The organism is Bacillus sp. CDB3, assembly GCF_002081505.1.
In the GTDB taxonomy this organism is placed as follows: Bacteria; Bacillota; Bacilli; order Bacillales; family Bacillaceae_G; genus Bacillus_A; species Bacillus_A cereus_AT.
In genome coordinates this window covers 1-51,314 of the sequence record NZ_ALBR01000001.1, presented here as the reverse complement: position 1 = coordinate 51,314, position 51,314 = coordinate 1, and the positions used below count along the sequence as shown (strand labels likewise).

Sequence of the window (51,314 nt, the reverse complement as noted above, 5' to 3'; positions counted from 1 at the left end):
AAATGTATGTTCTTTGAAAACTAGATAACAGTGTAGCTCATATTTTTTAATTTTAGTTTGGTTAAGTTAGAAAGGGCGCACGGTGGATGCCTTGACACTAGGAGTCGATGAAGGACGGGACTAACGCCGATATGCTTCGGGGAGCTGTAAGTAAGCTTTGATCCGAAGATTTCCGAATGGGGAAACCCACTATACGTAATGGTATGGTATCCTTACCTGAATACATAGGGTATGGAAGACAGACCCAGGGAACTGAAACATCTAAGTACCTGGAGGAAGAGAAAGCAAATGCGATTTCCTGAGTAGCGGCGAGCGAAACGGAATCTAGCCCAAACCAAGAGGCTTGCCTCTTGGGGTTGTAGGACATTCTATACGGAGTTACAAAGGAACGAGGTAGACGAAGCGACCTGGAAAGGTCCGTCGTAGAGGGTAACAACCCCGTAGTCGAAACTTCGTTCTCTCTTGAATGTATCCTGAGTACGGCGGAACACGTGAAATTCCGTCGGAATCTGGGAGGACCATCTCCCAAGGCTAAATACTCCCTAGTGATCGATAGTGAACCAGTACCGTGAGGGAAAGGTGAAAAGCACCCCGGAAGGGGAGTGAAAGAGATCCTGAAACCGTGTGCCTACAAATAGTCAGAGCCCGTTAATGGGTGATGGCGTGCCTTTTGTAGAATGAACCGGCGAGTTACGATCCCGTGCGAGGTTAAGTTGAAGAGACGGAGCCGCAGCGAAAGCGAGTCTGAATAGGGCGTTTAGTACGTGGTCGTAGACCCGAAACCAGGTGATCTACCCATGTCCAGGGTGAAGTTCAGGTAACACTGAATGGAGGCCCGAACCCACGCACGTTGAAAAGTGCGGGGATGAGGTGTGGGTAGCGGAGAAATTCCAATCGAACCTGGAGATAGCTGGTTCTCCCCGAAATAGCTTTAGGGCTAGCCTTAAGTGTAAGAGTCTTGGAGGTAGAGCACTGATTGAACTAGGGGTCCTCATCGGATTACCGAATTCAGTCAAACTCCGAATGCCAATGACTTATCCTTAGGAGTCAGACTGCGAGTGATAAGATCCGTAGTCAAGAGGGAAACAGCCCAGATCGCCAGCTAAGGTCCCAAAGTGTGTATTAAGTGGAAAAGGATGTGGAGTTGCTTAGACAACTAGGATGTTGGCTTAGAAGCAGCCACCATTTAAAGAGTGCGTAATAGCTCACTAGTCGAGTGACTCTGCGCCGAAAATGTACCGGGGCTAAATACACCACCGAAGCTGCGAATTGATACCAATGGTATCAGTGGTAGGGGAGCGTTCTAAGTGCAGTGAAGTCAGACCGGAAGGACTGGTGGAGCGCTTAGAAGTGAGAATGCCGGTATGAGTAGCGAAAGACGGGTGAGAATCCCGTCCACCGAATGCCTAAGGTTTCCTGAGGAAGGCTCGTCCGCTCAGGGTTAGTCAGGACCTAAGCCGAGGCCGACAGGCGTAGGCGATGGACAACAGGTTGATATTCCTGTACCACCTCTTTATCGTTTGAGCAATGGAGGGACGCAGAAGGATAGAAGAAGCGTGCGATTGGTTGTGCACGTCCAAGCAGTTAGGCTGATAAGTAGGCAAATCCGCTTATCGTGAAGGCTGAGCTGTGATGGGGAAGCTCCTTATGGAGCGAAGTCTTTGATTCCCCGCTGCCAAGAAAAGCTTCTAGCGAGATAAAAGGTGCCTGTACCGCAAACCGACACAGGTAGGCGAGGAGAGAATCCTAAGGTGTGCGAGAGAACTCTGGTTAAGGAACTCGGCAAAATGACCCCGTAACTTCGGGAGAAGGGGTGCTTTCTTAACGGAAAGCCGCAGTGAATAGGCCCAAGCGACTGTTTAGCAAAAACACAGGTCTCTGCGAAGCCGTAAGGCGAAGTATAGGGGCTGACACCTGCCCGGTGCTGGAAGGTTAAGGAGAGGGGTTAGCGTAAGCGAAGCTCTGAACTGAAGCCCCAGTAAACGGCGGCCGTAACTATAACGGTCCTAAGGTAGCGAAATTCCTTGTCGGGTAAGTTCCGACCCGCACGAAAGGTGTAACGATTTGGGCACTGTCTCAACCAGAGACTCGGTGAAATTATAGTACCTGTGAAGATGCAGGTTACCCGCGACAGGACGGAAAGACCCCGTGGAGCTTTACTGTAGCCTGATATTGAATTTTGGTACAGTTTGTACAGGATAGGCGGGAGCCATTGAAACCGGAGCGCTAGCTTCGGTGGAGGCGCTGGTGGGATACCGCCCTGACTGTATTGAAATTCTAACCTACGGGTCTTATCGACCCGGGAGACAGTGTCAGGTGGGCAGTTTGACTGGGGCGGTCGCCTCCTAAAGTGTAACGGAGGCGCCCAAAGGTTCCCTCAGGAATGGTTGGAAATCATTCGTAGAGTGCAAAGGCATAAGGGAGCTTGACTGCGAGACCTACAAGTCGAGCAGGGACGAAAGTCGGGCTTAGTGATCCGGTGGTTCCGCATGGAAGGGCCATCGCTCAACGGATAAAAGCTACCCCGGGGATAACAGGCTTATCTCCCCCAAGAGTCCACATCGACGGGGAGGTTTGGCACCTCGATGTCGGCTCATCGCATCCTGGGGCTGTAGTCGGTCCCAAGGGTTGGGCTGTTCGCCCATTAAAGCGGTACGCGAGCTGGGTTCAGAACGTCGTGAGACAGTTCGGTCCCTATCCGTCGTGGGCGAGGAAATTTGAGAGGAGCTGTCCTTAGTACGAGAGGACCGGGATGGACGCACCGCTGGTGTACCAGTTGTTCTGCCAAGGGCATAGCTGGGTAGCTATGTGCGGAAGGGATAAGTGCTGAAAGCATCTAAGCATGAAGCCCCCCTCAAGATGAGATTTCCCATAGCGTAAGCTAGTAAGATCCCTGAAAGATGATCAGGTTGATAGGTTCGAGGTGGAAGCATGGTGACATGTGGAGCTGACGAATACTAATAGATCGAGGACTTAACCATATAATATGTAGCAATGTTATCTAGTTTTGAAGGAATATGCCTTCATAGTTTGGTGATGATGGCAGAGAGGTCACACCCGTTCCCATACCGAACACGGAAGTTAAGCTCTCTAGCGCCGATGGTAGTTGGGACCTTGTCCCTGTGAGAGTAGGACGTCGCCAAGCAACCTAAAACACGAATCATTTGATTCGTGTTTTTTTGTATTGATAAACAGTACGTAAAAGAAGTAATGATAATACAAACACGTTGCCCAAGAGTTAATCATATTATATAAGAGATTGATGTATATTTTTCTGTAAATTGTTAAGGAATAGAAGTATAAAATATGTCCATTTAAATAGGGAGGGAAGGTTATGAAATCGCAAAGCGAAGTTTGCATTGTTTGTGAGACAGAAAGAAAAGAAGGTATATATGTTTATAATAATTTGATTTGTTATGAATGTGAAAAAGATATGGTGAATACGGAGACAAATGATCCGAAGTATATATATTATTTAAAACAACTTCGAAAATTAGAAGTATCATATTTTTAAATAGGCATATGCCTATTATTTTTTTTGTTCTGTATAATAGATATAGAATGAATAATAAGGAAGAGATATAGATGAATCAAAATCGTATGCCTTTATATGAGGCTTTAATGGAATTTAAAGAAAGACGACCACTATCTTTTCATGTTCCAGGTCATAAGAATGGTTTAAACTTCCCTGAGGAAGCTACAGGAGGGTTTAAAGACATATTATCGATAGATGTAACAGAGTTAACAGGATTAGATGATTTACATAGTCCGTTTGAATGTATAGATGAAGCACAGCGATTATTAGCTGAAGTATATGGCGTGCAAAAAAGTTATTTTTTAATTAATGGTTCAACAGTTGGAAATTTAGCGATGATTTTGTCTTGCTGCGGCGAACATGATATTGTCCTCGTGCAAAGAAATTGTCATAAATCAATCATTAACGCTTTGAAATTAGCAGGGGCTAACCCGGTTTTTTTAAATCCATGGATTGATGAAGTACATAACGTACCAGTAGGTGTTCATGATGAAGCTATCAAGGAGGCCATTACAAAGTATCCGAATGCTAAAGCACTTATTTTAACACACCCTAATTACTATGGTATGGGGATTGATTTAGAGGCAAGTATCGCTTACGCACATGAACATAAAATTCCTGTTCTAGTAGATGAAGCACATGGGGCACATTTTTGCATAGGGGATCCATTCCCAAAGTCAGCATTAGCTTATGGTGCGGATATTGTGGTTCATTCCGCACATAAAACATTACCTGCAATGACAATGGGATCTTATTTACATATAAATAGCCATTTGGTGAGTAAAGAAAAAGTGTCCTCCTATTTAAGTATGCTACAATCTAGTAGCCCATCGTATCCAATTATGGCATCCCTTGATATAGCCCGTTTTGCAATAGCGGTTATAAAGGAAAAAGGTCATGATGATATTGTTGAGTTTTTACGCCGATTTAAAGAAGAATTGCGATCAATCCCGCAAATAGCTATTTTACAATATCCGTTGCAAGATGAATTAAAGGTTACGGTGCAAACTCGCTGTCAGTTATCAGGGTATGAATTACAGTCCGTATTTGAAAAGGTTGGTATATATACGGAAATGGCAGATCCATATAACGTCCTATTTATATTACCGTTACAAGTAAATGGGGAGTATATAAAAGCTATAGAGATAATTCGAGTAACTTTGCAGCAATATAAGGTAAAAGACAAGACAGCATCAATTCGTTATACTTATAAAGGAGAAATTTCTCCTTTACCGTATACGTATAAACAATTAGAGAGATACGAGACGAAGTTAGTATCTATAGAAGAAGCCGTTGGTATGATAGCTGCAGAAATGGTGATTCCGTATCCACCTGGAATTCCATTGATCATGTATGGAGAGAGAATTACTCAGGAACATACAAAGCAAATTACTCATTTAGAGAAAACAGGTGCTCGTTTTCAAGGTAGTACGAAATATATGAACGTGTATGATATAGAAAGTAGGTTTTAGGATGAAGGGATTATTTGTGACAATTGAAGGGCCAGAAGGTTCGGGTAAAACAACGTTAATTAAAAGTTTATTGCCATATTTTGAGCAAAAGGAACAAAAGGTAATGGCGACCAGGGAACCGGGTGGTATTGCAATTTCTGAAGATATTAGAACAATTTTACATAAACAAGAATATACGATGATGGAAGCACGTACAGAGGCACTTTTGTATGCTGCTGCACGTAGACAACATTTAGTGGAAAAAGTTATGCCAGCACTTGAGGAAAACTATCTTGTACTATGTGATCGTTTTATAGATAGCTCTTTAGCGTATCAAGGATATGCAAGAGGCTTAGGTATGGATAAAGTATTTGAAATTAATCGTTTCGCAACGGAAGATTGTATGCCTAGTTTAACAATTTATTTAGACATTGAGCCAGAGGTTGGGTTAGCACGAATTGAAAAAGATGCAGGACGCGAAGTAAATCGACTAGATATGGAAGACATCGCTTTCCATAAACGCGTGCGTGAAGGGTATTTACAAGTTGTAGAGCGCTTCTCTGATCGTATTGTAGTAGTGGATGCTGATCAACCAATGGAAAAACTTATAGAAGAAGTTATTCAGATTGTAGAAGATAAATTGTTATAATAGAAGGAAAGAATGAAATAAGTGAGGTATGCATTATGATAAAGACGTGGGAGCAGCTTTCTGCTATACAGCCCATCGGTGTCAAAATGTTGATGAATAGCATTGCAAAAGAGCGTATATCCCACGCTTACTTGTTAGAGGGAGGAAAAGGGACTGGGAAGTTCGCAACAGCAATTCAAATGGCAAAAAGTTTTCTCTGTTCACAAAGAAATGGTGTAGAGCCTTGTCATGTATGTACGAATTGTCGCCGAATTGATTCAGGTAACCACCCAAACTTACATACTGTAAAACCAGATGGATTATCTATTAAAAAACAGCAAATTCAGGATTTACAAGAAGAGTTTTCAAAAACAGGATTAGAAGCAAATAAAAAAGTATATATTATTGAGCATGCAGATCGTATGACAGCAAATGCAGCGAATACACTCTTAAAGTTTTTAGAAGAACCAAGTAGTGATACAACAGCCATTTTACTTACTGAACAAAGTCATCAGATTTTAAATACAATCTTATCTCGTTGTCAAGTTGTTACATTTAGGCCGTTACCTACAGAATCCTTAATTAAGAGATTAGAGGAAGAAGGTATTACAGTTTCTTTATCTACACTGGCTGCACAGCTTACAAATAGTTTTGAAGAAGCTTTATTAATGTGTAATGATGAATGGTTTGCACAAGCGAGAGCTTTAGTGATAAAATTATGTGAAGCGCTCGAAAAAGATAAGGCCTCTATTTTTTTTGTACAAGAAAAATGGGGAAAGCACTTTGGAGAGAAAGAACAATTACAGCAAGGCTTAGATATGTTACTCCTTATTTATAAGGATTTATTATATGTTCAACTTGGAGAAGAAGATCGTCTTGTTTTTCATGAGCAGAAAGAGATGTTTGAATCCTTTTCTTATGCTCAGAAGCGCATTGTATCAGCTCTCTTTCATATATTAGAGGCAAAAAATAGAATCAACGCTAATGTAAATGCGCAGCTTGTGTTCGAACAGTTAGTGTTGCGGTTGCAGGAGGGATGACCGTTTTGTATGATGTAGTAGGTGTTCGCTTTAAGAAGGCCGGGAAGGTATATTACTTTGATCCAAATCAGTTCGATATCTCAGAAAATGAGTTCGTAATTGTAGAAACGGTAAGGGGTATTGAATACGGAAAAGTAGTTATTACCAAAAAGCAAGTTGATGAAAACGACGTTGTATTACCGCTTAAAAAGGTTATTCGTATTGCAAATGAAAATGATCGTACTATTGTTGAAGAGAATAGACATGCTGCGAAAGAAGCATATCAAGTTTGTCAACAAAAGGTAGGAGAACATAATCTTGATATGAAGCTTGTAGATGTAGAGTATACGTTTGATCGTAATAAGATTATTTTCTACTTTACTGCAGATGGTCGGATTGATTTCCGTGAACTGGTAAAAGACCTAGCAGCAATTTTTAGGACAAGAATCGAGCTAAGACAGATCGGTGTTCGTGACGAAGCAAAAATGCTTGGTGGTATTGGTCCATGTGGTCGTATGCTTTGTTGTTCTACTTTTTTAGGAGATTTTGAACCTGTATCCATTAAAATGGCAAAGGATCAAAATTTATCATTAAATCCTGCAAAAATCTCTGGTTTATGTGGTCGCTTAATGTGTTGCTTAAAATATGAGAATGATGAATATGAGGCAGCAAAGGAACAACTTCCTGATTTAGATCAACGTATACAAACCCCGCATGGTACTGGCCGTGTTATCGGATTAAATATTTTAGAAAGATTAATTCAAGTGGAACTAGTAGACAAGGAACGGATAGTAGAATATACGTTAGATGAATTAATTAATAAAGGGGTCGTTTCGAGTCAAACCACAGATTAATGAGGTGGGTGCTTGTGGAGAAAAAGGATATTTTTGCATCGGTTTCTAGTATGGAAGAGCAAATTGGACATTTATACAAACAGTTGGGAGAATTAAAACAACATCTTGCAGAATTATTGGAAGAAAACCAACATATAAAAATGGAAAATGAAAATTTGCGACATCGTTTTGAAGAAGTGCAGAATAAGGAAAAACAAAAAACTCAAAAACGCAAAGAAATGAAGCCAAAAACAGATATCGGTGAGGGCTACGATAACTTAGCGAGACTGTATCAGGAAGGTTTTCATATTTGCAATCTACATTATGGAAGTGTACGTAAAGAGGGAGATTGTTTATTCTGTCTGTCATTTTTAAATAAAAAGTGAGATTACCTTTCCAATATAATTGGAAAGGTAATTTTTTATACATGAGAGTAGAATGAAATTTATTTTTACATTAATAGAGGATGTAATAGGGTAGGTTAAGTGTAAGAAAGGGAGCAATATATGAATTTATACGAAGATGAACGTTTAGATTACTTATTAGCACAAGATATGAAAATTATACAAAGTCCATCAGTATTTAATTTCTCTTTAGATGCTGTGTTACTTGCAGATTTTGCTTGGGTACCAATTCAAAAAGGTAATTTACTTGATTTGTGTACGGGGAATGCGGTTGTACCTCTTTTATTGAGTACAAGGACAAAGGGAACAATTACAGGTGTAGAGATTCAAGAGCGCTTATATGATATGGGAATAAGAAGCATTCAATACAATAATTTAGAAGAAAGAATTCATTTAATCCATGGAGATTTGAAAGATATGCCGGAGAAACTTGGACGCCATCAATATGATGTTGTAACGTGTAATCCTCCTTATTTTCAAACGCCGCAAACTTCTGAGAAAAACATGAATGAACATTTAGCGATAGCTCGTCACGAAATTATGTGTACATTAGAAGATGTTGTATATGCAAGTAGCCAGTTGGTAAAACAGGGTGGGAAAGTTGCATTTGTACATCGTCCAGGTCGTTTTCTCGATATCGTTACATTGATGCGTAAATATAAAATTGAACCGAAACGTGTGCGATTTGTTTATCCTAAGGCTGGTAAAGAAGCGAATACATTGTTAATTGAAGGAATTAAGGATGGAAATGCAGATTTAAAAATCTTGCCACCTCTTTTTGTATACGAAGAGAATAACGAATATACAGAGGAGATTCGTTCAATTTTATATGGAGACGAATAAGCATTGTTTTTATGTGGTGGAGTGTTCTGATGGAAGTTATTATGCTGGATATACAAATCATATAGAAAAGCGGATTCAGACTCATAATAACGGAAAGGGTGCTAGATATACACGTGCTAGGCTTCCGGTTGTTTTAAAATATGTAGAGGATCATGAGGATAAACGAACGGCTATGCAAGCTGAATATCATTTTAAACAGTTAACGAGGAAACAAAAAGAAGAATACATGCAAAAAGGAGAACGCTATGTGGCAGCAAAAAAGCTTTCAGCAAAATGAAAAGGGAGTTCTATATTTAGTACCAACTCCAATCGGAAATTTAGAGGATATGACATTTCGTGCAATCCGAATTTTAAAAGAGGCAGATATTATTGCTGCTGAAGATACAAGACAAACGAAGAAGCTTTGTAATTATTTTGAAATTGAAACACCAGTTATGAGTTATCACGAGCATAACAAAGGAGTAAGTGGACGAAAAATTTTAGATAAGTTAGAAGATGGTAAGACTGTAGCCATTGTGAGCGATGCCGGTATGCCGTGTATTTCTGATCCTGGTTACGATATTGTTGTAGAAGCTGTAGCAGAACAATATCATGTTATCCCGCTTCCTGGAGCGAATGCGGCTCTTACAGCATTAATTGCATCAGGACTTGAAACAAAGCAGTTTTATTTCTATGGATTTTTGCAAAGAAATAAAAAGGAAAGAAGAATGGAATTAGAGAAGCTTCGTTACGTACAAACTACAATGATGTTTTATGAAGCACCTCATCGTCTAGATGATACTTTAATCTCAATGCAAGAAGTTTTAGGAAATAGGGAAATCGTATTATGTCGCGAGCTAACGAAAAAATTTGAAGAATTTATTCGTGGAACAATTGAGGAAGCGATTGAGTGGACGAAGCAAAATGAAGTCCGTGGTGAGTTTTGTATTTTAGTAGCTGGTTCAACGGAAGAACCTGCTCCAGAAGAACAATGGTGGGAAGCTGTTTCAGTATATGATCATATTGAACATTATATAAATGAAAAAGGCATGAATTCAAAAGAAGCGATTAAAACAGTCGCTAAAGATCGAGATTTGTCGAAAAGGGATGTATATCAAATCTATCATGTCGATAAAAAATAAGCTTCTCATAATTGAGAAGCTTATTTTGCTGTTTCGATATAATCTTGAAGTTCGTTTAAGATTTGCTCAGCGCCTTCTTTGCTTAAGATAATTTTTCCTTCAGCTAAAGATAGGTTACCATCAGATACTTCACCAGTTACTTGGCAAGTCATGTTTGGTTTATATTTTTTTAAGATGATTTTTTCGTCATCAACGTAGATTTCAAGAGCATCCTTTTCTGCAATACCTAAAGTACGGCGTAATTCGATTGGAATTACCACACGACCTAATTCATCAACTTTACGAACGATACCAGTAGATTTCATAATTCTTTTCCTCCTAAATAAATAGTTTATAAGTTACGAGTCTATTTTTTTGATTCGTCATTTTTCGACAAAATACCCTATGGACATATGATACCAATCATTTACATTTCCGTCAATTCTTAAATTCTATATTTTTTAAAAAGATTTATAGATTTCTTACTTCTTATATATAATAGAATGTGGGTAATTACTATAATTATTTCGTTTTATTTTCTGAAAAATATATATATTTCAGAGAAGGGCTGTATAATTTTTAAAAATATGAGTAATAGATGATAAAGATATCGAGCATTAACTCGTTTTTATATGTGAGTTTTTGATATACTGTTTATAAATACATATGAGGTCATCCGGGAGGTCCAAAACAATGACAGAGGAAAATAAGTCCTTTTATATTACTACCCCAATTTATTATCCAAGTGGAAAGTTACACATTGGACATGCTTATACGACAGTAGCAGGAGATGCGATGGCACGATATAAGCGTATGCAAGGATACAATGTTCATTATTTAACAGGAACTGATGAGCATGGACAGAAGATCCAAAAGAAAGCAGAAGAACTAAATGTTACACCACAAGCATATGTGGACAACATTGTATCAGGGATTAAAGAACTTTGGGAGAAGATGGATATCTCTTATGACGATTTTATTCGTACAACTGAAGATCGTCATAAAGATGTCGTTGAGAAAATCTTCAAGCAGCTAGTAGATCAAGGTGATATTTATCTTGATGAATATGAAGGTTGGTATTCTGTACAAGATGAAACATTCTATACAGCGCATCAATTAGTAGATCCAATTATGGAGGGCGACAAAGTAGTTGGTGGAAAAAGCCCAGATAGTGGTCATGATGTAGAGCTTGTTCGCGAAGAGTCTTATTTCTTTAGAATGGGTAAATATGTAGACCGACTATTAAAGTTCTATGAAGAGAACCCTCATTTCATTCAACCAGAGTCTCGTAAAAATGAAATGATTAATAATTTTATTAAGCCAGGATTAGAAGATTTAGCTGTTTCTCGTACTTCATTTGACTGGGGAGTTCGTGTTCCAGGGAACCCAAAACACGTTATTTATGTATGGGTAGATGCTTTGTCTAATTACATTACTGCATTAGGATATGGAACAGAAAATGAAGAGAAATATAAAAAATTCTGGCCAGCAGATGTTCATTTAGTTGGAAAAGAAATCGTTCGTTTCCATACAATTTATTGGCCAATTATTTTAATGGCGTTAGATTTACCACTTCCGAAGAAAGTCTTTGCTCATGGCTGGATTTTAATGAAGGATGGAAAAATGAGTAAGTCAAAAGGAAACGTAGTAGATCCAGTTACACTAATTGATCGTTACGGATTAGATGCATTACGTTACTACTTACTTCGCGAAGTTCCATTTGGATCTGATGGCGTATTCACACCAGAGGGATTTGTTGAACGAATTAACTTTGATTTAGCAAATGACTTAGGAAACTTATTAAATCGTACAGTAGCTATGATTGATAAATACTTTAACGGGGAAATCCCTGCATTTAAAGCGAATGTAACTGAGTTTGATGAAACGCTAGTTACATTTGCGAAGGATACATTGAAAAAAGTAGAAGAGGCAATGGAGAATATGGAGTTCTCTGTAGCACTAAGTTCTATTTGGCAGTTAGTTAGCCGTACGAATAAATATATTGATGAAACACAGCCGTGGGTATTAGCGAAGGATGAGAATGATCGTGAAAAACTTGCGTCTGTAATGGCGCACTTAGCAGAGATACTTCGTCAAACAGGTATTATGCTTATGCCATTCCTAACAGTAGCACCAAGTAAGATGTTTGCTCAACTTGGACTTACTGAAGAGGCACATAAATCTTGGGAAAGCCTATCTACAATTGGATGTATTCCAGCCGGAACAAAAGTAGAAAAAGGAAACCCAATTTTCCCTCGTTTGGAAATGGAAGTAGAGGTAGAGTATATTAAAGAAAAAATGCAAGCCTCTGCTCCTAAAGTAGAAGAGAAAAAAGAAGAAGAACCGAAGGCAGAAGAAATTACAATTGATGATTTCTTTAAAGTAGAATTACGAGTAGCTGAAGTAATATCGGCTGAACCTGTGAAAAAAGCAGATAAGTTGTTAAAAATTCAGCTGGATTTAGGCACAGAAAAGCGTCAAGTTGTTTCGGGAATTGCAAAATTCTACTCACCAGAAGATCTAAAAGGTAAAAAGGTAATTTGTGTAACAAACTTAAAACCTGTAAAATTACGTGGTGAATTATCACAAGGTATGATTTTAGCAGGTGAAGAAAATGGCGTATTGTCATTAGCAACAATCGACCAAAATTTACCGAATGGTACAAAGATCAAGTAATTGAGACAAGAAAAGAGATGTTTCACGTGTAACATGTGTGAAGCATCTTTTTTCTTTTTAAATTCCCTTTTTTTGCATTAAAATTGTAGTATTGTTATCGTTAAGTTAGAAAAGGCTTAATTTTTTTCTAGGATAGAATTGATTTCAATATAAAAGGAGTTATTTATTATGTTGTTTGATACACATTCACATTTAAATGCAGAGCAGTTTGAAGAAGATTTACAAGAAGTTATTGCAAGGATGAAAGAAGCGGGAGTTACATATACAGTTGTTGTTGGATTCGATGAAGTAACAATAAAAAAAGCGATTGAATTAGCTGAAGCCTATGATTTTATTTACGCTGCAGTTGGATGGCATCCCGTTGATGCAATCGACATGACAGAAGAACATTTAGTTTGGTTAGAAGAATTAGCTGCCCACCCTAAAGTAGTTGCTCTTGGAGAAATGGGACTAGATTATCACTGGGATAAGTCTCCAAAAGAAATACAGAAGGAAGTATTCCGTAAACAAATTACATTAGCTAAAAAGGTAAAATTACCGATTATTATACATAACCGTGATGCAACTCAAGATATTGTTGATATCCTAGAGGAAGAGAATGCAGCTGAAGTGGGAGGCATTATGCATTGCTTTAGCGGTAGTGTAGAAGTAGCACAGCGATGTGTCGATATGAACTTTTTAATTTCATTAGGTGGGCCTGTTACATTTAAAAATGCGAAGAAACCGAAAGAAGTTGCTATGGAGATTCCATTAGAAAAATTATTGATAGAGACAGATTGTCCATATTTAACACCACATCCATTTCGAGGGAAACGAAATGAGCCTAGTTATGTAAAACTAGTAGCAGAAGAAATTGCAAATTTAAAAGGAATTTCTTATGACGAGGTAGCACAAATAACAACAAAGAATGCAAAAGCTTTATTTGGTGTCGAATAAAAAAGAGTGGGGGAGTCCCATTCTTTTTTATTTTTTAGGAGAGAGACAGTAGAAATGCTAAGAGCTCATTATTTACTCATAACATAAGTGTAGAAATATTGCGGATAAATTAGGATGGAGATAGAAGTGTTACAATAAGAATAGTGAACAAAGATTTTTCTCTTCTACTTTTTAAAATGTACGATTGGGAAAATAATAATGGAAAAGTCGTCATTTTTTTGTTTTACTAAGTAGAGACGAAACGAGTGTGGAGGCAAGCATGAAAATTAAAGAGATTATCGTTGTAGAAGGTAAAGATGATACAGTTGCGATTAAACGTGCTGTTGATGCGGATACAATCGAAACGAACGGTTCAGCAATCGGTGATCATGTTATTGAGCAAGTTAAATTAGCGCAGCAAAAACGAGGCGTTATTATTTTCACAGATCCGGATTATCCTGGAGAGCGTATTCGAAAAATTATTTCTGACAAGGTTCCTGGATGTAAGCATGCTTTTTTACCGAAGGAAGAAGCACTTGCTAAAAGGAAAAAAGGTGTTGGTATCGAACATGCTTCTAATGAGTCGATTCGCCGTGCTTTAGAGAATATACATGAAGAAATGGAAGCTTACACAAGTGAAATTAGTTGGAGTGATCTAGTCGATGCGGGCTTAGTGGGCGGAGAAATGGCAAAGAGCCGCAGAGAAAGAATGGGTAAGCTATTAAAGATTGGTTATACAAATGCAAAACAGTTACATAAACGTTTACAAATGTTTCAAGTTTCAAAGGAATCATTTGCAGAAGCTTATAAGCAAGTAATACAGGAGGAAAAAAAATGAAGGATATCGCAACACCAAATCGTACAAAAGACATTGTTGAAAAGTATGGATTTTCATTCAAAAAAAGTTTAGGACAAAATTTTTTAATTGATACAAATGTATTAAATCGTATCGTTGATCACGCAGAAATCGGTTCAGAAAGTGGCGCAATTGAAATTGGACCAGGTATCGGTGCATTAACAGAGCAATTGGCAAAACGTGCTAAAAAAGTAGTGGCTTTTGAAATTGATCAGAGATTATTACCAATTTTAGACGAGACGTTAGCTCCATATAGCAACGTTACAGTTATAAATAAAGATGTACTAAAAGCAGATGTACATGAAGTGTTTAGTGAGCAATTCGAAGAAGGACAAGATGTAATGGTAGTAGCTAACTTACCATACTATATTACAACGCCAATTTTATTTAAATTGCTTGAAGAAAAATTACCGGTTCGTGGATTTGTTGTTATGATGCAAAAAGAAGTTGGAGATCGTTTAGCTGCTAAACCTGGAACGAAAGAGTATGGTTCTTTATCAATTGCCATTCAGTATTATACAGAGGTAGAAACAGTTATGACTGTACCGCGTACAGTGTTTGTACCACAACCAAATGTTGATTCTGCGATTATCCGTCTTCTAAAGCGTCCTAAACCAGTTGTAGAAGTGACAGATGAAACTTTCTTCTTTGAAGTAGTACGAGCGAGTTTCGCACAGCGTCGTAAAACGTTAATGAATAATTTATCAAATAATTTAAATGGTTTCCCGAAAGATAAAGAGTTGTTAGACAGAATTTTAACAGAAGTAGGAATTGATCCGAAGCGAAGAGGCGAAACGCTATCTATCGAAGAGTTTGCAACATTAAGTAATGCATTAGTTCTTCATAAATTGTCATAAGAATATGAAAGTGACAGTTCAACTTGAGCTGTCCCTTTTGTCACCTTTCCTTTCCTAAATTCATACTTTAAAAGCAGGTAAGATGGCCTAACGAGTTTGGAGGTAGGAGAATGGCTTTACATGTTGGAGAATTAGTGGAACGATATTCTCATAATAGGGATATTCTTTTTCGTATTATAGAAATAAAAGGCGAGATAGCGATATTGTTTGGGGAAGAAATTAGACTTGTGGCGGATGCGCCGCTTGAAGATTTAATTAGTATAGATCAACGAGAACATAAAAAAAGAGTGAAGCGTGAAAAAGAAACAATGGAGCGTACGTACCGTTTATTTCAACAAGATTATGTATTAATGAAACAAAGGCATGAACACACTTCAACAGGTGGATATACAAGTGAAGTGAATTATTTTCAAATGCCAGGGCGTGTATTGCATATAGATGGAGATCCTTTATATTTGCGCAAGTGTTTAGATTTATATAATAAAATAGGCGTTCCTGTACAAGGTATTCATTGTAAGGAAACGGAGATGCATGAAAAGGTAGTAGACTTAATCGATCATTTTCGTCCAGATATTTTAGTCATTACAGGACATGATGCATATACAAAGTCAAAAGGAGTCATGGGAGATTTAGCAGCATATAGACATTCTAGACATTTTGTACAGGCTGTTCGAGAAGTGCGAAAAAAATATCCATCATTAGATCAACTCGTTATTTTTGCTGGAGCTTGTCAATCACATTTTGAGGCGTTGATTCGAGCGGGTGCTAATTTTGCTAGTTCACCGTCTAGAATTAATATTCATGCTCTAGATCCTGTATATGTAGTTGGTAAAATTAGTTTTACTTCATTTATGGAAAGAGTAAATGTATGGGACGTTGTGCGTAATACAATTACTGGTGAAAAGGGACTAGGCGGAATTGAAACGAGAGGGATTTTACGAACAGGGTTACCCTTTCAACATTATGAAGAATGAGCAAGGTACATACGTATCTTGCTTTTTTATGCTGGAATGATTTGAATGAACTTGGATAAAAAACTGCAAGAACGTGCAGACTATACAATGATACTTTTACAATATAGTATTTCTTCTATCTATTCGAACGCATGATGCTTTTATAATGATATTGTCTGTAAATTGCGGTAAATAATTGGGATAGATATATCGTGTTTTAAGTGTTCAATCTAAATTACAGCGAGGTGTAGCAAGGGATATGTCAAAACGTTTAGATGATATTAAAAACGAATTAGATCACCATCTTGGACAGCGACTTATGTTAAAGGCGAATAGTGGAAGAAGAAAAACTGTGGAGCAATCGGGTGTACTTGCAGAAACGTATCGTTCGGTCTTTGTTGTACAATTAGATCAACAAGAAGACGCATTGCAACGTGTATCGTATAGTTATGCAGATGTTTTAACAGAGACAGTAGAGTTAACATTTTACGATGAACCCCATAATGAAGCATTTTATAATTAATGTGTTATTTGTTACATATATTCCCACAAATGAAAAGCTATATTATTTTGCATACTAATTATACCGTAGCAAAATAAGGAGGGACTCTGCATTGAGTAGACGAAGAGGAGTCATGTCAAATCAATTTAAAGAAGAGCTGGCAAAAGAGCTTGGCTTTTATGATGTTGTTCAGAAAGAAGGATGGGGCGGAATTCGTGCGAAAGATGCTGGTAATATGGTGAAACGTGCTATAGAAATTGCGGAACAGCAATTAATGAAACGAAACCAGTAGTTGTAAGATACTTTCTATGCTACGGTAGCCGAGGAGAGATTCCTCGGCTTTTTGCACGCTAAAAGGTGCCATCATTTGATATAAGTAGTTTCATTCTGAATGCTTTTCGTTATAATTAGGGAAGTGTCATCGTCTTACTATAAATTTATGGTAAAATAAACGATAAAAGATTGAGTACATAGAGTGGGTGAATAGATTGAAGCTACTAGTGAAAGCGCCAGCAAAGATTAATCTGTCGTTAGATGTACTGGGAAAAAGACAAGACGGATATCATGAAGTGAAAATGATTATGACAACAATTGATTTAGCAGATCGTTTAGAGCTAACGGAATTAGCAGAAGACCGTATTGAAATTTTGTCCCATAATCGGTATGTCCCAGACGACCAACGCAACTTAGCTTATCAAGCAGCGAAATTATTAAAAGAGAAGTTTAATGTAAAAAAAGGTGTATCTATTACTATTGAAAAAACGATTCCAGTAGCCGCTGGATTAGCAGGTGGAAGTAGTGATGCAGCAGCGACATTACGTGGCCTTAATAAGTTATGGAATTTAGGAATTACAATCGATGAGTTAGCGGAGCTTGGCGCAGAAATTGGGTCAGATGTGTCGTTTTGTGTATACGGCGGAACTGCGATCGCCACTGGAAGAGGAGAAAAAATTGAACACATAAAGACTCCACCTTCTTGTTGGGTTATTTTAGCAAAGCCACACATTGGTGTATCGACTGCTGACGTATATGGAAATTTAAAATTGAATTGTGTTACACATCCAAATGTAGATAAAATGGTTGAAGTCATTAATGGCGGGGACTATAAAGGAATTTGTGATACTGTTGGTAACGTTTTAGAAGATGTGACATTTGCGATGCATCCTGAAGTTGCGCGTATTAAGGCGCAGATGAAACGATTCGGTGCGGATGCCGTATTAATGAGTGGAAGTGGCCCAACTGTATTTGGTCTTGTACACCATGATTCGCGAATGCATCGTATATATAACGGATTAAAAGGATTTTGCGAACAAGTATATGCAGTACGTTTATTAGGAGAGCGAGAAACGCTTGAATAAAGACGTATAATACGTTATGATTTGTTTAGAATATTCGTGATTTGAGGTGAGAGTATGAAAATTAGACGAAGTACAAGATTGGTCGATATGACTTATTACTTGCTACAAAATCCTCGTCAGCTAGTTTCTCTCACTTTTTTTGCTGAAAGGTATCAATCGGCTAAATCATCCATTAGTGAAGATCTAGTTATTATTAAGCAAACGTTTGAACAACAAGGGGTCGGCACATTGCAAACGATACCAGGAGCAGCAGGAGGAGTGAAATATATTCCCTATATAAGTGAAGAAGAGGCAAATCTGATTATTAATGAGCTTTGTAGCTTATTTGAAAATCCAGATCGCATTTTGCCTGGCGGTTACTTATATATGACGGATCTTTTAAGTAATCCTCGCCAGATTAATGGTGCGGGTCGTTTATTTGCTTCCGTTTTTGCTAGACAACCAATTGATGCGGTTATGACCGTAGCGACAAAAGGAATTCCACTTGCTTATGCAGTGGCGAATTACTTAGATGTACCGGTGGTAATTGCGAGAAAAGATAATAAGGTAACAGAAGGACCCACTGTTAGTATTAACTATGTATCAGGTTCCTCTAAGCGAATCCAAACGATGACTTTAGCAAAGCGTAGCCTTCCAGAAGGATCTAATGTTTTAATTATTGATGATTTTATGAAAGCTGGCGGAACCATTCAAGGTATGATGAGCATGCTAGAAGAGTTTAAAGCTAACGTTGTTGGAATTGGTGTATTAGTAGAATCTACGGATATCGAAGAAAGACTTATTAATAACTTTGTATCATTAATTCGTCTGTCGGAAGTTGATGTGAAAGAAAAAGCGATTCAAGTGGAGAAGGGGAATTATTCGCTTGCGCCATTTAATGAAGGAATTGTAGGGGCTGAGTAAAAAGGGTAAAGCAGATAGCTTTATCTTTTTTTATTCTATTTATAAATTATAAAATAGGTGGACAAACTGCTTTTCGTGCACTATTTTTAAAGAGTAAAAATAAATAATAAAAGGGTGAAAAGTATGAAAGTTGTTCAAACAAGCAAAGCACCACAAGCAATCGGACCATATTCACAAGGGATTATTGTAAATAATATGTTCTATAGTTCGGGACAAATCCCGTTAACGGCAAGTGGAGAACTTGTAACGGGGGATGTAACAGTACAAACAGAGCAAGTATTTGAAAATTTACAAGCAGTATTAGCAGAAGCTGGTGCTTCATTTGATACAGTGGTAAAAACAACAGTATTCTTAAAGGATATGGATGATTTTAATGCGGTTAATGAAGTATACGGTTCTTATTTCTCTACTCATAAGCCAGCGCGTTCTTGTGTACAAGTAGCAAAATTACCGAAAGATGTTTCTGTTGAAATCGAAGTAATCGCCCTAGTTAAGTAACCCTTTGTAAGCGATAACCTCTACTAATCTCTATATTCAATTACAATAAAAATTTTTATCTTAAAAATTTTAAAAAAATTAAAGGGAAAATAGAAATTTTGTGGAATTTATACAAATATATCGCTTATTTAGAAAAGGGTGGTGAACACAAGATGGAAGTGACTGACGTAAGATTACGCCGCGTAAACACAGAAGGCCGCATGAGAGCAATTGCCTCTATTACTCTAGACCATGAATTTGTTGTTCATGATATTCGTGTAATTGATGGTAATAATGGATTATTTGTAGCAATGCCAAGTAAACGTACTCCAGATGGAGAATTCCGTGACATTGCACATCCAATTAATTCTAATACACGCTCTAAAATTCAAGATGCGGTTTTAACAGAGTATCATCGTTTAGGCGAGTTAGAAGAGGTTGAGTTTGAAGAAGCGGGCGCTTCGTAAAATTCGAATGAAAAGGCTTTCGAAAGAAAGTCTTATAATTTTGTAGCAAACTCCTGTAAGCATTTACAGGAGTTTGTTTTTTTGGAATAATATCTGTTTCTAATTATAAAAATTCATATTTAGAAAAATAAGGGTGGAAAACTTCTAATTTTTTCAAAATCATTTAAAATAGTATAGCTTATTTCTTAAAAAAGATACTAAAGAGTAAAACATCGTATAAGAATTATGGTAAAATTTAATAGTTATAATGTGTTTCTTGAAATATATGATGATTTAGGATAATATCGTTAATGGATAAATAGGTTGCGATGGAGGGTCTATATGTCAAACAGATTTGCAGTGATTCTAGCTGCAGGTAAAGGCACACGTATGAAGTCCAAGCTATACAAAGTGCTACATCCTGTATGTGGGAAACCAATGGTACAACATGTAGTTGATCAAGTATCTCAATTAGGGATGCAGAAACTTGTAACAGTCGTTGGACATGGTGCCGAAATGGTACAAGAACAGCTAGGAAACGTAAGTGAGTTTGCATTACAAGCAGAACAACTTGGTACAGCACATGCTGTCGATCAAGCTGCAAATGTACTTGCAAATGAAGAAGGAACAACTTTAGTTATTTGTGGTGATACACCTCTAATAACTGCTGAAACGATGGAAGCATTGCTTCAGCAACACGAAGAAGCGGGAGCAATGGCAACGGTACTAACAGCGTACATAGAAGAGCCTGCTGGATATGGCCGTATCATTCGTAATGAGAATGGTCATGTTGAAAAGATTGTTGAGCATAAGGATGCAAATGAAAAAGAATTAGCTATTAAAGAAATCAATACAGGTACGTATTGTTTTGATAATAAAGCTCTATTTGCTTCACTTTCTAAAGTTTCAAATGATAATGTACAGGGTGAATATTACCTTCCGGATGTTATTGAAATTTTAAAAAATGAAGGTCATATTGTATCAGCTTATCAAACAGAGCACTTCGATGAAACGTTAGGTGTTAACGACAGAGTCGCTCTATCGCAAGCGGAAATTATTATGAAAAACCGTATTAACCGAAAAAACATGGTAAATGGTGTTACAATTATTGATCCAAGTAACACATACATTTCTGCTGATGCAATTATTGGCAGTGATACAGTTCTTCACCCAGGAACAATTATTGAGGGGAACACTGTAATTGGTTCTGATTGTGAAATTGGACCACATACAGTAATTCGCGACAGTGAAATTGGAGAGCGTACGGTAATTCGTCAATCTACTGTACATGACAGTAAACTTGGTACAGAAGTATCAGTGGGTCCATTTGCACATATTCGCCCAGATTCAGTTATTGGAGATGAAGTGCGCGTTGGAAACTTCGTAGAAATCAAAAAAACTGTTTTTGGTAATAGAAGTAAAGCTTCACACTTAAGTTATATCGGGGATGCACAAGTTGGAGAAGACGTGAATCTTGGTTGTGGTTCAATTACGGTGAACTACGACGGAAAGAATAAATTTAAAACTGTGATTGGTAACGGGGTATTTATTGGATGTAATTCAAATCTTGTTGCTCCTGTAACAGTTGAAGATGGTGCTTATGTGGCAGCAGGCTCTACAATTACAGAGAATGTTCCATCAAAAGCATTATCAGTAGCACGTGCACGTCAAGTTAACAAAGAAGACTATGTTGATCAATTGCTGAATAAGAAAAAATCATAATGTGGAGGGTTAATCTAGATGTCGACTCAATATCTAAATTCTAATTTGAAAGTATTCTCTTTAAACTCTAATAAGGAACTTGCTGAGCAAATCGCAAAGCATATTGGAGTAGGACTAGGAAAATGTTCTGTTGATCGTTTTAGTGATGGAGAAGTTCAAATTAACATTGAAGAAAGTATTCGTGGTTGCGATGTATTCATTATTCAATCTACAAGCTTCCCAGTAAACGAACATATCATGGAATTACTTATTATGATTGATGCATTAAAACGTGCATCTGCAAAAACAATTAATATTGTTATTCCTTACTATGGTTATGCGCGTCAAGACCGTAAAGCGCGTTCTCGTGAACCAATTACATCGAAACTTGTAGCAAACTTGCTTGAAACAGCAGGTGCAACTCGTGTAATCACTCTAGATTTACATGCTCCACAAATTCAAGGATTCTTTGATATCCCAATCGACCACTTAATGGGTGTACCGATTCTTTCAGATTACTTTGAAACAAAAGGTCTTAAAGATATCGTAATCGTATCTCCTGATCACGGTGGTGTAACTCGTGCTAGAAAAATGGCAGACCGCCTAAAAGCGCCAATCGCTATTATTGATAAGCGTCGTCCTCGTCCGAATGTATCGGAAGTAATGAACATTATCGGTAACATCGAAGGCAAAACAGCAATTTTAATTGATGACATCATTGATACAGCTGGTACAATTACATTAGCGGCAAACGCTCTTGTTGAGAACGGTGCTTCTGAAGTATATGCTTGCTGTACACACCCAGTATTATCTGGCCCAGCAATTGAGCGTATTCAAAATTCGAATATTAAAGAGTTAGTTGTAACGAACTCTATCGTATTACCAGAAGAAAAGAAAATTGATAAAGTACATGAACTTTCAGTTGCTCCATTAATCGGAGAAGCAATCATTCGTGTATACGAAGAAGAATCAGTAAGTGTATTATTCAATTAATTGGATAGAATGAGACGTAACCAAGATTGGTTACGTCTTTTCGTATCGAAAAAAGAAAGTAGTGGTACAAAGAATGAAATTAATAGTAGGACTTGGGAACCCAGGTAGAGAATATGAATTAACAAGGCATAATATTGGATTTATGGCGATTGATGAACTTGCCAAGCGTTGGAATCTTTCTTTGAATGAACAAAAATTCAAAGGGCTATTTGGTGCAGGCTTTGTTAATGGGGAAAAGGTAATCTTATTAAAGCCACTTACATATATGAATTTATCTGGGGAAAGTATCCGTCCACTCATGGATTATTATAAAATTGATGTCGAGGACTTCATCGTCATGTATGATGATTTAGATATTCCTGTAGGTAAATTACGCCTTCGCATGAAAGGAAGTGCGGGTGGACATAATGGTGTGAAATCAACAATTTCACATTTAGGAACACAAGAATTTCAACGTATCCGCATGGGAATCGATCGCCCGAAAAATGGGATGAAAGTAGTGGATTATGTATTAGGGCGTTTTACACCTGAAGAACTTCCTGGTGTCAATGGGTCCATTGAAAAGACAGCAGATGCATGTGAAGAGTGGTTAAATAAACCATTTCTCCAAATTATGAATACTTTTAATAGTTAAACGTATAATCTAGAATATTTTATTTTGCTTTAACCCATACTAGTAGTAACTGGATATTTAGGAGGCTAGTATGGAAGGATATTATTACTGTAGACATTGCGAGAGTAATGTAGGTTCCGTTACCGTAGAAAAAGTATATAGCGACGTTTTGCTTCAACTAACAGAGCAAGAAGTAGTGGATATGATTCATTTTCATGAGAATGGAAATATATATATAAAAACGATTTGTGAATCGTGTCAAGAAACGCTCGCATCTTATCCTGAGTATTATGAATATGAAAAATTTCTGCAATAAAATGTTGTCGCTTTGGCATGTCCAAAGCATTTTTCTGTTTTCTTTTTCCGAAATATTTGCATAAAATATAGTAACTTGCTCTTTATGTTGAGAGGAGTTTTGATAATGATAGGTTTATTAGAGCAGTTTTATAAGAATGAAGAGATACAATCGGTTATTAATGGGCTAGAAGATGGGTTGAAAGAGCAACTTATATCGGGTATGGCAACATCTTCTCGTTCATTATTAATGGCAGCTTTATATAAAAAACAAAAACATCGCAACTAATTGTGACGCACAATTTATACCAAGCACAAAAAGTACATGAAGATTTAGTGGCTTTACTTGGTGAAAAAGATGTGTGGTTATATCCCGTAAATGAATTGATAGCATCGGAAATTGGTGTTGCAAGTCCAGAATTGAAGGCGCAGCGTATTGAAGTGTTAAATCGCTTAGCGGCGGGAGAGAATGGGATTATTGTAGCGCCAGTTGCAGGACTACGTAGATTTTTACCAATAAAAGAATTATGGAAGCAAAGGCAAATTGAAATCAATCTAGGGCAAGAGATTGATTTAGATGCACTTTTGCATACTTTACATCATATTGGCTACGAGCGTAAGTCAATGGTAGAAGCTCCAGGAGAGTTCAGTTTACGCGGGGGAATATTAGATATTTACCCATTAACGGAAGAATTACCATTTCGTATTGAATTCTTCGATACAGAAGTCGATTCTATTCGATTGTTTGATGTGGATGAACAGCGCTCTCAAGATAAAAAGGAAAGTGTTAAGTTCGGTCCAGCAACAGAGTTTTTATTTTCACAGGAAGAATTGAAATCGGGAATTAAGCATCTTGAAGAAGGTTTGACTAAGACGATGCAAAAGCTTTCCGATGATAAATTAAAGACTACAGTACTTGAGACGGTAAGTTATGAAATTGAGATGTTGAAAAACGGGCAAAGTATAGAACAAATGTTTAAATATTTATCTATTTTCTATAAAGAACCTGCTAGTCTGATAGATTATTTACCAGAAGATGGTGTTGTGATTTTAGATGAAATTTCCCGTATTCAAGAAACGGCATCACATCTCGAAACAGAAGAAGCGGAATGGTATATATCACTTCTTGGTGAAGGAACAATTATTCAGGACTTATCTTTCTCCCACTCATTTGAGGAGTTTCTTCATCATAAAAAAAGAAGTTTTGTATATTTAACGTTATTCCTGCGCCATATAGCACATACACATCCACAAAATATTGTGAATGTGACATGTAAAACAATGCAGGATTTCCACGGACAGATGCAGTTGTTAAAAACGGAAATTGATAGATGGAATGAAGGGCATTTTACGACCGTTGTGCTCGGAACAGATGATGAACGTGTAAAAAAACTACAACATATTTTAAGTGATTATGATATTGATGCAGACATTGTAGAGGCGACAGATATTTTATTGCCTGGAAGGTTACAAATTGCTGTGGGTGATTTACATGCAGGGTTTGAAATGCCGATGCAAAAGCTTGTTGTTATTACTGAAAAGGAGCTTTTTCATAAGAAGGTTAAAAAATCACAACGTAAGCAAAAGTTATCTAACGCTGAACGTATTAAAAGTTATTCGGAATTAAAAGTTGGAGACTATGTAGTTCATGTAAATCATGGTATAGGTAAATTTTTAGGTATTGAGACGTTAGAGATTAATGGTGTTCATAAAGATTATTTAAATATTAAATATCAAGGTAATGATAAGTTATATGTTCCGATTGAACAAATTGATCAAGTGCAAAAATATGTAGGATCTGAAGGTAAGGATCCGAAAGTTTATAAATTAGGTGGTAATGATTGGAAAAAGGTTAAAACGAAAGTTGAAAAATCTGTACAAGACATTGCAGATGACCTAATTAAATTGTATGCCGAGCGCGAAGCTTCAAAAGGTTATGCATATACACCAGATACGGCAGAACAACAAGAATTTGAATCTTCATTCCCATATCAAGAGACAGAGGATCAATTACGTTCTATTGACGAAATTAAGAAAGATATGGAACGTGGACGTCCGATGGATAGGCTTCTTTGTGGTGACGTAGGGTATGGAAAGACTGAAGTAGCCATTCGTGCGGCATTTAAAGCAATTATGGATGAAAAACAAGTTGCGATTTTAGTACCGACAACCATTCTTGCACAACAACACTATGAAACAATTCGAGAGCGTTTTCAAGATTACCCGATTAATATAGGATTACTAAGTAGATTCCGTACGCGAAAACAACAAAATGAAACGATTAAGGGTTTAAAAGATGGAACGGTAGATATTGTAATCGGAACACATCGTATTTTATCTAAAGATGTTACTTATAAAGATTTAGGACTTCTTATTATCGATGAGGAACAAAGATTCGGTGTTACGCATAAAGAAAAAATTAAACAATTGAAAGCAAATGTTGACGTTTTAACGTTAACGGCAACTCCGATTCCACGCACACTTCATATGTCTATGCTTGGTGTGCGTGATTTATCTGTAATTGAGACACCGCCAGAGAATAGGTTCCCAGTACAAACATATGTAGTGGAGTATAATCCAGCATTAATGCGAGAAGCGATAGAGCGAGAGCTTGCAAGAGGAGGTCAAATTTACTTCTTATATAACCGTGTGGAGGATATTGAAAGAAAAGCAGATGAAATTTCGATGTTAGTTCCAGACGCTCGTGTAACATACGCACACGGAAAAATGAATGAAAGTGAATTAGAGTCTGTTATGCTATCGTTTTTAGAGGGGCAGTATGATGTTCTTGTAAGTACAACAATTATTGAGACGGGTGTAGATATTCCGAACGTAAATACATTAATTGTATTTGATGCAGATCGTATGGGATTATCGCAGTTGTATCAGCTTCGTGGTCGTGTTGGACGTTCTAATCGCGTCGCGTATGCATACTTTGCATACAAACGCGATAAAGTATTATCGGAAGTTGCAGAGAGGCGTCTGCAGGCAATTAAAGAGTTTACAGAGCTTGGATCTGGTTTCAAAATTGCGATGAGAGACTTATCAATTCGTGGTGCGGGTAATTTGTTAGGGGCGGAACAACATGGATTTATTGATTCTGTCGGATTTGATCTATATTCTCAAATGTTAAAAGATGCAATTGAGCAACGTAGAGGAACAGATGGAGTTGAAAATACCGTTAATGTTGAAATTGATTTAGAAGTAGATGCATATTTACCGGATGCGTATATTTCAGATAGTAAACAAAAAATTATGATGTATAAACAATTTAGAGGTGTTTCTGCAATTGAAGATATTGAAGAGCTGCAGGAAGAGATGATAGATAGATTTGGTGATTACCCACAAGAAGTTGGTTATTTATTACAAATCGCAAATATTAAAGTGTTAGCAATGAAAGAACAAATTGAGTTAATTAAGCAAAATAAATTTGAAGTAACGTTCCTGTTTTCTGAACAAGCAAGCCAAAATATCGATGGTGGGAAATTATTTATGCTAGGGAATAGTTTTGGTCGTATGATTGGTCTTGGTATGGAAGGATCACAATTGAAAATTGTGATGAAAACGAATGGATTAGAGACATCGAAATGGTTAACAATTGCTGAAAATTTATTAAAAGGCTTACCAGATGTAAAAAAAGAAGTAATAAATGCCTAATTTAAGATAAAAAATACAATTCGACGTGCATAGAAGAACTAATGTGTAAAATACTATGTTTAACAGTTGGTGATTTTTACATGAACAGGTAAATTCACCACTTTTGATCATCAGTAGAAAGTGAGGCAGCATTAGAATGAAAGCAACTGGAATCGTACGTCGAATTGATGATTTAGGCAGGGTAGTAATCCCGAAGGAAATTCGTAGAACTTTACGTATTCGAGAAGGAGACCCACTGGAAATATTTGTTGATCGCGATGGAGAAGTAATTTTGAAGAAATATTCTCCGATTAGTGAACTAGGTGATTTTGCAAAGGAATATACAGAAGCTTTATACGATAGTTTAGGACATAATGTGCTTGTATGCGATCGTGATTCTATTATCGCAGTAGCAGGCGTATCTAAAAAAGAATACTTAAATAAAAGTGTTGGCGATTTAATCGAGAAGACAATGGAAGAGCGTAAGTCTGTAATTATGACAGATGAAAGCGAAATTTCAATTATTGATGGAGTAACAGAAAAAGTGAGCTCCTATACAATTGGCCCGATTGTTGCGAATGGGGATCCAATTGGAGCTGTTGTTATCTTCTCTAAAGAGGCTATTATAAGTGAAGTAGAGCATAAGTCAGTAAATACAGCTGCAAGCTTTTTAGCGAAACAAATGGAGCAGTAGTGAAGTGTAATTTCTATAAGTAGCAATCTTTCCTAATTATGATATTTCTATTTGAGAAATTAACTATTTGGAGATATAAGTATATTGAACGAAGGTAGCGCTTTGCTACCTTTTTTCGTTGAACATTTTCTAGTGTTGCACGAACGTATTATTACTTGTGGAGGCAAGGGAGCTTGTTCTTTTCTTTATGATATAATACGAGGGGTGAGAATAGAAAAAGGAGTTTTCTTTTATGGAAGCGAAGAAGTATCAAGCCTTTTGGCGTGGGGCTATTATATTAACAATCGCAAGTTTTGTTACGAAAGTATTAAGCGCTTTTTACCGTATTCCATATCAAAATATAGCGGGTGATATTGGTTTTTATATTTACCAACAAATTTATCCGTTTTATGGATTTTGTTTAATTTTAGCTACTTATGGGTTTCCCATTATTATTTCAAAAATGGTCGCAGAAAGATTAGAACAAGGAAAACAAAAAGAAGCAGAAGAAATTATTTGTGTATCTTTTTGGTTTTTATTAGGAATTGGCTTTATAGGGTTTTTCACATTGTTCTTTGGTGCCGAAACGATTGCATCGGCTATGGGTGATGTACACTTATATAAGTTATTACGTGTTATTTCATTTTCATTCATATTAATGCCATTCTTATCCGTAGCGAGAGGGTATTTTCAAGGATTCAATAATATGATGCCGACGGCTGTTTCACAAGTAATTGAACAAACGATTCGTGTATCTATTATTGTCTTTTTATCACTATTCCTTATTGCTCACGGATTTGATCTATATACAGTCGGTGCAGGTGCTATGTTAGGTTCGATTGCAGGCGGGCTTATTGGGATTATCGTACTTTTACTTTATATGCGTCATGATTTCCGGTCTATTTTCTTTAAAAGTTGGAAGAGAGTTGGAGATAAAAAAAGGATTATTAGAATCCTTTTTTGGCAGGGATTAGCGATTTGTGTTAGTAATTTAGTCCTTATTTTTATACAAATGGCGGATTCTATTTCCTTTTATACCTTGCTTATTCGCGCGGGGGAGCAAGTTGAAAATGCAAAGGTACTAAAAGGTGTTTATGACAGAAGTATCCCCCTTATGCAATTAGGTACTGTCGTGACAACTTCTTTCTCATTGTCACTTATTCCGATTATTACAGCGGCAAAGGAAAGAGGAGATCTTGCTTTTATTCAAGAAAAGGTAAAGTTAGCGATGAAAATAACATTTGTTATTGGATTTGCAGCAGCCATCGGATTAACTTGTATTATTCAGCCTACAAATATTATGTTATTTGAGAATAGTGATGGATCAGATGTGTTATCGATTTTATCTTTATCTATTTTGTTTAGTTCATTGTCAATTACAACTGCTTCTATTTTGCAAGGGTTAGGACAAACATTAAAACCAGCAATATTCGTTGTATTTGGAGGTTGTTTGAAGCTAGCTTTAAACTATATATTAATGCCGTATTTTGGTGTAAAGGGAGCTGCAATTGCAACTTTAGTTGCGCTTATTGTAATTGCCTTGCTAAATAGTGTGTTACTTATGCGAGCTGTATCAGAGCCGCTTGTTGATAAGCGGAATATGTTAGGTGTAGTTATTAGTGGTATTGGTATGGGGTTTGTATTAATAATCTTTATGCGTGTGTTGCGAATGTCTGGATTAGTAATTGATACAGGACATAGAGGAATTGCGACGCTTGAAGCGTTGTTAGGTGTAGCTATCGGCGGATTAGTATATATGTTTTTAATTTTAAAATTACGTGTATTTACAAAAGAAGAATTAGGAACCGTTATGAAACAAGAGAAAAAAGAAGGTTCATTGAAGAAGAGTGGATAGAGGTGACTGGTTGTGAGTGGAATTATTACTATTTTAGGATTAGGTGCTGGTGAGTTAGATCAGTTAACGATGGGTGTATATCGAAAGATAAAAGAAGCGGACCATATGTTTGTTAGAACGAAGGAACACCCAGTTATAGAAGAACTGGAGAAAGAAGGCATAAAATATACAGCTTTTGACGATGTATACGAAGCGCATGATACATTTGAAATCGTATATGAAACAATCGCGAATACGTTGTTAGAACAAGCTAAAGGTACAGAAATTATTTATGCCGTTCCTGGTCATCCGCTTGTAGCAGAAAGAACAGTTCAGTTACTTTTGGAAAAAGGAGAGGTAGCAAATATTGAAGTGCGACTTGAAGGTGGACAAAGTTTCCTTGATCCGATGTTTGCGAGTCTAAAAATTGATCCGATTGAAGGATTTCAATTAATTGATGCTACATCATTTGAAAGAGGGCAATTAGAATTACGTCAACATTTAATCTTTTGCCAAGTGTATGATGCGTTTGTTGCTTCAGATGTGAAACTGCCGTTAATGGAGATGTTGCCAGATGATTACGAAGTGTATATCGTAACAGCTGCAGGAACTTCATTTGAGCAAGTAAAAAAAGTACCATTATACATGTTAGATCATGAAACGGAATTAAATAATTTAACGAGTGTATATGTACCGCCAGTTAAGGAACGTGCATCCTTGTATCAGCAGTTTGATGTGCTTAGAGAAATTATTGCTGATCTTCGTGGACCGAATGGTTGCCCGTGGGATAAAAAGCAAACTCATCAATCTTTAAAGAAATACTTAATTGAAGAAGCATATGAAGTGCTAGAAGCCATTGATGAAGAGGATGATGATCATTTAGTAGAAGAACTGGGTGATATATTATTACAAGTTATGCTTCATGCTCAAATTGGAGAGGATGAAGGTTGGTTCTCTATAGACGATATTATTCGAACTTTATCTGAGAAAATGGTTCGTCGTCACCCGCATGTGTTCGGGAATACGGATGTAAATAATGCTGATGAAGTAATTGCGAATTGGGAAGAGATTAAAAAACAAGAAAAGGGATTCGTGAAAGAATCTGTTTTAACGGGTATTCCCAAAAGCTTACCGCAGCTAATGCGTGCTTATGAAATTCAGAAGAAAGCTGGAAAGGTTGGATTTGATTGGGTTGATGTGCAGCCGATGATAGAGAAAGCCTTAGAAGAATGGCAAGAATTCCAGCAAGAAGTTGTAAACATGGATGAGGAAAAGATGCTAGGTGAATTTGGTGATTTACTATTTGCATTTGTTAATATAGCTCGTCATTATAAAATAGATCCAGAAGAAGCGTTGCGTTCAACTAATGAGAAATTTACCGGTCGTTTTTTATACATGGAAGCAAAAGTGGCAGAAATGAATAAAGAAATGCAAGATTTGTCATTAGAACAGTTAGATGTTTTATGGGAAGAGGCCAAACAAACAGAGCGTTAATAGGGGGACTTGATATGCGTTTAGATAAGTTTTTGAAAGTGTCACGTTTAATTAAAAGAAGAACATTAGCAAAAGAAGTATCTGATCAAGGAAGAATATCCATTAATGGTCAAGTGGCAAAAGCGAGTTCAGATGTAAAGGTAGATGATGAATTAACAATTCGTTTTGGTCAAAAAATAGTAACTGTGAAAGTAAATGAATTGAAAGAAACGACTAAAAAAGAAGATGCAGCAAACATGTATAGTATAGTTCGCGAAGAAAAAGTAAAAGCAGAAGAAGGCTTGTTCTAAAATGGGTCACCCCTTCATACATTACTATTAGCTAGTATAAAGCTATGGGGGGATTTTCGTGAATAATGGTTACTCACCTATGTCTTCTAATCAACAAAATGTTTCTGTAGAGCATGATATTATCATGCGTGGCAGGCGTGTAATCGATATTACTGGTGTAAAGCAAGTGGAGAGTTTTGATAGCGAAGAGTTTTTACTTGAGACTGTAATGGGTTTTTTAACAATTCGTGGTCAAAATTTACAGATGAAGAATTTAGATGTAGAAAAGGGTGTTGTATCGATTAAAGGGAAAATTCATGAGATGCTGTATATCGATGAGAATCAAGGGGAGAAAACTAAAGGTTTCTTTAGTAAGTTGTTTAAATGAGCCTAACGATTCAGTTGTATACAATGCTTTCAATGATTGGAATGGGTGCTTGGATTGGTGCATCTTTAGATACGTATCAACGATTCTTAAAACGCCAAGAGCGTAAACGTTGGCTTGTATTTATACATGATATACTATTTTGGATTGTCCAAGCCTTATTCGTTTTTTATGTATTACTGCTCGTGAATGAAGCTGAATTACGTATATATGTATTTTTGGCATTACTATGCGGTTTTGCGGCATATCAAAGTTTATTGAAAGCAGTATACATGAAGATGTTAAATTTTCTCATCTATATTTTTGTGCAAACAATACAATTTTTTGTTCGAATTATACAGCTACTCATGATAAAACCTGTTATTATTATAGCGCAGCTATTTATTGCATTTATATTATTCTTATTTCGTGTACTGCTTTCAATTGGACATGTGTTATGGAAAATGGCGATTTGGATATTACTTTTCATGTGGAAAGTTTTTTTCTGGCCTGTTCGATTTATTGCTTCACTCATATGGAAACTTCTCCCTAATCGTGTTAAACTTTTTATAACGAAGCATGTAGGGTTCCTGCAATATATAGCAAAGTTGAAGGGACATATCTTCCAATTATGGGAGCGTATAAAAAAGAAGTTAGGGGGACCTCGGAAATGAGGGAACTGAGACAAAGAACAATCGAAAAACAGAGTCCAAATCCTGTTAAAGAACATATAATACAAACGGATGAGAACAGGAAGCGACTTTATCGCCGTTTAGCGGTTTTTCTTGTCTTTGCTTTTACAATTATTGCGAGTATTAGTGTAACGTTTTATCAACAAAACAGTTCCATTAAAGCAAAAGAGGCAAAAGTTAAGGACATGAAAAAAGAACTGGATTCATTAACGAAAAAGAAAAAAGTCTAAAAGACGAAGTTCAAAAGTTAAATGATGAAGAGTACGTTTTAAAGATTGCTAGAAGGGATTATTTCTTCTCCGGAAAAGGGGAGATAATTTTTCCTGTTTCTAAGTAGAGTATGTCTTATTGACACTATATTTTAGGATTATATATAATAAAGTAAAATTTGACTTTTTAACCACTAAGGAGGAGCATTTTTTTTATGTCAATCGAGGTAGGCAGCAAGTTACAGGGTAAAGTAACAGGTATTACAAATTTTGGCGCTTTTGTGGAGCTGCCAGAAGGCTTAACGGGTCTTGTTCATATTAGTGAAGTTGCTGATAATTATGTGAAAGATATTAACGATCACTTAAAAGTGGGCGACCAAGTAGAAGTAAAAGTTATTAATGTTGAAAAAGATGGAAAAATTGGTCTATCTATTAAAAAAGCGAAAGAACGCGAAAAAACAGAAGGAGATCGTCCACGTGGTGAATACCAACAACGCGGTGGTGATCAACAACGTTCTGGACGTCCACAACGTAATAATCGTTCTTTCAACAGAGATAACCGCGGTGGCGGTAACGACCGAGCTCCAAAAGAAACATTTGAGCAAAAGATGGCACGCTTTTTAAAAGATAGTGAAGATCGTTTAACTTCTTTAAAGCGTAACACAGAATCTAAACGTGGTGGCCGTGGCGCACGTCGCGGATAATAAGTCCGTTTAATTCTTAGCATATAGAGAGGTACCCAGAGTAATTACTCGGGTACTTTTTTATGTGAGAGAATATATTTTTAAAAAAAATTTTTGAGATGTATTGACTTTAAAACATATATGATGTAAGATACTAATTGTCCGTTAAATACGACGACATGGCGGTGTAGCTCAGCTGGCTAGAGCGTACGGTTCATACCCGTGAGGTCGGGGGTTCGATCCCCTCCGCCGCTATATTTAATTTAACGGCCCGTTGGTCAAGTGGTTAAGACACCGCCCTTTCACGGCGGTAACACGGGTTCGAATCCCGTACGGGTCATCTAAAAAGATCATGCAAATTGCATGATCTTTTTTTGTTAAGTAAATTAAGACATACAACACTTCTACAAAATCACCCTATATCTTCTGAATATTCCATCGTCTATAAATGGATAAATTAAATACTGTGTATATATGTAGACTTATTTCGAATAAAACGTCGAACGATTATAAAAGTGAAAACTGTTGTTTTGACAAAAATCCCAATAATCATCTTTTATAATGACAGTAATTAAACTATGCAGGTGGTGTTAAAAATATGCCTAAAGCAGGAAGGAATACTATGAATACAAGTACATTGGCGATGAATGAAAGTCAGCTTGGAACAATGAAGTGGACAAGTAAGTTGCGAATGAAATTTGAACAAGTTTTCTTTAGATGGGGATTCATAATTGTTGTTATTGGTTTTCTTTTGGGACGCGCATATATATTAACGAACATCTTACCTTTTGCATTGCCGTTTTTTGCTGCTGTTTATGTTATGAAGCGAGATAAAATGCCGCTCGCATTTTTAGCTCTGATGGGAGGAGCACTTTCAGTTTCGATAGATAATTTATTTTTTACTTTTGCATCTATTTTTACTTTCTTCATTTATAATATCTTCTTTAGTCGATTTACACGTAAAACTGTTGGACTTGTACCATTCCAAGTATTTATCTCCGCATTAACCGCACATTTAGTTGTTGTATATTTTGCGCAACAAACCGTCACCATGTATGACTTGCTCGTTAGTACGATCGAAGCAGGGCTTAGTTTCGTATTAACGATGATATTTCTGCAAAGTGTTCCACTCTTGGTGGAAAGGAAAGGGAAACAACAAGCGTTAGAAACAGAAGAAATTGTTTGTTTAATTATATTACTAGCATCTGTTTTAACGGGTACAACAGATTGGTTCGTTTATGATGCTTCTATTCAACATATTTTCACTAGATACTTAGTATTAGTATTTGCATTTATTGCTGGTGCGGCTACAGGGTCCACGGTGGGAGTCGTCACTGGATTGATATTAAGTTTAGCGAATGTGTCTAGTTTGTCTCAACTTAGCCTCCTTGCCTTTTCAGGGTTGCTTGGGGGATTGTTGAAAGAAGGAAAGCGTATAGGAGTTAGTTTAGGATTATTAATTGGTACAAGTTTAATTACGTTATATGTAGACAAGCAAACAAGTATTGTAACAACCTTAATTGAATCTGGCGTGGCAATTGTTTTCTTTTTATTAACACCGAAACTTGTTATGGATCGTATTGCTAAATTTATGCCAGGTACACAAGAACACTCACAAGATCAACAACAATATTTACGAAGAATGCGCGATGTTACAGCGAACAAAATCAATCAATTTGCTAATGTATTTGCTGCTTTGTCTAATAGTTTTTCTGTATATGGGTACGTGGAAGAGGAAGATAAAGAAACAGAAGCTGATTTATTTTTAAGTACAATTACTGCAAAAACATGTCAAACGTGCTTTAAGAAGGATCAATGTTGGGTAGTTAATTTTGATAAAACGTACGATTATATGAAACAAATAATGAATGAGACAGAAGAAGGAACGTTGCAGCATAATCGGAAGTTAGTTCGTGAATGGGACAAGCATTGTGTGAGAGGGAAGAAAGTAACGGATTTAGTAGCAGGTGAATTAGATCACTTCTATGAGGGACAGAAATTAAGAAAACAAATGAAGGAAAATCGTAGAATTGTAGCCGAGCAATTACTAGGTGTATCAAAAGTAATGGAAGACTTCGCTAAGGAGATACAACGAGAAAGAGAGAATCATCAAGCGCAGGAGGAGCAGATTTTACAAGCGTTTCGTGATTTTGGTGTCGAAGTGGAGCATGTTGATATTTATTGTTTAGACAGAGGGAGTATCGATATTGAAATGTTGATTCCAGCTGTATCTAATGAGCATGGAGAATGTGAGAAGTTGGTTGCGCCGATGCTCTCGGATATTTTAAAAGAAAATATCGTTGTTAAGCATGAAGAGAAATCCTCTTATCCAAATGGTCACAGTTTAATATCATTTGGTTCAGCGAAGACCTATTCTCTTGATACAGGATTGGCTACGGCTGCAAAAGGTGGTGGGTTTGTTTCAGGCGATTCCTACGCGATGATGGATTTAAGTGTTGGAAAATATGCACTTGCGATTAGTGATGGTATGGGAAATGGGCAAAGGGCTCATATGGAGAGTAGGGAAACGGTAAAATTATTACAAAAGATCCTTCAATCAGGTATTGATGAGGAAATAGCGATTAAGTCCATCAATTCAATTCTTTCTTTAAGAACGACAGAGGAGATGTATACCACGCTTGACTTGGCTATGGTAGATTTACGGGATGCGAGTGCGAAGTTTTTAAAGGTTGGATCGACGCCGAGTTTTGTTAAACGCGGCAATAATATTTTGAAAATTGAGGCAAGTAATTTACCGATAGGAATTATTGAAGATGTTGAAGTTGATGTGGTTGGTGAGCAATTAAAAACGGGTGATATTCTTATCATGATGAGTGATGGCATTTTTGAGGGAGCGCAACATGTGGAGAATCACGAGTTATGGATAAAACGTAAAATTAAAGAACTACAAACAGAGGATCCACAAGAAATAGCTGATATTATTATGGAAGAAGTAATTAGGTCTGGTGATGGCTATATAAATGATGATATGACTATTGTTGTGGCGAAAGTAAAGAAAAATATGCCGAAGTGGGCTACGATTCCGATAGTGGGAATGCAGGCGCAATAAAATAATCAAAAAACGTAGTAATACAGGTTTTTTTGATTAAAAAGGTAATGTAATTACTTTGTTGAATCTACAGGAGGAATGTAAGATAAAAATGTGAGTTTTGTACATCTTTTTTTTGCACAATTTTTGTAAAAGTTGTACCATTATATACAGGGTAACTAATGTTGCAGTTCTTGTTTAATGAAAGGTGATTGCGAAGTTGAAAGATGCATTTGTTGGAAAAGTAGATGACTTTGTAAAGCAGCATGATGTATTAAAGAAACATTCAACCATTGTTGTAGGGGTTTCTGGCGGTCCTGACTCTTTAGCTCTTCTATATTATTTGTTAGAAAAAAGGGCAGAAAAGCAACTCGAAATTGTAGTAGCACATGTGGATCATATGTTTAGAGGTAATGAATCTTATGAGGACCTACAGTTTGTACAGGGTCTTTGCAAAGAGCTGGGAGTTATTTGTGAGACGATAAGGATTAATGTGTCGCAATATCAACAGCAATATGGAATGAATGCACAAGTTGCTGCTAGAGAATGCAGATATGCATTTTTGGAAACAATAATGAAGAAATATGATGCGAGATATGTAGCTCTTGGTCACCATGGAGATGATCAAGTAGAGACGATTTTGATGCGCCTTGTACGAGGGAGTACTCCGAAAGGATACGCAGGAATTGCAGTGAAGCGTCCTTTTCATAATGGATATTTAATTAGGCCGTTACTTGGGGTAACTAAGGAAGAGATTGTTGATTACTGTAATAAGTTAAAAGTTATTCCGCGTATAGATCCGAGTAATAAAAAGGAAGTGTATACAAGGAATCGATTACGTAAATATGTCCTTCCTTATTTGAAAGAGGAAAATCCACAAATGCATGAGAAATTCCAAAAATTTAGCGTGCAGATGCAAGAGGATGAGGCTTATTTGCAGGAATTAGCTTTTGAGAAAATGAATAAAGTAATTACAAAAAAAAGCGATAAACAAATTAGCTTATCAATTCCTGCCTTTGAATCCATGTCTATGCCTTTACAAAGGAGAGGGATTCAACTAATATTAAACTATCTTTATGAATATAAGATTCCATCTTCGCTTTCTTCTATACATATTGACAAGGTGATTGAATTTTTTAAGCGGATACAACCTTCAGGTTCATTGGATTTTCCAGGTGGCTTGAAAATTATTCGTACATACGAAGAATGTAGCTTTGGATTTAAACAAGAAATTGTTTCTCCTTTTTTGCAAGATTTATCAGTACCCGGGACAATTACATTACCGAACGGAGATAAACTTGTAACAGAGGTGAGCGAGGATATACCAAGTAACATGAATGAAACAGTGTTTGTTGCTAAGTATAATGATATATCGTATCCACTTCGTATTCGTTCTAGGCAAAATGGAGATCGCATGTCAATACAAGGTATGGATGGTACAAAAAAGATAAAAGCTATTTTTATCGAATTGAAAGTACCAAAAGAAAAAAGAGAAGAATGGCCGATCGTTTGTGACGCAAGTGAAAATATTATTTGGGTACCCTTGTTGAAACGATCTGCATTTGCTATTTCGAAAGAGGTAGCAAAGAAGGGTAAATATATTATTATTCACTACAAAAGCAAGGAGTCTTCCGGGAGGATAATGAAATGATGAATCAAGATATCGAAAAAGTATTAATTTCTGAAGAACAAATACAGGAAAAGGTGCTCGAATTAGGTGCAGTTATTGCAGAGGATTACAAAAATACAGTACCGCTTGCAATTGGTGTACTAAAGGGTGCAATGCCATTTATGGCAGATTTATTAAAGAGAACAGATACATATCTTGAAATGGATTTTATGGCTGTATCTAGCTACGGTCACTCTACTGTTTCAACAGGCGAAGTGAAAATCTTAAAAGATCTTGATACTTCTGTAGAAGGTCGCGATATTTTAATCGTTGAAGATATTATTGATAGCGGTCTTACACTAAGCTATTTAGTAGACCTGTTTAAATATCGTAAAGCGAAATCTGTAAAAATTGTTACATTATTAGATAAACCAACAGGTCGTAAGGTTGATCTGAAAGCGGATTATGTTGGATTTACTGTCCCTCATGAATTCGTTGTAGGGTATGGATTAGATTATAAAGAGCAATACCGTAATCTTCCGTATGTGGGAGTATTAAAACCAAGTGTTTACTCAAATTAATTAAATACAGGCGTTACAATTGTATAGGAAAGTTTTTCTATGTTACGATTTACTATAGTGTTTATGCCGTGAGAGGAGGTTAGGAATGAATCGTATCTTCCGTAATACCATCTTTTATTTACTGATATTCTTAGTAGTAATTGGGATCGTAAGCTATTTTAATGGTTCGACGCAAAAAACGACATCAGTTAGCTACGATAAATTCATTACTAAACTTGAAAAAGGTGAAGTGCGCAATGTGCAGCTTCAACCGAAAAATGGTGTATTTGAAGTAAAAGGACAATTCAATACTTCTAACCAAGGAGAACAATTTGTTACTTATGCACCAAATACTGAGGAATTACAAAAGAAAATTAATGATAAAGCGCAAGGGGCCGAGGTTAAGTATCAACCAGCAGAAGAAACAAGTGCTTGGGTAACATTCTTTACTTCTATCATTCCGTTTGTCATTATCTTCATTTTATTCTTCTTCTTATTAAATCAAGCTCAGGGCGGCGGTAGCCGTGTTATGAACTTCGGGAAAAGTAAGGCGAAGCTATACAATGATGAAAAGAAAAAAATTCGTTTCAGAGATGTTGCTGGAGCGGATGAAGAGAAACAAGAACTTGTTGAGGTAGTTGAATTCTTGAAAGACCCTCGTAAGTTCGCTGAAGTTGGTGCCCGTATTCCGAAGGGTGTTCTATTAGTGGGACCTCCAGGTACAGGTAAAACTTTACTAGCACGTGCTGTTGCAGGTGAAGCAGGCGTTCCGTTCTTCTCTATTAGTGGTTCTGACTTCGTAGAGATGTTCGTCGGTGTCGGTGCATCCCGTGTACGTGATTTATTTGAAAATGCAAAGAAAAATGCTCCTTGTATCATTTTCATTGATGAAATTGATGCAGTAGGACGTCAACGTGGCGCGGGTCTTGGCGGTGGTCATGATGAGCGTGAACAAACGTTGAACCAATTACTTGTTGAAATGGATGGATTCGGTGCAAATGAAGGTATTATTATCATCGCTGCGACAAACCGTCCTGATATTCTTGATCCAGCGTTATTACGTCCAGGTCGTTTTGACCGTCAAATTACAGTAGATCGTCCAGATGTAAATGGTCGTGAAGCTGTACTTAAAGTACACGCTCGTAATAAACCGCTTGATGAGAATGTCAACTTAAGAGCAATAGCAACTCGTACACCAGGATTCTCTGGTGCCGATCTTGAAAACTTATTAAACGAAGCTGCTCTAGTAGCTGCGCGTCAAGATAAGAAGAAAATTGATATGAGCGACATCGATGAAGCGACGGATCGTGTTATTGCAGGTCCTGCTAAGAAAAGTCGTGTTATCTCTGAAAAAGAACGTAATATCGTTGCATTCCATGAAGCTGGCCATACTGTAATTGGTGTTGTCCTTGATGAAGCGGATATCGTTCATAAAGTAACAATTGTCCCTCGTGGTCAAGCTGGTGGATATGCAGTAATGCTTCCGAAAGAAGATCGTTACTTCATGACAAAACCAGAGTTACTTGATAAAATCACTGGTTTACTTGGTGGTCGAGTAGCTGAGGAGATTGTATTTGGTGAAGTAAGTACAGGTGCTCACAACGACTTCCAACGTGCGACTGGCATTGCAAGACGTATGGTTACGGAATTCGGTATGAGTGATAAGCTTGGCCCGATGCAATTCGGTAGCTCACAAGGTGGTCAGGTATTCTTAGGAAGAGACTTCCACTCAGAGCAAAACTACAGTGATGCAATTGCACATGAAATTGATGTGGAAATGCAAACTATTATGAAAGACTGTTATGCTCGTGCGAAACAAATTCTTACTGAAAAACGTGATAAGCTAGATATTATTGCGAAAACGTTACTTGAAGTAGAAACATTAGATGCAGAGCAAATTAATCACTTATATGATTATGGCAGATTACCAGAGCGTCCAACATCTTCAGATGATGTGAAAGTAAACATCAATATGAAGAAAGATGATGAAGACGCAGAAGATAAGTAAGAGATGAAGGAGTGACGATAGTCACTCCTTTTTTATTTGTGGAATGAATGTAAGTGGCAAAAGAATTTAAATAAAACTATTATTAAAAATTGAAATAGAGAGTAATCTTTTTGTACAATGATGAGTATAGAAAAACTGATTATATAAGTATGTGTGATATGATGTTTTTATAAGTTTTATACATACTGCACAAATATAGATTAAATAAGATAAGTGGTGAGAATATGATTTTTGTATTGGATGTAGGGAACACAAATGCGGTACTAGGTGTGTTTGAAGAGGGGAAACTTCGTCAGCATTGGCGCATGGAAACGGATCGTCATAAAACAGAAGATGAGTATGGGATGCTTGTAAAGCAGTTACTTGAGCATGAAGGTCTTTCCTTTGAAGATGTGAAGGGTATTATCGTATCTTCAGTCGTACCGCCAATTATGTTCGCCTTAGAACGTATGTGTGAAAAGTATTTTAAAATTAAACCGCTTGTAGTGGGGCCTGGGATAAAAACGGGCTTGAATATTAAATATGAAAATCCACGTGAAGTAGGCGCGGACCGAATTGTAAATGCAGTAGCAGGTATTCATTTGTATGGAAGTCCTCTTATCATTGTTGATTTTGGTACGGCTACTACATATTGTTATATTAACGAAGAGAAACATTATATGGGTGGCGTTATTACGCCGGGAATTATGATTTCGGCAGAGGCGTTATATAGTAGAGCAGCAAAGCTTCCTCGTATTGAAATTACAAAACCGAGTAGTGTTATCGGGAAGAATACAGTAAGTGCGATGCAATCAGGTATTCTTTATGGATACGTTGGACAAGTGGAAGGTATTGTTAAGCGTATGAAAGAAGAAGCTAAACAAGAACCGAAAGTTATTGCAACAGGTGGATTAGCGAAATTAATTTCAGAAGAATCAAATGTAATTGATATTGTAGATCCATTTTTAACGTTAAAAGGTTTGTATATGTTATATGAACGTAATGCAAATTTACAGTATGAGAAAGGTGAATAAATAAGTATGAAAGATTATTTAGTAAAAGCGTTAGCGTTTGATGGAGAAGTGCGTGCGTATAGTGTGCGTACAACAAACACAGTAAGTGAGGCGCAAAGACGTCATGATACATGGAGAACGGCTTCGGCAGCACTTGGTCGTTCTTTAACTGCGGGTACAATGATGGGTGCTATGCTAAAAGGTGAGCAAAAGTTAACGATTAAAGTAGAGGGTAACGGTCCGATTGGTCCTATCTTAGTAGATGCTCATGCAAATGGAGATGTACGTGGTTATGTAACGAATCCGCATGTTGATTTTGAAGGGACAGAACAAGGGAAATTACGTGTATATCAAGCGGTAGGTACAGAAGGGTTTGTAACGGTAATTAAAGATATCGGTATGCGTGAACCGTTTATCGGTCAATCTCCAATCGTTTCAGGAGAATTAGGTGAAGATTTCACATATTATTTCGCGGTTTCTGAGCAGACACCTTCTTCTGTTGGTGTCGGTGTTCTCGTAAATGGAGATGACAGCGTATTGGCGGCGGGTGGATTTATCCTTCAAATTATGCCGGGCGCACAGGAAGAAACAATTTCATTCATTGAAGATCGTTTACAAAAAATCCCTCCTGTATCAACATTGATCGAACAAGGTCTTTCTCCAGAAGAGCTACTATATGCAGTCCTTGGAGAAGATAAAGTAAAAGTATTAGAAACTATGGATGTTCAATTTAATTGCACGTGCTCACGCGAACGTATTGAGAGTGTGTTAATTAGTTTAGGTAAAACAGAGTTAGAGCAAATTCGTGAAGAAGAAGAAGAGACGGAAGTTCACTGTCACTTCTGTAATGAACGGTATAAATTCGCTAAAGAAGATATTACAAGCCTAATTGAGAGTCTGTAATAAAGAAGTGTAGGCGGAGAATCAGCCGCCCAAATAGATTGACAAACAGGGAATTTTCTGACAAAATCTAAATATAGATAAAACCAATAAAAATACTCGGTGTTAGGAGTGACAGGAATGCGAGTGGCACAATCAGTTTCAGAATTAATCGGGAAAACGCCGATCGTTAAGTTGAACCGCATCGTAGAATCAGACAGCGCAGATGTATACTTAAAATTAGAATTTATGAATCCGGGAAGCAGTGTTAAAGATCGTATCGCGTTAGCTATGATTGAAGATGCTGAAAATAAAGGATTATTAAAAGAGGGCGATACAATCATTGAGCCGACAAGTGGTAACACAGGTATTGGCTTAGCGATGGTAGCGGCAGCTAAAGGATATAAGGCAATTTTAGTAATGCCAGAAACAATGAGTATTGAGCGTCGTAATTTATTACGCGCTTACGGTGCTGAATTAGTATTGACTCCAGGGCCTGAAGGAATGGGTGGAGCAATTCGTAAGGCAACTGAATTAGCAAAAGAACATGGGTACTTTATACCACAACAGTTCCAAAATCAAGCGAACCCAGAAATCCACCGTTTGACAACAGGTCCAGAAATTGTTGAACAGATGGGTGATCAATTAGATGCGTTTATCGCGGGTATTGGTACAGGTGGAACAATTACAGGTGCTGGTGAAGTGCTGAAGGAAGCGTATAAAGATATTAAAATTTATGCGGTAGAACCTGCGGATTCGCCAGTATTATCTGGTGGGAAACCAGGACCACATAAAATCCAAGGAATTGGAGCGGGATTTGTTCCAGAGACATTGGATGTAGCGGTATATGATGAAATTATTCAAGTGAAAACAGAGCAAGCATTCGAATATGCAAGAAGAGTTGCTCGAGAAGAAGGTATTTTAGTAGGTATCTCTTCAGGAGCGGTCATCTATGCAGCGACAGAAGTTGCGAAGAAATTGGGTAAAGGGAAAAAGGTACTTGTTATTATTCCGAGTAACGGTGAACGTTATTTAAGTACACCACTTTATCAATTCGAATCATAATTGAATGCGATTGAAAAAGCATCCTTGAAAGAGGATGCTTTTTCTTTTTGGATTGGAAAAAGGAAAAGAGTGAATGACTAGAAAACTTCATGTAAAATAAGAGGTAGTATAATTAATTTATTTTCACTAGCCCTTGAGTATAATCACTCTCTGTATACATAACTTATGTAGTTGGAGCTGGTTAGTCTAAGAGGGTGGGATAAAAGAAAACGGGGTGTTGATATGCAACGAAGAAAATCTTTAGCACTTTCTATTCCATATCAGTTAGATTTCTTTAAGCAGTATAAATTTCTTTCTAAGGATAAACCGCAACATATTTTGTTAGAGAGTGGACGTGGTGGTCGTTATAACATTGTGGGGCTGGACCCAGTAGCGATAATTCAAGGGAAGAATGAGACGTTACATATAAGGGAAAGTGGTAAGGAAACAATAAAGCAAGGGAATCCATTAGATTTAATGCAAGAATATATGGAGAAATGGAAAACGGACTATAATCCAGAGTACCCGCCTTTTCAAGGTGGTGCAATTGGTTACTTTAGTTATGATTGTATCCGTTATATCGAAAAACTGCCTTCTCTTGCAGAGGATGATCTGAATATACCTGATATATTCTTTTTATTATTTGATGACGTGTTTGTGTACGATCAAAAAGAACAAGTGTTATGGATTATTACGCATTATGTAGATAAACATGAAAAGGCAGAAGAACGATTAAATGCATGGAAGGATCTTTGGGTGAAAGAAGCACCTAAATTGACTATGCCGTTTGAATGTCCTGAAAAGAAAAATGAAGCAGTTGCTTTTACGGAAGAGGGCTTTATAAAGGCCGTTGAACGTATTCAAGAATATATTGGAGCGGGTGATGTGTTTCAAGTAAACTTGTCGACAAGGCAAGAAAGAACTTTACAAACACATCCGCTAGAAATCTATACAAGTCTTCGTGAAATTAATCCATCTCCATATATGGGCTACTTGGAGCTTGGGGATTTTCAAATTGTTAGTGCTTCGCCTGAATTGCTAATTAAAAAACAAGGGCCAGAAGTAAGTACAAGACCAATTGCTGGTACAAGATCCCGCGGTGCGAATGAACAAGAGGATGAAGAATTAGCAAGGGAATTAATTGAGAACGAAAAGGAAAGAGCAGAGCATGTAATGCTTGTGGATTTAGAACGAAATGATTTAGGCCGGATTTGTAAATATGGAACGGTTGAAGTAGATGAATTTATGGTAATTGAAAAGTACTCGCACGTTATGCATATTGTTTCTAATGTGCGCGGTGAAGTGGAAGAAGATAAGGATGCGTTCGATTTAGTAAAGGCTGTATTTCCTGGCGGGACAATTACTGGTGCTCCGAAAATACGTACGATGGAAATTATTGAAGAACTAGAACCTGTTCGCCGAGGGATTTATACGGGGTCAATTGGTTGGATCGGTTATTCCGGAGATACGGAATTGAATATTGTAATCCGAACACTGCTTGCTAAAGATGGGCAAGCGCATGTACAAGCTGGAGCGGGAATTGTAATTGATTCGAATCCAAAAAATGAATATAAAGAGTCGTTAAAAAAGGCAATCGCTTTATGGCGTGCGAAAGAAAGTAGCGAAGAAACGGTTAGGTGAGAGAAATGATATTGATGATTGATAATTATGATTCTTTTACATTTAATTTAGTGCAGTTTCTTGGAGAACTTGGACAAGAGCTTGTTGTTAAGCGTAATGATGAGGTGACTATTTCGGATATTGAGAATATGAAACCAGATTTTTTAATGATTTCGCCAGGTCCATGTAGTCCTAATGAAGCGGGTATTAGTATGGAGGTTATTCAATACTTCGCTGGAAAGATTCCGATTTTTGGAGTTTGCCTTGGGCATCAATCAATTGCGCAAGTGTTTGGTGGAGAGGTTGTTCGTGCAGAACGATTAATGCATGGGAAAACGTCGCCTATGCATCATGACGGAAAGACGATTTTCTCGGATATTCCTAATCCGTTTACTGCAACGCGTTATCATTCGCTTATTGTTAAAAAAGAGACGTTACCAGAATGTTTAGAGATCACATCTTGGACGGAAGAGGGAGAGATTATGGCGCTTCGTCATAAAACGTTGCCGATTGAAGGTGTACAATTCCATCCAGAATCTATTATGACTTCTCATGGGAAAGAGTTGTTACATAATTTTATTCGCAAATATAGTCCAAGTGTGACGTTATGTTAATTTACGTAAATGGCGCGTATGTAGAAGTGAGTGAAGCGAAAATTTCTCCTTATGATCATGGTTATTTATATGGGCTTGGAGTTTTTGAGACGTTTCGTATTTATAATGGTCATCCTTTCTTGTTGGATGATCATTATGAACGTTTAATGGATGCGCTGGATACATTGCAAATCAAATGGACAATGACGAAAGATGACGTAATACGTATTTTGGAGAATCTACTCGTTAAGAACGAATTGAAGCATGCGTATGTACGCTTTAATGTATCGGCGGGTATAGATGAAATAGGGTTGCAAACGAATGTGTATGAAGAACCATCTGTTATTGTTTTTATAAAACCTTTAGCAATTCCAGGAGATGTAGTGGAGAAAGAAGGGGTTATTTTAAAACAAGTACGAAATACACCAGAGGGTGCGTTTCGCTTGAAGTCCCATCATTATTTAAATAATATTTTAGGGAAACGCGAAATTGGAAATGGTGTGAATAAGGAAGGGATTTTCCTTACTGAAGCAGGTTATGTTGCAGAGGGGATTGTTTCGAATCTCTTTTTTGTTAAAGGAGGTACTTTGTATACTCCTTCGTTAGAAACGGGGATTTTAAACGGTATCACTCGTGCATTTATTATAAAGGTTGCTGAAGAGCTGGGTATAGAAGTAAAGGAAGGTTTCTTTACAAAAGATGAATTGCTTTCAGCCGATGAAGTGTTCGTAACGAACTCTATTCAAGAAATTGTTCCTCTTTATTGTATAGAGGGGGAAGATTTCCCGGGCAAAGTGGGAATAGTTACAAAAAAATTTATGGATCTTTATGAAGTGCAGAGAGAGAAGTTGTGGAGCAGAAATGAATTGCGAAGAGGAGATGTGTAATTTGAAGTGGGATTATGATTTACGCTGCGGCGAATATACATTGAACTTAAATGAAAAGACATTAATTATGGGGATTTTAAATGTAACACCAGATTCGTTTTCTGATGGTGGGAGTTACAACGAGGTAGATGCTGCAGTGCATCACGCGAAAGAAATGAAAAATGAAGGTGCTCATATTATTGATATCGGTGGTGAATCTACCCGCCCAGGTTTTGCTAAAGTTTCGGTAGAAGAAGAAATAAAGCGAGTCGTTCCGATGATTCAGGCAGTTTCGAAAGAAGTGAAATTACCTATTTCTATTGATACGTATAAAGCTGAAGTTGCAAAACAAGCGATTGAAGCTGGTGCTCATATTATTAATGATATTTGGGGAGCGAAGGCGGAACCAAAGATTGCTGAAGTTGCAGCCTATTATGATGTACCCATTATCTTAATGCATAACCGAGATAATATGAACTATCGCAACTTAATGGCTGATATGATTGCTGATTTGTATGGAAGTATTAAAATTGCTAAAGAAGCTGGTGTGCCAGATGAGAATATTATTTTAGACCCAGGTATCGGTTTTGCGAAAACGCCGGAACAAAATTTAGAAGCGATGCGTAATTTAGAACAGTTAAATGTACTGGGTTATCCAGTCCTCTTAGGTACTTCAAGAAAGTCCTTTATTGGCCATGTATTAGATTTACCTGTGGAGGAACGTCTTGAAGGAACGGGCGCTACCGTTTGTCTTGGTATTGAAAAGGGCTGTGAGTTTATCCGTGTTCATGATGTGAAAGAAATGGCGCGTATGGCTAAGATGATGGACGCGATGATTGGTAAGGGGGCAAAATAATTGGATAAAATTTATATCCATGATATGGAGTTTTACGGTTATCATGGTGTATTCCCAGAAGAGAATAAATTAGGTCAGAGATTTAAAGTGGATTTAACGGTGGAGTTAGATTTAAAACACGCAGGAGAAAGCGACGACTTGAAGCATTCTGTCAATTACGGGGAGCTTTTCGAACTATGTAGAAAAGTTGTTGAAGATAGAACGTATAAGCTTGTGGAGAGTATCGCTGAAAATATAGCTACAGATATATTGAAACAATATGAGAGTATTTCACGGTGTACAATTAAGGTAATTAAACCGGATCCACCGATACCGGGGCATTATCGTGCTGTAGCTGTGGAAATTACGAGAGAGCGTCCATGAATAATATAGCGTACATTGCATTAGGTTCAAATATTGGAGAGCGTTATACGTATTTAACTGAAGCGATTCAGTTTTTAAATAAAAACCCTTATATCCAAGTTGATGATGTTTCGTCTGTATATGAAACGGAACCAGTTGGCTATACTGACCAAAGTTGCTTTTTAAATTTAGTTATAAAAATTTCTACCAATTTATCGCCGCAAGAATTATTGAAAATAACGCAAAAGGTAGAGAATGATTTAGGAAGAAAGAGGGAAATTAGGTGGGGCCCGAGGACCATCGACCTTGACATTTTACTATATAATCAAGAAAATATTGAAGCAGAGAATCTTATTGTTCCGCATCCGCGGATGTTCGAAAGAGCTTTTGTTATCGTTCCGTTGTTAGAAATTAATCAAGATATAAAACAAGACATTTCATGTTCACAAGTAGAAGAAATGAAAAGGCGAGAGGGAGTAACGGTATGGAAGCAGAAAAATGGGGAAGACGCATTCGTGCTTTTCGAAAGCTAAAAGGCTATACACAAGAAGGTTTTGCTAAAGAATTAGGGGTATCTGTATCTGTTTTAGGTGAAGTTGAGAGAGGGAATCGATCGCCTTCCCAAGATTTTGTAGTAGAAGTTGCTAAAGCATTAAAGGTCTCGATAGATGAACTAATGCCGAAGTGACTATGAAGGAAGGAGCAAATCGAGTGTTAAAGATTGCAAATATTGAGATGAAAAATCCGGTTGTATTAGCACCGATGGCGGGAGTGTGTAACTCTGCATTCCGTTTGACAGTAAAAGAATTTGGTGCAGGTTTAGTTTGTGCCGAAATGGTAAGTGATAAGGCAATATTACTTAATAACAAAAGAACGTTAGATATGCTATATATCGATGAGAGAGAAAAGCCATTAAGTTTACAAATTTTTGGTGGAGAGAAAGAGACTCTTGTCGATGCTGCGAAATACGTAGATAAATATACGACAGCAGACATTATTGATATTAATATGGGGTGCCCAGTGCCGAAAATCACTAAGTGTGATGCAGGAGCAAAGTGGCTTTTAGACCCAAATAAAATATATGAGATGGTAGCGGCGGTTGTAGATGCTGTTGAAAAGCCGGTTACAGTAAAAATGCGTATTGGCTGGGATGAAGATCATATTTTCGCGATAGAAAATGCTAGAGCTGTTGAGCGTGCTGGTGGACAAGCGGTAGCGGTTCATGGGCGTACACGAGTGCAAATGTATGAAGGTCAAGCGGATTGGAATATTATTAAACAAGTAAAGCAGGCTGTAAATATTCCGGTTATCGGAAATGGTGATGTCGAAACACCACAAGATGCAAAGCGTATGCTTGATGAAATTGGTGTAGATGGTGTTATGATTGGTCGCGCTGCCCTTGGAGATCCGTGGATGATTTATCGTACGGTAAAGTATTTAGAGACAGGTGAGTTAATGCCGGAACCAACAGTGCGTGAGAAAATTGATGTATGTATGTTGCATCTAGATCGTCTTATCGATTTAAAGAACGAAAATGTTGCCGTAAGAGAGATGAGAAAGCATGCAGCTTGGTATTTAAAAGGTGTTCGTGGTAATGCGAGTGTGCGTAACGGTATCAATACTTGCGACACACGTGAAGACCTTGCGAATGTATTAGGTGCATTTGTAGAAGAAGTAGAAGCGAAACAACAAACAATTTATGTTGGTTAATAAGGGGGCATAGGAGATTGACATTCTTCTATACACTTCCTATAATTACGTGAAAGAAAGAAGAACTGCCAGTTAGTTGCTGGCAGTTTTTCTAGTTGAGTAGAAAATGCTATACTGTATATATTGTAAAAATTAATAGAGCTGGAGTGATATTAATATCATGGATAACATGAACCACGAAGAATTAAACGACCAATTGCTTGTTCGTCGTGAAAAGCTACATAATTTGCGTGAGCAAGGAATCGATCCGTTCGGTAAACGATTTGAACGCACAAATTCAACAACTGACTTAGTAAGTCTATATGGAGAATTCTCTAAAGAAGAATTAGAAGAGAAAGAAATCACTGTTTCTATCGCTGGTCGTATTATGACAAAACGCGGTAAAGGAAAAGCGGGATTTGCGCATATTCAAGATTTACACGGGCAAGTTCAAATTTATGTTCGTAAAGATACTGTTGGAGATGAAGAGTACGAGTTATTTACGACAGCAGATTTAGGTGACTTAGTAGGTATTGAAGGTAAAGTGTTTAAAACAAACGTTGGAGAACTTTCAGTAAAAGCAACAGGATTTACACTTTTAACGAAATCTCTTCGTCCATTACCGGATAAATACCATGGATTAAAAGATGTTGAACAACGCTATCGTCAACGTTACTTGGACTTAATTACAAGTATGGAAAGCCGTGAAACGTTCGTTACCCGTAGTAAAATCATTCGTGAAATGAGAAGGTATTTAGATGACAACGGTTATCTTGAAGTAGAAACGCCTATGATGCACGCGATTGCAGGTGGAGCGTCTGCTCGTCCTTTCACTACACATCATAATGCGTTAGATATGGAATTATATATGCGTATCGCAATTGAACTTCATTTAAAACGTCTTATTGTGGGCGGGTTAGAAAAGGTTTATGAGATCGGACGTGTATTCCGTAATGAGGGTGTATCAACTCGTCATAACCCTGAGTTTACGATGATTGAATTATATGAAGCGTACGCTGATTATAATGATATTATGAAACTAACAGAAAATATGGTTGCTCATATCGCGAAAAAAGTATTGGGTACAACAACAATCCAATATGGTGATTATGAAATTAATCTAGAGCCAGAATGGACACGTCTTCATATGGTAGATGCAATTAAGCAACACTCTGGAGCAGATTTCTGGAATCCAATGAGTGTAGAAGAAGCGCGTGAACTTGCAAAAGAACATAATGTAGAAATTAAAGATACAATGGAAGTTGGTCATATTATTAATGAGTTCTTCGAACAAAAAGTAGAAGATAAATTAATCCAACCAACATTTATTTACGGTCATCCGGTAGAAATTTCGCCACTTGCGAAAAAGAATGACGAAGATCCACGATTCACAGATCGTTTCGAGTTATTTATCGTTGCACGTGAACATGCAAATGCATTCACTGAGTTAAATGATCCAATCGATCAAAAAGAACGTTTTGAAGCTCAATTAAAAGAGCGCGAGCAAGGTAATGACGAAGCTCACATGATGGATGATGATTATATCGAAGCTCTTGAGTACGGCATGCCTCCTACGGGCGGATTAGGAATCGGTATTGATCGTTTAGTTATGTTATTAACAAATGCACCATCTATTCGCGATGTACTATTATTCCCTGCTATGCGTCATAAACAAGACTAAGCTTTGGAGATTTCTCCAAAGCTTTTTTTATTTTACTATGAGTGACATGAAGGGAGTGGATCTTGATAGGGTAGATAATGCGTTTGGAAATTATATTTATATAGAAGAAACATGCTATTTTTATGCTTTTTTACTAAGTTAAAAATTTTATTAGAAAAACTATTGCATTTTAATAATCAAACTGGTATATTTATATTCGTTGCCACGAGAGGTAACAAAAGAAACAAACGAAAAACAACTTATTAAAAAAAGTTGTTGACGAAAATATAACGAAATGTTATATTAATAAAGTCGCTTCCGAGCGACAAAGTAGTT

Annotated in this window: 48 protein-coding genes, 2 tRNA genes, 2 rRNA genes and 2 pseudogenes; 53 read left to right on the top strand and 1 reads right to left on the bottom strand. The window is 37.1% G+C overall.

The window, feature by feature from the left end:
• Nucleotides 1-59: 59 nt before the first annotated feature.
• The 11 genes from CDB3_RS00270 (at nt 60) to rsmI (ending at nt 9,834) form a co-directional block, all read left to right on the top strand.
• Nucleotides 60-2,981, top strand: a 23S ribosomal RNA gene (locus tag CDB3_RS00270).
• Nucleotides 2,982-3,029: 48 nt separating this feature from the next.
• Nucleotides 3,030-3,145, top strand: a 5S ribosomal RNA gene (gene rrf, locus CDB3_RS00265).
• Nucleotides 3,146-3,334: 189 nt separating this feature from the next.
• Nucleotides 3,335-3,514, top strand: a complete 180-nt coding sequence (locus CDB3_RS00260) for a sigma factor G inhibitor Gin (protein ID WP_000842053.1) — start codon at nt 3,335-3,337, stop codon at nt 3,512-3,514.
• Nucleotides 3,515-3,585: 71 nt separating this feature from the next.
• Nucleotides 3,586-5,007, top strand: coding sequence for an aminotransferase class I/II-fold pyridoxal phosphate-dependent enzyme (locus CDB3_RS00255; RefSeq protein ID WP_128853180.1), 1,422 nt, complete (start codon nt 3,586-3,588; stop codon nt 5,005-5,007).
• A 1-nt stretch (nt 5,008) separates the two neighbouring features.
• Nucleotides 5,009-5,635, top strand: coding sequence for a dTMP kinase (gene tmk, locus CDB3_RS00250; RefSeq protein ID WP_000677223.1), 627 nt, complete (start codon nt 5,009-5,011; stop codon nt 5,633-5,635).
• Nucleotides 5,636-5,670: 35 nt separating this feature from the next.
• Nucleotides 5,671-6,654, top strand: coding sequence for a DNA polymerase III subunit delta' (holB, locus tag CDB3_RS00245; protein ID WP_128853178.1), 984 nt, complete (start codon nt 5,671-5,673; stop codon nt 6,652-6,654).
• Nucleotides 6,655-6,659: 5 nt separating this feature from the next.
• Complete coding sequence (locus tag CDB3_RS00240) at nt 6,660-7,487, top strand: PSP1 domain-containing protein (RefSeq protein ID WP_002107285.1); 828 nt, start codon at nt 6,660-6,662, stop codon at nt 7,485-7,487.
• Between the two features lie 14 nt (nt 7,488-7,501).
• Nucleotides 7,502-7,852, top strand: coding sequence for a DNA replication initiation control protein YabA (yabA, locus tag CDB3_RS00235; protein WP_000412059.1), 351 nt, complete (start codon nt 7,502-7,504; stop codon nt 7,850-7,852).
• A gap of 120 nt (nt 7,853-7,972) precedes the next feature.
• Nucleotides 7,973-8,713 (top strand): tRNA1(Val) (adenine(37)-N6)-methyltransferase, encoded by a 741-nt coding sequence (locus CDB3_RS00230; RefSeq protein ID WP_071745145.1) that lies wholly within the window; start codon nt 7,973-7,975, stop codon nt 8,711-8,713.
• Nucleotides 8,700-8,990, top strand: a complete 291-nt coding sequence (locus CDB3_RS00225; RefSeq protein ID WP_016131051.1) for a GIY-YIG nuclease family protein — start codon at nt 8,700-8,702, stop codon at nt 8,988-8,990. The genes CDB3_RS00230 and CDB3_RS00225 overlap by 14 nt, the downstream gene beginning before the upstream one ends.
• Nucleotides 8,959-9,834, top strand: coding sequence for a 16S rRNA (cytidine(1402)-2'-O)-methyltransferase (gene rsmI / locus CDB3_RS00220; RefSeq protein WP_128853176.1), 876 nt, complete (start codon nt 8,959-8,961; stop codon nt 9,832-9,834). The genes CDB3_RS00225 and rsmI overlap by 32 nt, the downstream gene beginning before the upstream one ends.
• Before the next feature lie 20 nt (nt 9,835-9,854).
• Here the strand turns inward: rsmI and CDB3_RS00215 are convergent, their stop codons facing one another.
• Nucleotides 9,855-10,139, bottom strand: a complete 285-nt coding sequence (locus tag CDB3_RS00215) for a transition state genes transcriptional regulator AbrB (RefSeq protein ID WP_000843036.1) — start codon at nt 10,137-10,139, stop codon at nt 9,855-9,857.
• A gap of 367 nt (nt 10,140-10,506) precedes the next feature.
• On the opposite strand from CDB3_RS00215, the gene metG reads away from it, so the two are divergent.
• From metG to lysS, 42 genes and pseudogenes are all read left to right on the top strand, one after another.
• Nucleotides 10,507-12,489: a methionine--tRNA ligase gene (metG, locus tag CDB3_RS00210; RefSeq protein WP_000134157.1), complete on the top strand. Its 1,983-nt coding sequence runs from the start codon at nt 10,507-10,509 to the stop codon at nt 12,487-12,489.
• A 168-nt stretch (nt 12,490-12,657) separates the two neighbouring features.
• Complete coding sequence (locus CDB3_RS00205; RefSeq protein ID WP_098765850.1) at nt 12,658-13,425, top strand: TatD family hydrolase; 768 nt, start codon at nt 12,658-12,660, stop codon at nt 13,423-13,425.
• 259 nt (nt 13,426-13,684) lie between these two features.
• Nucleotides 13,685-14,242: a ribonuclease M5 gene (rnmV, locus tag CDB3_RS00200; protein ID WP_000692835.1), complete on the top strand. Its 558-nt coding sequence runs from the start codon at nt 13,685-13,687 to the stop codon at nt 14,240-14,242.
• Nucleotides 14,239-15,117, top strand: a complete 879-nt coding sequence (rsmA, locus tag CDB3_RS00195) for a 16S rRNA (adenine(1518)-N(6)/adenine(1519)-N(6))-dimethyltransferase RsmA (RefSeq protein WP_000651555.1) — start codon at nt 14,239-14,241, stop codon at nt 15,115-15,117. Before rnmV ends, rsmA begins: the two co-directional genes overlap by 4 nt.
• Before the next feature lie 110 nt (nt 15,118-15,227).
• Entirely contained in the window at nt 15,228-16,091 is an 864-nt protein-coding gene (yabG, locus tag CDB3_RS00190; protein ID WP_098765853.1) for a sporulation peptidase YabG, read from the top strand.
• Nucleotides 16,092-16,329: 238 nt separating this feature from the next.
• Complete coding sequence (veg, locus tag CDB3_RS00185; RefSeq protein WP_000044339.1) at nt 16,330-16,593, top strand: biofilm formation stimulator Veg; 264 nt, start codon at nt 16,330-16,332, stop codon at nt 16,591-16,593.
• Nucleotides 16,594-16,684: 91 nt separating this feature from the next.
• A complete protein-coding gene (gene sspF, locus CDB3_RS00180) occupies nt 16,685-16,864 on the top strand; it encodes an acid-soluble spore protein SspF (protein WP_002094215.1) in 180 nt (59 codons plus the stop codon).
• A gap of 196 nt (nt 16,865-17,060) precedes the next feature.
• A complete protein-coding gene (gene ispE, locus CDB3_RS00175) occupies nt 17,061-17,930 on the top strand; it encodes a 4-(cytidine 5'-diphospho)-2-C-methyl-D-erythritol kinase (protein WP_000772102.1) in 870 nt (289 codons plus the stop codon).
• A 54-nt stretch (nt 17,931-17,984) separates the two neighbouring features.
• Nucleotides 17,985-18,833 (top strand): pur operon repressor, encoded by an 849-nt coding sequence (gene purR, locus CDB3_RS00170; RefSeq protein ID WP_098361756.1) that lies wholly within the window; start codon nt 17,985-17,987, stop codon nt 18,831-18,833.
• A 123-nt stretch (nt 18,834-18,956) separates the two neighbouring features.
• Nucleotides 18,957-19,331, top strand: coding sequence for a RidA family protein (locus CDB3_RS00165; protein ID WP_000869819.1), 375 nt, complete (start codon nt 18,957-18,959; stop codon nt 19,329-19,331).
• Between the two features lie 152 nt (nt 19,332-19,483).
• Nucleotides 19,484-19,777: a septation regulator SpoVG gene (gene spoVG / locus CDB3_RS00160; protein ID WP_000454042.1), complete on the top strand. Its 294-nt coding sequence runs from the start codon at nt 19,484-19,486 to the stop codon at nt 19,775-19,777.
• 321 nt (nt 19,778-20,098) lie between these two features.
• Nucleotides 20,099-21,478: a bifunctional UDP-N-acetylglucosamine diphosphorylase/glucosamine-1-phosphate N-acetyltransferase GlmU gene (gene glmU / locus CDB3_RS00155; RefSeq protein ID WP_128853174.1), complete on the top strand. Its 1,380-nt coding sequence runs from the start codon at nt 20,099-20,101 to the stop codon at nt 21,476-21,478.
• Nucleotides 21,479-21,496: 18 nt separating this feature from the next.
• Nucleotides 21,497-22,450 (top strand): ribose-phosphate diphosphokinase, encoded by a 954-nt coding sequence (locus CDB3_RS00150; protein ID WP_000107420.1) that lies wholly within the window; start codon nt 21,497-21,499, stop codon nt 22,448-22,450.
• A 73-nt stretch (nt 22,451-22,523) separates the two neighbouring features.
• Nucleotides 22,524-23,084 carry an aminoacyl-tRNA hydrolase gene (gene pth / locus CDB3_RS00145; RefSeq protein WP_128853172.1) on the top strand — a complete coding sequence of 187 codons (561 nt, stop codon included), beginning with the start codon at nt 22,524-22,526 and terminating at the stop codon, nt 23,082-23,084.
• Between the two features lie 70 nt (nt 23,085-23,154).
• On the top strand, nt 23,155-23,379 hold the full coding sequence (locus CDB3_RS00140) for an anti-sigma-F factor Fin (protein WP_000399437.1): 225 nt from the start codon (nt 23,155-23,157) through the stop codon (nt 23,377-23,379).
• 105 nt (nt 23,380-23,484) lie between these two features.
• Nucleotides 23,485-27,014 (top strand): annotated as a pseudogene (gene mfd / locus CDB3_RS00135) (transcription-repair coupling factor).
• 136 nt (nt 27,015-27,150) lie between these two features.
• Nucleotides 27,151-27,687, top strand: a complete 537-nt coding sequence (gene spoVT / locus CDB3_RS00130; protein WP_128853168.1) for a stage V sporulation protein T — start codon at nt 27,151-27,153, stop codon at nt 27,685-27,687.
• 232 nt (nt 27,688-27,919) lie between these two features.
• Nucleotides 27,920-29,521 carry a putative polysaccharide biosynthesis protein gene (locus CDB3_RS00125; RefSeq protein WP_128853166.1) on the top strand — a complete coding sequence of 534 codons (1,602 nt, stop codon included), beginning with the start codon at nt 27,920-27,922 and terminating at the stop codon, nt 29,519-29,521.
• A gap of 12 nt (nt 29,522-29,533) precedes the next feature.
• Nucleotides 29,534-30,994, top strand: a complete 1,461-nt coding sequence (gene yabN / locus CDB3_RS00120; RefSeq protein WP_128853164.1) for a bifunctional methyltransferase/pyrophosphohydrolase YabN — start codon at nt 29,534-29,536, stop codon at nt 30,992-30,994.
• 14 nt (nt 30,995-31,008) lie between these two features.
• On the top strand, nt 31,009-31,284 hold the full coding sequence (locus tag CDB3_RS00115) for an RNA-binding S4 domain-containing protein (RefSeq protein ID WP_001234880.1): 276 nt from the start codon (nt 31,009-31,011) through the stop codon (nt 31,282-31,284).
• Nucleotides 31,285-31,342: 58 nt separating this feature from the next.
• Nucleotides 31,343-31,651 (top strand): sporulation protein YabP, encoded by a 309-nt coding sequence (gene yabP / locus CDB3_RS00110; RefSeq protein ID WP_001059100.1) that lies wholly within the window; start codon nt 31,343-31,345, stop codon nt 31,649-31,651.
• The gene (gene yabQ, locus CDB3_RS00105; RefSeq protein WP_128853163.1) at nt 31,648-32,301 is read left to right on the top strand and encodes a spore cortex biosynthesis protein YabQ; all 654 of its coding nucleotides are present in this window, start codon (nt 31,648-31,650) and stop codon (nt 32,299-32,301) included. Before yabP ends, yabQ begins: the two co-directional genes overlap by 4 nt.
• A pseudogene (gene divIC, locus CDB3_RS00100) lies at nt 32,298-32,656 on the top strand (cell division protein DivIC). The gene yabQ and the pseudogene divIC overlap by 4 nt, the downstream one beginning before the upstream one ends.
• An 87-nt stretch (nt 32,657-32,743) precedes the next feature.
• A complete protein-coding gene (locus CDB3_RS00095; protein WP_000021449.1) occupies nt 32,744-33,232 on the top strand; it encodes a S1 domain-containing RNA-binding protein in 489 nt (162 codons plus the stop codon).
• A 160-nt stretch (nt 33,233-33,392) separates the two neighbouring features.
• Nucleotides 33,393-33,466 (top strand) — tRNA-Met (locus CDB3_RS00090).
• A gap of 13 nt (nt 33,467-33,479) precedes the next feature.
• A tRNA-Glu gene (locus CDB3_RS00085) sits at nt 33,480-33,551 on the top strand.
• Nucleotides 33,552-33,809: 258 nt separating this feature from the next.
• Nucleotides 33,810-36,281 carry a stage II sporulation protein E gene (gene spoIIE / locus CDB3_RS00080; protein ID WP_128853161.1) on the top strand — a complete coding sequence of 824 codons (2,472 nt, stop codon included), beginning with the start codon at nt 33,810-33,812 and terminating at the stop codon, nt 36,279-36,281.
• A 199-nt stretch (nt 36,282-36,480) separates the two neighbouring features.
• The gene (gene tilS / locus CDB3_RS00075) at nt 36,481-37,911 is read left to right on the top strand and encodes a tRNA lysidine(34) synthetase TilS (RefSeq protein ID WP_128853181.1); all 1,431 of its coding nucleotides are present in this window, start codon (nt 36,481-36,483) and stop codon (nt 37,909-37,911) included.
• A complete protein-coding gene (gene hpt / locus CDB3_RS00070; RefSeq protein ID WP_000981839.1) occupies nt 37,908-38,450 on the top strand; it encodes a hypoxanthine phosphoribosyltransferase in 543 nt (180 codons plus the stop codon). Before tilS ends, hpt begins: the two co-directional genes overlap by 4 nt.
• 85 nt (nt 38,451-38,535) lie before the next feature.
• Nucleotides 38,536-40,437: an ATP-dependent zinc metalloprotease FtsH gene (gene ftsH / locus CDB3_RS00065; protein WP_097832981.1), complete on the top strand. Its 1,902-nt coding sequence runs from the start codon at nt 38,536-38,538 to the stop codon at nt 40,435-40,437.
• A 224-nt stretch (nt 40,438-40,661) separates the two neighbouring features.
• Complete coding sequence (locus tag CDB3_RS00060; RefSeq protein ID WP_000578370.1) at nt 40,662-41,450, top strand: type III pantothenate kinase; 789 nt, start codon at nt 40,662-40,664, stop codon at nt 41,448-41,450.
• A 6-nt stretch (nt 41,451-41,456) separates the two neighbouring features.
• On the top strand, nt 41,457-42,332 hold the full coding sequence (gene hslO, locus CDB3_RS00055) for a redox-regulated molecular chaperone HslO (protein WP_098361754.1): 876 nt from the start codon (nt 41,457-41,459) through the stop codon (nt 42,330-42,332).
• Nucleotides 42,333-42,449: 117 nt separating this feature from the next.
• Nucleotides 42,450-43,373 carry a cysteine synthase A gene (gene cysK / locus CDB3_RS00050; RefSeq protein ID WP_071745166.1) on the top strand — a complete coding sequence of 308 codons (924 nt, stop codon included), beginning with the start codon at nt 42,450-42,452 and terminating at the stop codon, nt 43,371-43,373.
• Nucleotides 43,374-43,595: 222 nt separating this feature from the next.
• On the top strand, nt 43,596-44,993 hold the full coding sequence (gene pabB, locus CDB3_RS00045; RefSeq protein ID WP_128853160.1) for an aminodeoxychorismate synthase, component I: 1,398 nt from the start codon (nt 43,596-43,598) through the stop codon (nt 44,991-44,993).
• A gap of 5 nt (nt 44,994-44,998) precedes the next feature.
• The gene (pabA, locus tag CDB3_RS00040; protein ID WP_000602299.1) at nt 44,999-45,586 is read left to right on the top strand and encodes an aminodeoxychorismate/anthranilate synthase component II; all 588 of its coding nucleotides are present in this window, start codon (nt 44,999-45,001) and stop codon (nt 45,584-45,586) included.
• Entirely contained in the window at nt 45,580-46,452 is an 873-nt protein-coding gene (gene pabC / locus CDB3_RS00035; RefSeq protein WP_128853158.1) for an aminodeoxychorismate lyase, read from the top strand. Before pabA ends, pabC begins: the two co-directional genes overlap by 7 nt.
• A complete protein-coding gene (gene folP / locus CDB3_RS00030) occupies nt 46,427-47,287 on the top strand; it encodes a dihydropteroate synthase (protein WP_128853157.1) in 861 nt (286 codons plus the stop codon). Before pabC ends, folP begins: the two co-directional genes overlap by 26 nt.
• Complete coding sequence (gene folB, locus CDB3_RS00025; RefSeq protein WP_128853156.1) at nt 47,288-47,650, top strand: dihydroneopterin aldolase; 363 nt, start codon at nt 47,288-47,290, stop codon at nt 47,648-47,650.
• Complete coding sequence (gene folK / locus CDB3_RS00020) at nt 47,647-48,162, top strand: 2-amino-4-hydroxy-6-hydroxymethyldihydropteridine diphosphokinase (protein ID WP_097832974.1); 516 nt, start codon at nt 47,647-47,649, stop codon at nt 48,160-48,162. Before folB ends, folK begins: the two co-directional genes overlap by 4 nt.
• The gene (locus CDB3_RS00015; protein ID WP_000387027.1) at nt 48,114-48,317 is read left to right on the top strand and encodes a helix-turn-helix domain-containing protein; all 204 of its coding nucleotides are present in this window, start codon (nt 48,114-48,116) and stop codon (nt 48,315-48,317) included. The genes folK and CDB3_RS00015 overlap by 49 nt, the downstream gene beginning before the upstream one ends.
• Before the next feature lie 23 nt (nt 48,318-48,340).
• Nucleotides 48,341-49,339: a tRNA dihydrouridine synthase DusB gene (dusB, locus tag CDB3_RS00010; protein ID WP_128853154.1), complete on the top strand. Its 999-nt coding sequence runs from the start codon at nt 48,341-48,343 to the stop codon at nt 49,337-49,339.
• A 160-nt stretch (nt 49,340-49,499) separates the two neighbouring features.
• A complete protein-coding gene (gene lysS, locus CDB3_RS00005) occupies nt 49,500-50,999 on the top strand; it encodes a lysine--tRNA ligase (protein ID WP_000369685.1) in 1,500 nt (499 codons plus the stop codon).
• The last annotated feature ends 315 nt before the right edge of the window (nt 51,000-51,314 follow it).

Bases quoted from the DNA above. Each gene is read 5' to 3' on its own strand.
- CDB3_RS00165 (WP_000869819.1), top strand. From the start codon at position 18,957: ATGAAAGTTGTTCAAACAAGCAAAGCACCACAAGCAATCGGACCATAT.
- yabG (WP_098765853.1), top strand. From the start codon at position 15,228: ATGGCTTTACATGTTGGAGAATTAGTGGAACGATATTCTCATAATAGG.
- pth (WP_128853172.1), top strand. From the start codon at position 22,524: ATGAAATTAATAGTAGGACTTGGGAACCCAGGTAGAGAATATGAATTA.
- ftsH (WP_097832981.1), top strand. From the start codon at position 38,536: ATGAATCGTATCTTCCGTAATACCATCTTTTATTTACTGATATTCTTA.
- pabA (WP_000602299.1), top strand. From the start codon at position 44,999: ATGATATTGATGATTGATAATTATGATTCTTTTACATTTAATTTAGTG.
- folK (WP_097832974.1), top strand. From the start codon at position 47,647: ATGAATAATATAGCGTACATTGCATTAGGTTCAAATATTGGAGAGCGT.
- CDB3_RS00015 (WP_000387027.1), top strand. From the start codon at position 48,114: ATGGAAGCAGAAAAATGGGGAAGACGCATTCGTGCTTTTCGAAAGCTA.
- hpt (WP_000981839.1), top strand. From the start codon at position 37,908: ATGATGAATCAAGATATCGAAAAAGTATTAATTTCTGAAGAACAAATA.
- glmU (WP_128853174.1), top strand. From the start codon at position 20,099: ATGTCAAACAGATTTGCAGTGATTCTAGCTGCAGGTAAAGGCACACGT.
- CDB3_RS00140 (WP_000399437.1), top strand. From the start codon at position 23,155: ATGGAAGGATATTATTACTGTAGACATTGCGAGAGTAATGTAGGTTCC.
- CDB3_RS00205 (WP_098765850.1), top strand. From the start codon at position 12,658: ATGTTGTTTGATACACATTCACATTTAAATGCAGAGCAGTTTGAAGAA.
- holB (WP_128853178.1), top strand. From the start codon at position 5,671: ATGATAAAGACGTGGGAGCAGCTTTCTGCTATACAGCCCATCGGTGTC.
- CDB3_RS00215 (WP_000843036.1), bottom strand. From the start codon at position 10,139: ATGAAATCTACTGGTATCGTTCGTAAAGTTGATGAATTAGGTCGTGTG.
- rnmV (WP_000692835.1), top strand. From the start codon at position 13,685: ATGAAAATTAAAGAGATTATCGTTGTAGAAGGTAAAGATGATACAGTT.
- purR (WP_098361756.1), top strand. From the start codon at position 17,985: ATGAAAATTAGACGAAGTACAAGATTGGTCGATATGACTTATTACTTG.
- spoVG (WP_000454042.1), top strand. From the start codon at position 19,484: ATGGAAGTGACTGACGTAAGATTACGCCGCGTAAACACAGAAGGCCGC.
- veg (WP_000044339.1), top strand. From the start codon at position 16,330: ATGTCAAAACGTTTAGATGATATTAAAAACGAATTAGATCACCATCTT.
- spoIIE (WP_128853161.1), top strand. From the start codon at position 33,810: ATGCCTAAAGCAGGAAGGAATACTATGAATACAAGTACATTGGCGATG.
- CDB3_RS00255 (WP_128853180.1), top strand. From the start codon at position 3,586: ATGAATCAAAATCGTATGCCTTTATATGAGGCTTTAATGGAATTTAAA.
- CDB3_RS00115 (WP_001234880.1), top strand. From the start codon at position 31,009: ATGCGTTTAGATAAGTTTTTGAAAGTGTCACGTTTAATTAAAAGAAGA.
- metG (WP_000134157.1), top strand. From the start codon at position 10,507: ATGACAGAGGAAAATAAGTCCTTTTATATTACTACCCCAATTTATTAT.
- lysS (WP_000369685.1), top strand. From the start codon at position 49,500: ATGGATAACATGAACCACGAAGAATTAAACGACCAATTGCTTGTTCGT.
- CDB3_RS00150 (WP_000107420.1), top strand. From the start codon at position 21,497: ATGTCGACTCAATATCTAAATTCTAATTTGAAAGTATTCTCTTTAAAC.
- rsmI (WP_128853176.1), top strand. From the start codon at position 8,959: ATGTGGCAGCAAAAAAGCTTTCAGCAAAATGAAAAGGGAGTTCTATAT.
- hslO (WP_098361754.1), top strand. From the start codon at position 41,457: ATGAAAGATTATTTAGTAAAAGCGTTAGCGTTTGATGGAGAAGTGCGT.
- yabQ (WP_128853163.1), top strand. From the start codon at position 31,648: ATGAGCCTAACGATTCAGTTGTATACAATGCTTTCAATGATTGGAATG.
- cysK (WP_071745166.1), top strand. From the start codon at position 42,450: ATGCGAGTGGCACAATCAGTTTCAGAATTAATCGGGAAAACGCCGATC.
- tmk (WP_000677223.1), top strand. From the start codon at position 5,009: ATGAAGGGATTATTTGTGACAATTGAAGGGCCAGAAGGTTCGGGTAAA.
- rsmA (WP_000651555.1), top strand. From the start codon at position 14,239: ATGAAGGATATCGCAACACCAAATCGTACAAAAGACATTGTTGAAAAG.
- CDB3_RS00230 (WP_071745145.1), top strand. From the start codon at position 7,973: ATGAATTTATACGAAGATGAACGTTTAGATTACTTATTAGCACAAGAT.
- pabB (WP_128853160.1), top strand. From the start codon at position 43,596: ATGCAACGAAGAAAATCTTTAGCACTTTCTATTCCATATCAGTTAGAT.
- CDB3_RS00125 (WP_128853166.1), top strand. From the start codon at position 27,920: ATGGAAGCGAAGAAGTATCAAGCCTTTTGGCGTGGGGCTATTATATTA.
- CDB3_RS00225 (WP_016131051.1), top strand. From the start codon at position 8,700: ATGGAGACGAATAAGCATTGTTTTTATGTGGTGGAGTGTTCTGATGGA.
- CDB3_RS00095 (WP_000021449.1), top strand. From the start codon at position 32,744: ATGTCAATCGAGGTAGGCAGCAAGTTACAGGGTAAAGTAACAGGTATT.
- pabC (WP_128853158.1), top strand. From the start codon at position 45,580: ATGTTAATTTACGTAAATGGCGCGTATGTAGAAGTGAGTGAAGCGAAA.
- CDB3_RS00060 (WP_000578370.1), top strand. From the start codon at position 40,662: ATGATTTTTGTATTGGATGTAGGGAACACAAATGCGGTACTAGGTGTG.
- folP (WP_128853157.1), top strand. From the start codon at position 46,427: ATGAATTGCGAAGAGGAGATGTGTAATTTGAAGTGGGATTATGATTTA.
- CDB3_RS00260 (WP_000842053.1), top strand. From the start codon at position 3,335: ATGAAATCGCAAAGCGAAGTTTGCATTGTTTGTGAGACAGAAAGAAAA.
- spoVT (WP_128853168.1), top strand. From the start codon at position 27,151: ATGAAAGCAACTGGAATCGTACGTCGAATTGATGATTTAGGCAGGGTA.